The 57671-nt window shown below is 39.5% G+C and carries 45 protein-coding genes and 1 pseudogene (1 of these 46 cut by a window edge); 37 read left to right on the top strand and 9 right to left on the bottom strand.

Annotation, left to right across the window (positions count from 1 at the left end):
* Positions 1-198: 198 nt before the first annotated feature.
* The 3 genes and pseudogenes from ACTHPA_RS00775 to ACTHPA_RS00765 form a co-directional block, all read left to right on the top strand.
* Positions 199-372, top strand: coding sequence for a hypothetical protein (locus ACTHPA_RS00775; RefSeq protein WP_440498150.1), 174 nt, complete (start codon positions 199-201; stop codon positions 370-372).
* Positions 369-719, top strand: coding sequence for a hypothetical protein (locus tag ACTHPA_RS00770; protein WP_440498149.1), 351 nt, complete (start codon positions 369-371; stop codon positions 717-719). Before ACTHPA_RS00775 ends, ACTHPA_RS00770 begins: the two co-directional genes overlap by 4 nt.
* A 257-nt stretch (positions 720-976) precedes the next feature.
* A pseudogene (locus ACTHPA_RS00765) lies at positions 977-1221 on the top strand (IS110 family transposase); the annotation flags it as partial.
* A 31-nt stretch (positions 1222-1252) separates the two neighbouring features.
* On the opposite strand, the gene ACTHPA_RS00760 reads toward ACTHPA_RS00765, so the two are convergent.
* Positions 1253-1492, bottom strand: a complete 240-nt coding sequence (locus tag ACTHPA_RS00760) for an ATP-binding protein (protein WP_440498577.1) — start codon at positions 1490-1492, stop codon at positions 1253-1255.
* A 53-nt stretch (positions 1493-1545) separates the two neighbouring features.
* The gene (locus ACTHPA_RS00755; RefSeq protein ID WP_440498148.1) at positions 1546-2763 is read right to left on the bottom strand and encodes a sugar diacid recognition domain-containing protein; all 1218 of its coding nucleotides are present in this window, start codon (positions 2761-2763) and stop codon (positions 1546-1548) included.
* A gap of 514 nt (positions 2764-3277) precedes the next feature.
* Between ACTHPA_RS00755 and ACTHPA_RS00750 the strand changes: the two genes are divergently transcribed.
* The 9 genes from ACTHPA_RS00750 to ACTHPA_RS00710 all read left to right on the top strand — a co-directional run bounded on the left by ACTHPA_RS00750 (position 3278) and on the right by ACTHPA_RS00710 (position 14640).
* On the top strand, positions 3278-4195 hold the full coding sequence (locus ACTHPA_RS00750; RefSeq protein WP_440498147.1) for an ABC transporter permease: 918 nt from the start codon (positions 3278-3280) through the stop codon (positions 4193-4195).
* An 18-nt stretch (positions 4196-4213) separates the two neighbouring features.
* Positions 4214-5161, top strand: a complete 948-nt coding sequence (locus tag ACTHPA_RS00745) for an ABC transporter permease (RefSeq protein WP_440498146.1) — start codon at positions 4214-4216, stop codon at positions 5159-5161.
* A gap of 50 nt (positions 5162-5211) precedes the next feature.
* Positions 5212-6237, top strand: coding sequence for an ABC transporter ATP-binding protein (locus tag ACTHPA_RS00740; RefSeq protein WP_440498145.1), 1026 nt, complete (start codon positions 5212-5214; stop codon positions 6235-6237).
* Positions 6230-7201 (top strand): ABC transporter ATP-binding protein, encoded by a 972-nt coding sequence (locus ACTHPA_RS00735; protein ID WP_440498144.1) that lies wholly within the window; start codon positions 6230-6232, stop codon positions 7199-7201. The genes ACTHPA_RS00740 and ACTHPA_RS00735 overlap by 8 nt, the downstream gene beginning before the upstream one ends.
* Positions 7202-7402: 201 nt before the next feature.
* Positions 7403-9073, top strand: a complete 1671-nt coding sequence (locus ACTHPA_RS00730) for a peptide ABC transporter substrate-binding protein (protein WP_440498143.1) — start codon at positions 7403-7405, stop codon at positions 9071-9073.
* A 19-nt stretch (positions 9074-9092) separates the two neighbouring features.
* Entirely contained in the window at positions 9093-9959 is an 867-nt protein-coding gene (locus ACTHPA_RS00725) for an NAD(P)-dependent oxidoreductase (RefSeq protein ID WP_440498142.1), read from the top strand.
* Positions 9960-9993: 34 nt separating this feature from the next.
* Positions 9994-11976, top strand: a complete 1983-nt coding sequence (locus tag ACTHPA_RS00720) for a DUF4910 domain-containing protein (protein WP_440498141.1) — start codon at positions 9994-9996, stop codon at positions 11974-11976.
* 57 nt (positions 11977-12033) lie between these two features.
* A complete protein-coding gene (locus ACTHPA_RS00715) occupies positions 12034-13119 on the top strand; it encodes a M42 family metallopeptidase (protein ID WP_440498140.1) in 1086 nt (361 codons plus the stop codon).
* 99 nt (positions 13120-13218) lie between these two features.
* Positions 13219-14640, top strand: a complete 1422-nt coding sequence (locus ACTHPA_RS00710; RefSeq protein ID WP_440498139.1) for a Sapep family Mn(2+)-dependent dipeptidase — start codon at positions 13219-13221, stop codon at positions 14638-14640.
* A gap of 38 nt (positions 14641-14678) precedes the next feature.
* Here ACTHPA_RS00710 and ACTHPA_RS00705 read toward each other — a convergent pair whose 3' ends face one another.
* On the bottom strand, positions 14679-14822 hold the full coding sequence (locus ACTHPA_RS00705) for a hypothetical protein (RefSeq protein WP_440498138.1): 144 nt from the start codon (positions 14820-14822) through the stop codon (positions 14679-14681).
* A gap of 267 nt (positions 14823-15089) precedes the next feature.
* Positions 15090-15416, bottom strand: a complete 327-nt coding sequence (locus ACTHPA_RS00700; RefSeq protein ID WP_440498137.1) for a hypothetical protein — start codon at positions 15414-15416, stop codon at positions 15090-15092.
* Positions 15417-16069: 653 nt separating this feature from the next.
* Here ACTHPA_RS00700 and ACTHPA_RS00695 point away from each other — a divergent pair.
* The 6 genes from ACTHPA_RS00695 to ACTHPA_RS00670 all read left to right on the top strand — a co-directional run bounded on the left by ACTHPA_RS00695 (position 16070) and on the right by ACTHPA_RS00670 (position 22342).
* Positions 16070-16708 carry a GntR family transcriptional regulator gene (locus ACTHPA_RS00695; protein WP_440498136.1) on the top strand — a complete coding sequence of 213 codons (639 nt, stop codon included), beginning with the start codon at positions 16070-16072 and terminating at the stop codon, positions 16706-16708.
* A gap of 106 nt (positions 16709-16814) precedes the next feature.
* Positions 16815-17843, top strand: coding sequence for a TRAP transporter substrate-binding protein (locus tag ACTHPA_RS00690; protein ID WP_440498135.1), 1029 nt, complete (start codon positions 16815-16817; stop codon positions 17841-17843).
* Between the two features lie 82 nt (positions 17844-17925).
* The gene (locus ACTHPA_RS00685) at positions 17926-18444 is read left to right on the top strand and encodes a TRAP transporter small permease (RefSeq protein ID WP_440498134.1); all 519 of its coding nucleotides are present in this window, start codon (positions 17926-17928) and stop codon (positions 18442-18444) included.
* Positions 18445-18462: 18 nt separating this feature from the next.
* Entirely contained in the window at positions 18463-19731 is a 1269-nt protein-coding gene (locus tag ACTHPA_RS00680) for a TRAP transporter large permease (protein ID WP_440498133.1), read from the top strand.
* Positions 19732-19759: 28 nt separating this feature from the next.
* On the top strand, positions 19760-21181 hold the full coding sequence (locus ACTHPA_RS00675; protein ID WP_440498132.1) for an amidase: 1422 nt from the start codon (positions 19760-19762) through the stop codon (positions 21179-21181).
* A gap of 63 nt (positions 21182-21244) precedes the next feature.
* Positions 21245-22342 carry a tartrate dehydrogenase gene (locus ACTHPA_RS00670; RefSeq protein ID WP_440498131.1) on the top strand — a complete coding sequence of 366 codons (1098 nt, stop codon included), beginning with the start codon at positions 21245-21247 and terminating at the stop codon, positions 22340-22342.
* A gap of 281 nt (positions 22343-22623) precedes the next feature.
* On the opposite strand, the gene ACTHPA_RS00665 is transcribed toward ACTHPA_RS00670, so the two are convergent.
* Positions 22624-23598, bottom strand: coding sequence for a DUF2599 domain-containing protein (locus ACTHPA_RS00665; RefSeq protein WP_440498130.1), 975 nt, complete (start codon positions 23596-23598; stop codon positions 22624-22626).
* Between the two features lie 106 nt (positions 23599-23704).
* On the opposite strand from ACTHPA_RS00665, the gene ACTHPA_RS00660 reads away from it, so the two are divergent.
* A complete protein-coding gene (locus tag ACTHPA_RS00660) occupies positions 23705-23986 on the top strand; it encodes a hypothetical protein (protein ID WP_440498129.1) in 282 nt (93 codons plus the stop codon).
* Positions 23987-24118: 132 nt separating this feature from the next.
* On the opposite strand, the gene ACTHPA_RS00655 is transcribed toward ACTHPA_RS00660, so the two are convergent.
* Positions 24119-24919, bottom strand: a complete 801-nt coding sequence (locus ACTHPA_RS00655; RefSeq protein ID WP_440498128.1) for a hypothetical protein — start codon at positions 24917-24919, stop codon at positions 24119-24121.
* A 254-nt stretch (positions 24920-25173) separates the two neighbouring features.
* Here ACTHPA_RS00655 and ACTHPA_RS00650 point away from each other — a divergent pair, with 254 nt between their 5' ends.
* The 12 genes from ACTHPA_RS00650 (at position 25174) to ACTHPA_RS00595 (ending at position 37622) form a co-directional block, all read left to right on the top strand.
* Entirely contained in the window at positions 25174-25623 is a 450-nt protein-coding gene (locus ACTHPA_RS00650) for a sigma factor (protein WP_440498127.1), read from the top strand.
* On the top strand, positions 25578-25682 hold the full coding sequence (locus ACTHPA_RS00645) for a hypothetical protein (protein ID WP_440498126.1): 105 nt from the start codon (positions 25578-25580) through the stop codon (positions 25680-25682). The genes ACTHPA_RS00650 and ACTHPA_RS00645 overlap by 46 nt, the downstream gene beginning before the upstream one ends.
* A 611-nt stretch (positions 25683-26293) precedes the next feature.
* Positions 26294-26842 carry a competence protein ComK gene (locus ACTHPA_RS00640; RefSeq protein WP_440498125.1) on the top strand — a complete coding sequence of 183 codons (549 nt, stop codon included), beginning with the start codon at positions 26294-26296 and terminating at the stop codon, positions 26840-26842.
* 424 nt (positions 26843-27266) lie between these two features.
* Positions 27267-28838, top strand: a complete 1572-nt coding sequence (locus ACTHPA_RS00635) for a PucR family transcriptional regulator (RefSeq protein ID WP_440498124.1) — start codon at positions 27267-27269, stop codon at positions 28836-28838.
* A 206-nt stretch (positions 28839-29044) separates the two neighbouring features.
* Positions 29045-29695 carry an aspartate/glutamate racemase family protein gene (locus ACTHPA_RS00630; protein ID WP_440498123.1) on the top strand — a complete coding sequence of 217 codons (651 nt, stop codon included), beginning with the start codon at positions 29045-29047 and terminating at the stop codon, positions 29693-29695.
* On the top strand, positions 29692-31260 hold the full coding sequence (locus tag ACTHPA_RS00625; RefSeq protein ID WP_440498122.1) for an OPT/YSL family transporter: 1569 nt from the start codon (positions 29692-29694) through the stop codon (positions 31258-31260). Before ACTHPA_RS00630 ends, ACTHPA_RS00625 begins: the two co-directional genes overlap by 4 nt.
* A gap of 13 nt (positions 31261-31273) precedes the next feature.
* Positions 31274-32323 (top strand): DUF917 domain-containing protein, encoded by a 1050-nt coding sequence (locus ACTHPA_RS00620; protein WP_440498121.1) that lies wholly within the window; start codon positions 31274-31276, stop codon positions 32321-32323.
* Positions 32324-32338: 15 nt separating this feature from the next.
* Positions 32339-33277 carry a DUF1177 domain-containing protein gene (locus ACTHPA_RS00615; RefSeq protein ID WP_440498120.1) on the top strand — a complete coding sequence of 313 codons (939 nt, stop codon included), beginning with the start codon at positions 32339-32341 and terminating at the stop codon, positions 33275-33277.
* Positions 33277-33948, top strand: coding sequence for an AroM family protein (locus tag ACTHPA_RS00610; RefSeq protein ID WP_440498119.1), 672 nt, complete (start codon positions 33277-33279; stop codon positions 33946-33948). The genes ACTHPA_RS00615 and ACTHPA_RS00610 overlap by 1 nt, the downstream gene beginning before the upstream one ends.
* A 137-nt stretch (positions 33949-34085) precedes the next feature.
* Positions 34086-34955, top strand: coding sequence for a DMT family transporter (locus tag ACTHPA_RS00605; protein ID WP_440498118.1), 870 nt, complete (start codon positions 34086-34088; stop codon positions 34953-34955).
* Entirely contained in the window at positions 34952-35863 is a 912-nt protein-coding gene (locus ACTHPA_RS00600; protein ID WP_440498117.1) for an aminopeptidase, read from the top strand. The genes ACTHPA_RS00605 and ACTHPA_RS00600 overlap by 4 nt, the downstream gene beginning before the upstream one ends.
* A gap of 223 nt (positions 35864-36086) precedes the next feature.
* Entirely contained in the window at positions 36087-37622 is a 1536-nt protein-coding gene (locus ACTHPA_RS00595) for a stalk domain-containing protein (RefSeq protein WP_440498116.1), read from the top strand.
* Positions 37623-37895: 273 nt separating this feature from the next.
* Here ACTHPA_RS00595 and ACTHPA_RS00590 read toward each other — a convergent pair whose 3' ends face one another.
* A complete protein-coding gene (locus ACTHPA_RS00590; RefSeq protein WP_440498115.1) occupies positions 37896-40556 on the bottom strand; it encodes an S-layer homology domain-containing protein in 2661 nt (886 codons plus the stop codon).
* Between the two features lie 241 nt (positions 40557-40797).
* Positions 40798-41958 carry a DUF2599 domain-containing protein gene (locus ACTHPA_RS00585; RefSeq protein ID WP_440498114.1) on the bottom strand — a complete coding sequence of 387 codons (1161 nt, stop codon included), beginning with the start codon at positions 41956-41958 and terminating at the stop codon, positions 40798-40800.
* 827 nt (positions 41959-42785) lie between these two features.
* Between ACTHPA_RS00585 and ACTHPA_RS00580 the strand changes: the two genes are divergently transcribed.
* The 3 genes from ACTHPA_RS00580 to ACTHPA_RS00570 all read left to right on the top strand — a co-directional run bounded on the left by ACTHPA_RS00580 (position 42786) and on the right by ACTHPA_RS00570 (position 54049).
* A complete protein-coding gene (locus ACTHPA_RS00580; RefSeq protein ID WP_440498113.1) occupies positions 42786-44909 on the top strand; it encodes an immunoglobulin-like domain-containing protein in 2124 nt (707 codons plus the stop codon).
* A gap of 798 nt (positions 44910-45707) precedes the next feature.
* Positions 45708-46487 (top strand): isoprenyl transferase, encoded by a 780-nt coding sequence (locus ACTHPA_RS00575; RefSeq protein ID WP_440498576.1) that lies wholly within the window; start codon positions 45708-45710, stop codon positions 46485-46487.
* Between the two features lie 170 nt (positions 46488-46657).
* On the top strand, positions 46658-54049 hold the full coding sequence (locus ACTHPA_RS00570) for a carboxypeptidase regulatory-like domain-containing protein (RefSeq protein WP_440498112.1): 7392 nt from the start codon (positions 46658-46660) through the stop codon (positions 54047-54049).
* Between the two features lie 90 nt (positions 54050-54139).
* Here ACTHPA_RS00570 and ACTHPA_RS00565 read toward each other — a convergent pair whose 3' ends face one another.
* The gene (locus ACTHPA_RS00565) at positions 54140-54772 is read right to left on the bottom strand and encodes a LuxR C-terminal-related transcriptional regulator (protein WP_440498111.1); all 633 of its coding nucleotides are present in this window, start codon (positions 54770-54772) and stop codon (positions 54140-54142) included.
* 514 nt (positions 54773-55286) lie between these two features.
* Between ACTHPA_RS00565 and ACTHPA_RS00560 the strand changes: the two genes are divergently transcribed.
* The 3 genes from ACTHPA_RS00560 to sipW form a co-directional block, all read left to right on the top strand.
* A complete protein-coding gene (locus tag ACTHPA_RS00560) occupies positions 55287-55883 on the top strand; it encodes a TasA family protein (RefSeq protein WP_440498110.1) in 597 nt (198 codons plus the stop codon).
* Between the two features lie 161 nt (positions 55884-56044).
* Positions 56045-57328 carry a hypothetical protein gene (locus tag ACTHPA_RS00555; RefSeq protein ID WP_440498109.1) on the top strand — a complete coding sequence of 428 codons (1284 nt, stop codon included), beginning with the start codon at positions 56045-56047 and terminating at the stop codon, positions 57326-57328.
* Positions 57297-57671, top strand: the 5' portion of a protein-coding gene (gene sipW, locus ACTHPA_RS00550) for a signal peptidase I SipW (RefSeq protein ID WP_440498108.1). Its footprint extends 186 nt past the window's final position; the window shows 375 of its 561 coding nt (coding positions 1-375); it begins with the start codon at positions 57297-57299; its stop codon lies beyond the right edge, outside the window. The genes ACTHPA_RS00555 and sipW overlap by 32 nt, the downstream gene beginning before the upstream one ends.

Genomic DNA, 57671 nt, shown 5'->3' with positions numbered 1-57671 from the left:
GTTCATGCAATTTAATACGGTATGATATTTGCATGCATGCATTAATATCCAGCAATGAACGTATAGCGTATCTCAGGCTTTATGAGTATTCGAATATCAGATCACTAATGTTAAACGTTGACTTTAAATAAATGTGCTTTTCAATACTCAACACATAGTGAGTCTGATTTAATGTTTTAAACTTGTTGGAGGTTAATAATGAAAGCACATACACTAAAATGTACTAATTGTAATGCTGCTCTCGAAATCGAAGACGGTATTGATACTTTTTTTTGTAAATATTGCGGTCATAAAATGATCTTAGAAGAATTAAGTGAAGCATCTATTAACGCAAAAGTTCAAATAAAAAAATGGAATATAAAGAGCGAATGAGAGATAAACAGTACGAACAGGAGCGTTATAAAATTAATAACAAGGAAAAATATAAAAGTAATGAGAACATGAGAAAACTAATAAGTAGTGTTATTGCTATGTTAGTAGTTATTGTGTTATGTGTGCTGGTATTTGGGTCTGCATATGTTAGATCCATAAAGGAAGAAGAAAAACTCGAGGCTAAGATTGATGAAATAATGATAGATATTGATAATCGGAATTACGATGAAGCGTATATCAAAGCAAATTCATTGCACTATACTTCAGATTGGTCGAATGAAATTGAGGACAAATGGGATAATACCAGGAAAGCATTATTAGAAAAAATTGAACAGGCAGAGAAATAAAGTTTTGAAAATCACGTTCATGGCAATTTCTTAAATCGGTTAAATAATAAATGAAGCTTCTGAACCAGCATTGATAGGATTATAGCAGATCAATAGAGCCATTTATAAAGAAGGCAATAACGTCAAATATATTATTTAGGAGAATTTCTGTTAGAGGTTTTTTCGGGGACTTGAACAAAATGAGCCCTCTTGGTATGATGCGGGTTGTCAAATCTGCACGAATTAACCCCTAATTTAAATACCAAGGAGGACTCATCATGAATTTTACGCAAAACGCTAAAATTAATCAAGTCCTGATAAAACACTGGTAATAGGAATGGACATCGCCAAGCGCACGCATTACGCCTGCATGGTCGATGAACGGGGCCTGATCCTTAAGAAGTCGTTCCCTGTCCATCAATCAAGATAAGGATTTAAATACTTCCACAAGTGCATTCTCACCGCCAAGAAACAATTCGGTAAAACCAATGTCATCATCGGCATCGAGCCAACCGGCCACTACTGACTCAACTTGGCCTACTTTTTAGACGATCCTACATATACGCTTCATTAAATATGATAGTGTGCCTTTTTGTGAAGCCTTTTGACAATTGCTCTCCTAACTCATCGGACGTAATAAACAGGGCGTTATAGCCTTTGGCTAACACTTCAAATCCAAACCCGATGGAGAGATGTGTCTTTCCCAACCCCGGTGGGCCTAGTATGTTGCGGTTATCTCCATTTGAAATAAAGCGGCAGGTACATATCTCTCTGACGCGTTGCTCACTAACAATAGAACTTATTACCTGTATTTGATAAAAATAAAATGATGTTTACAAGCCCCCATCTATTTTAAGGCGGGGGCTATTTTACGTTTTTGGAAAATGTCGTGTTGTTTTAGGGTTAAATAAAGGAGCGTGCATTGATCGAAAGATTGTAAGTCAATATTCAATAATTGCTGTAGCTGCTGGAGTCTGTAAATAAGGGTGTTCCGGTGAACGTAGAGCTTCTTTGAAGCTTGGCTCATATTCAATTGTTCTTCACAATAAACAATGAAGCTCTCGATGAGGGCTGGACCGTTTGGATGAATATTTAGCTTTTCAATGTGTTTTTCAAGTACTTGTCCTAGAGGGAGTTTTATTTCTTGGACAAGAGCAAGGGATAATAATTCCCAGTTATCAATGGAAACAATAGGCTTTTTCCAATTATTACGTTTTGCGATGGTTAAGGTTTTTATTAAATGTTCACAGGACTGACTAAGCCCCTCAAGTGTTGAATAGCAATCACTATAAAGCATTACAACTTCACCTTTTAACTTTCTGCTTTTTAAAAAAACTTGCAAAGATTCATAGGCAAATTCTAATTTCTTATTTATTCCGTTTGTGTCATTACTGGTAACATGCTTCAGAATAATCCACTGATCCGTATTCACCGGAGCAACAATATCCTTCTCATTATCAACGAAAAGAGTTGTTAAATAAATAAATAGATCACGTTCCGTTTTGTTAAATGTCCGCTCCTGTTTAGTACAAAGCAACCAATTAAACGATAATGGAATCTCCAATAAGATGCAGCGCCTTGATAGATCTAGCGGAAATCCAAGCGTTTTTGAGAAATTTAAAATTTCTTGGGAATTTTCTTCTTTATTGTAGCTTAATAGCCGATGAATAAAATCTCTCATTGTTTCCATTTGCATGGCTACTGTATTAGAGCGAAAGCTTTCCATAAGAAGCATTTCAATGTGCGCCTGCACGAACTGTACATATCGCTCAATTAACAAAGGATCCCCTATGAGGCCGAGCATCCCTACTGTTTGTTGTTGGAAATGCAATGGTATAGCAATTCCAGGCAATACATCATTAAACAGGGCAACTCGTTCTTTTGAGAAAAACATTGTTTTGCCCGACTTTGTTACTTGCACACCTACATCGTGGCGAGAACCGAGGCGCTTGATATCTGTACTACCAATAATAATTCCAGACTTATCCGTTAAGATGATTGGAATATTCAAGATTGAAGAGACCTGCTCGACAACTGATTGAGCAATTTGCTCAAAATACTGCATATTATCCCTCCCTATAGTATTTTTTCTCGTTAATAAATACGTTCAGAATATTTCTACTAGATATAATATACTGTGTTCTCATCCTAATTGGAATGCCAATTTTTTTATTTTGAGGTAAAAAGTTATAAATATTTTTCCTGACTGAATAATTTTCACAAAAAGAACTGTCGTTAATCAATTATGCAACCTGCCTAGTGTATTAGTAACTGACTAACACACCATAGATTATCAGATATTATGAATCCTATTCATTGCAATTCACTATAATTAACAAATAATTTTGTGCATAATGAACATTCAGTTATTTTGTTGTTAAAAGTATACTATGTGAAAGATCAGATTGATTGATCGAGTGTTTCTATTGATAGATAAAGCTAGGGGGGCATCGAGGCTTATGCCGAAGGATAACAAATTATAATTATTTTTATTTTTTACTTTTTGCCTTAAGAATTTTCCCTTAAACAAGATGTTTCCTGTGTTCGAGTCAATGATAAGTATTCAGAGGAGGAAAGTTATGATTAAATACACGTTAAAAAGATTTTTAATAGGGATGCTAACGGTGTTCTTTTTAATCACTTTAGTCTTCTTTTTAATGAAAATACTGCCGGGTGGACCGTTTGATTCTGAACGTGTAACAGACGATAAGGTTATTCGAATTCTCGAAGAAAAATATAATCTTGACAAACCTATAGGGGTTCAGTATGTCCTTTATCTAAAAAATGTTGCCGTCGGAGATTTGGGTGAGTCCTTCAAAAAGATTGGAACAACGGTAACCAGTATCATTGTGAAATTGTCTCCAATTACAATGAAACTCGGGGTTGTCTCATTCTTTTTATCAATAATATTGGGGGTTGGTCTTGGAATCATTTCAGCCTTGACGAAAAAAAAGTGGCTGCAAAGCTTAATAATTGCTATTTCTACAGCTGGAATATCTATTCCCGGTTTCCTATTAGCTTTGTTTTTCATTTACTTTTTTGCTCTTCAATTAAATTTACTACCAATTATAGGGTTGAGCACATGGAAACATTATATTATGCCATCACTGGCTTTAAGTTTTTTTCCGATAGCCTATATATCACGTCTGATTCGCTCATCCTTAAGTGAGGTTATGCTCCAAGACTTTGTCATAATGGCGCGGTCAAAAGGAGTTACGCGGAATACCGTGATCGTTAAACATGCGATGAAGAACGCGATTATTCCAACTGTAACTTATATGGGACCAATGATAGCGTACCTCATGACAGGAAGCTTTATTGTAGAAACAATCTTTGCAATCCCGGGAATTGGAAGGGAGTTTGTCTACTCGATAAGTGGAAGGGATTATCCAGTAATCCTTGGTTTAACAATATTTATTGGTACATTTATTGTCCTTATGAATTTCATCGTAGATATAATTATTGCATTTATTGATCCTCGAATAAAACTTGAGTAGTGATAAGGAGGGTGTTCAATGGTTGTTACAAAGGGAGTCAAGGCTAATGAGGAATTAGAGCTTACTAAAGATCTCTTCGGGAAACTACCAGATAAGGAAAAGAACTCAGAGTTTATAGCAGTAGAAAGTAAGTCCTATTTGGCGGATGCGTGGACCAGGTTTAGGCAAAACAAAGTGGCTACAATTAGCTTGACTGTGTTAGCTATAATAATCCTGCTCGCGATTTTCGGACCGATATTATCGCCGTACACATATGATGGACAGGACCTTGAGAACACCAATTCACCGCCATCTTCTGAACATATATTTGGGACTGATAAATTTGGTCGCGATATATTTGTGCGAGTGATGTACGGAGCCAGAATCAGCCTTACAGTTGGGTTTGTTTCAGCTTTTATAAATCTGGTTGTAGGTATAGTATACGGTGGAATATCAGGGTATACGGGTGGAAGAACTGACATGATAATGATGAGAATAATTGACATTTTATATGCAATTCCATCAATTTTATATGTTATTTTAATCATGTTACTCTTTGGTCCAAATATTATATCAGTATTAGTTGGAATTTGTCTATCCTCATGGGTAGGTATGGCAAGAATTGTAAGGGGGCAGGTCCTCTCCCTAAAACAGCAAGAATTTGCAATGGCGGCGCAAGTTATCGGAGCGAGCAAAATCCGTATTTTACTAAAACACCTCATTTTAAACAGTATGGGACCAATCTTAGTAACGATGACATTTATCATTCCAGATGCAATATTTACTGAGGCATATTTAAGCTTTTTAGGTGTCGGTATAGCTGCACCTATGGCTAGCTGGGGGACACTCGCACAAGATGCCCGTAATGTTCTTGACAGTTACCCAATTCAAATGTTCTGGCCAGTAGCTGCTATTTGTATAACGATGTTTGCTTTAAACTTTATCGGTGATACATTGAACGATGCCTTGGACCCAAAGAAAAAGTGAGGAATAGCAACCACTGAGTGCTAAATACAAAGTTAATAGGGGAGAAAAGTATGCCAATCCTGGAAGTTGAAAATCTCAGTACGGAATTTAATATTCAGAATGGTGTCGTCAAGGCTGTACGTGGCATAAGTTTTCATGTTGATAAGGGGGAAACCATAGGAATAGTTGGCGAATCCGGTTCTGGAAAAAGCGTATCAATGTTATCGATAATGGGCTTATTAGCAGATAGCGGAAGGGTTGTAGATGGGAAAATAAGATTTGATGGGAAAAATATATCAAGTTCTAATTGTAATACAAAGAAAAAAAGGAAAGATTATGAGAAAAAGATGCAATCGATACGTTGCAATGAGATTAGTATGATCTTTCAGGACCCGATGACTTACTTAAACCCCCTTCTTCGCATAGACACACAAATAGTGGAGCCTATTAAATTGCATTTAAAACTTTCCCATAAAGATGCAATTCAAAAAGCGGTTAGTCTTTTGGAACTTGTTGGCATTCCGAGTCCCGAAGAACGCTTAAAACAATATCCCCATGAACTGTCCGGGGGAATGCGTCAACGAATCATTATTGCAATTGCTTTAAGTTGCAACCCCAAACTAATTATTGCAGATGAACCAACCACTGCATTGGATGTAACAATCCAAGCACAAGTATTAGATTTAATCAAAGACTTAAAAGCGAAACTCAATACATCAGTCATTATGATTACTCACGATCTTGGCGTTGTGGCGTCGATGTGCACAAGAATAATGATCATGTATGGAGGACAAATTGTTGAACAAGGAACGGATAGAGAGATCTTCTATTCCCCCAAACATCCCTATACAAAAGGTTTATTAAATAGTATCAATAACCCGACAGATACTAAGAAGAAAAAATTAATTCCCATTCCGGGATCACCACCGGATCTACTTAAACCGCCTATAGGATGTCCATTTGTCGATCGCTGTACAGAGGCAATGTATATATGTAAGAGTCACCCGCCACGGGTAGAAGCATTTTCGGATACACATCAGATTGCTTGTTGGTTACACCATCCAATGAGTAATAAAGGCGGTGAATCCCTTGTCTGAAAATATTTTAGAAGTTAGAAATCTAAAGAAGTACTTTGATATTACAAAGGGAATATTCTCTCCTAAAAGGGAAGTAAAAGCTGTCGATAATGTAACATTACATTTGAAAGAAAAAGAAACTCTAGGGCTTGTAGGAGAGTCAGGGTGTGGGAAAAGCACCTTGGGCAGAACTATCATAAGAATTTATGAGCCTACCGAGGGACAGATTTTATATAAAGGTGAAGATATATTGAAAATGAAAAGAGAGAGATTTCTACAGTATCGAAAGAGAATGCAGATGGTTTTCCAGGATCCATATGCCTCTTTAAACCCTAGATTAACTATAGGAGAAATAATTAGGGAGCCCATGGACATTTTTAAACTTTACAACAAAAAGGAGCGTGAAGAAAAAGTACAAGAGCTAATTAACGTTGTTGGTTTAAAACCTGATCACATTCGAAGGTTTCCTCATGAATTTTCTGGTGGACAGCGTCAAAGAATTGGAATTGCTCGGGCGTTGGCCCTTGAACCTGAATTGATAATATGCGATGAGCCTATTTCTGCACTTGACGTATCCATCCAGGCACAAATCATAAACTTACTTGAAAAACTTAGGGAGGAAAGGGGACTATCCTATTTATTTATAGCACATGACTTAAATATGGTTAACTACATTAGCCATAAGATTAGTGTGATGTATCTTGGAAATATTGTTGAATCAGGCAGTAGTGACGATATTTACAATACACCTATGCATCCTTACACTCAAGCGCTATTATCGGCGGTTCTGATACCAGATCCTGATATTTGTAAGACTAGAAATCGGATACATCTACAAGGAGAAATCCCTTCGGCAATGAACAAGCATACAGGATGCCCTTTTAGTTCACGTTGTCCATATGTAATGGGAAAATGCCTGAACATAAATCCATCTTTAATTGAAGTGGATGGGCGACAAATCGCTTGTCATCTTTTTGAGAATTAAACCCTTAAAAGTATGACCAACTATTGCAGCTGTTAAAGAGATTTTGAATTCATATAAGCTGTTAACCGTTTAAGTATTAAAAAAATGGAGGATTCAGTTTAACCTTTGACCTTTGATATATCTTCTCTTTTGGAGTTGTCGTTCCAATGTAATCAGGTAACATAAGGCGGCAAAAATAATAAAAATAAGGGGAATTATACAATGAGAAAAGTTTGGTATTTCATGACTATTATCGCAGCCCTTTCTATTATTCTTACGTTGATAGGATGTTCAGATACATCAGAAAAAGTTGAAGATGGGAATGAAGTGGGAAGTAAAGACACTGGAACAGCTACAGGGAAAAAAGAACAGGTTCTTAAGGTGGGATTAGCAGGGGACCAAGGGGGGTTCGACCCTGCAACAGGGACCACAGATACACCACAGCAGGTTATTGGTAACGTTTATAAAGGTTTATTCAGTATAGCGGAAGATGGAACGATGAAGAATGAAATAGCGGAAAGTTATGATGTAAGTCCAGATGGAATGGTGTACACTTTCAAGCTTCGTAGTGATGCAAAGTGGAGCGATGGTGTGCCGGTAACAGCTGAGGACTTCGTATATGGATGGACACGCAATTTGGTTCCCGAATTAAAAGCTAGTTATGCAGATTTGATGGACAGTATAAAGAACTTTTCCAGCGTTATGGCCGGTGAAATGGACCATTCTGAATTTGGGGTTAAAGCGCTAAATGATACGACGTTTGAGGTGACATTAAGCCGTATCCAGCCCTATTTTGTTCAATTGACAACGTTCAGTCCGTTCTACCCAGTACGTGAGGATAAAGTTCCGATGGATTCGTCAGCATGGTCAGCAGAGAATGTTAGCGACATTGTAACAAATGGACCCTTCAAGTTTCAAGAATACAATGTGAATGACAAAGTAGTTCTTGTTCCAAACAAAGAATATTATAATTCCTCAGAAGTAGTACTTGATCGCCTTGAATTTTATTTTATCCCAGATCCGCAAGTAAGCGCTGCTGCATTCAAGAATGGTGAAATAGATATGGCGTTCTCTGTACCTCAGGATGTAAATGATACACATAAAGAAAAAAATGAAGTTAAAAGATTTCCATACCTTTCTAATATGATCATTAATTTTAATGTTAATCATGAAGCGTTTTCTGATAAGAAAGTTCGAGAAGCTTTTAATATTGGGATAAACCGTAAACAGCTTACGGATATTATTGGCGGAACTACCCAGCCCCTTTACGCACTGGTTCCTGCGGGATTAACAAATCCTTCAACCGGTAAGGATTTTAGGGAAGAGGGCGGGGATTTAATTATCGAAGATATAGAAAAGGCAAAAAATCTTTTAGCTGAGGCAGGATATCCAAATGGTGAAGGATTTCCTGTAACTACTTATCTTTATAATAATGATAACCAGATGCATATCGATATTGCACAAGGTTTACAAGGAATGCTTAAAAAGAACTTGAATGTTGATATCGAGTTAAAAGGAATGGAATTTGCGACATTTAGAATAGATCGTAATTCTGGAAACCATGATTTTGTTCGCCATGGAACCTCAGCGGATTATGCTGATCCTACTACATGGTTAAAACTGTATATGTCATCTACACAATATATCCAGGACCTTTCTGGCTATAGCACCCCTGAGTATGATGAACTGGTGGAGGAATCAGAATTAACACTTGACCCGGCAAAGAGGTTCAAAATATTGCATGAAGCTGAAGAAATTATTGTAAACGAATTTGTTTGGTTACCAATACTAACCAATGACAAGTTGCTGTTAGCTAAAGATTATGTGAAGAATTTCTATGCAACTTCCAGTGGGGCAATCGTTATTTCTGAAGCAAACGTTACTGATAAATAATTTATAGGAGAATAAACAGATGAAAAATCTTACATGGATAGGTACTGGGGTGATGGGAAGCCCCATGGTTGGGCATTTGATAGACAATGGATATTCCGTTAGAGTATTCAATAATACATTCTCAAAAGCTAAAAGATTAGAGGATGAGAAAGGTGCGATTGCTTGCAAATCAATCGCGGAGGCTGTTAATGATTCTGATTACATTTTTACAATGGTCGGATATCCAAGAGATGTGGAAAAGATATATCTGGGTGATGGAGGAATATTTGAATCAGCAAAAAAGGGAGCAGTGGTCATCGACATGACCACTTCTTCTCCGGAATTGGCAAACAGACTTTATAAAACAGGTAAAGAAATAGGAATAAGAGTATTGGACGCGCCAGTTTCTGGTGGTGATTTAGGAGCGAAAAATGCTTCTTTGTCTATCATGGTTGGTGGAGATTTTGAAGACTATATAGAAATTAGATCATTATTTGAGCATTTAGGGAAAAATATTAACTATCTAGGTTCAGCGGGGAATGGCCAACACGCAAAGGCTGCAAATCAAATTGCTGTGGCGGGTGCAACTGCATCAATGATAGAAGCTATATTTTACGCGGAATCAGTGGGTCTTGATCCTGAAAAAATGTTTACTGCAATCGGTTCAGGGGCGGCAGGAAGTTGGCAAATAAGCAATATGGCTCCACGGGTACTAAAAGGAGATCTAGCCCCGGGATTCTTTATAAAACATTTTCTGAAAGATATGTCTATAGTTAAAAAGGAAATCGAATCCCGTGGTTATTCTCTTGAGATGCTGAATGCTGTTTACAATTTGTACAAAGAGATGGTGAATATGGGACTCGAAAATGACGGAACCCAGGCGTTGATAAAGTACTACAGAGGTTAATGCTTATTTAGATTCCAAGGGAGAGAGATACTAGATGAAAAAAAGTTTTCGTGAAATCGCTAATTATGTATCTGGCGACCGAATATTTATGAATTTGAAAGAGATATCAAACTTTCATAGAATCCAAGCTTCTACTGGATATAGGATGGCTGCAAACTTTTGTAAAAACAAATTGGTCGCAGAAGGATTTAAAACCACCCTTCGAACTTTTAAAGCTGACGGTAGTACTTGGTACTTAACCTCAAAATCGTTTAAGGAATGGGATTGTAAGAAGGCGTATTGCGATTTAATTTCACCTGAATTTAAAAGGATAGCTGATTTCGATGCTGACAATATATCCATAATCCAGAGAAGTTATCCATGCGATTATCGCAAGAAACCCCTGGAGATTGTATATCTTGATAAAGGAAATTGTAAAGACAATTACAGGGATATAGAGCTTAATGGAAAGATCATATTCGTAAGAGATCACTTTCAATCTTATGTCGATTGGGCAATAAAAGAGCAGGGTGCACTAGGAATTATTACTGACTATATCCCAGAATTGAAAGATGTAAGAACGAGATATGACTTATTAGATATTCGGGCCTATACCTCATTCTGGTGGAAGCATACAGATGATGAACCCAAAACCTTTGGATTTGTTCTTACCCCAAGACAGGGCGATGAATTGGCTAAAGTCTGTATAACAATGAAAGCAGAAGGACGTTATCCAAAGATGAATTGCTATATAGAGTCAAGTTTATATGAAGGGGAAATAGAAGCGGTTGAAACAGTGATGCCCGGTACAATAGATGAAGAAATATTAATAATTTCACACCTCTGCCATCCACGTACATGTGCCAATGATAATTCAAGCGGTGTTTCATCTTCAATGGAAGCCTTAAAGTCAATAAAAGATTTAATTGAGAAGGGTAGACTTCTACCACTTAAAAGAACGATTAGAATGGTGTTTATACCTGAATTCACTGGAACGTATGCGTATTTAAATAGTTTGGGAGATAACATCTCAAAGATAAAAGCAGGCATAAATATGGATATGGTTGGGGGACGTCAGGATAAAGGCCATGGTCCTTTGACGATAAGCGGTCTTCCTCATTCAACTCCTTCATTTGTTGCCGACCTTGCTGCATTAGCGCTCGATGAAGTAAAAAAGGATGTAATATCCCACAATAAGGATAATTATGTAAGTATGTTCAACAGTGTTGTTAGTGAGTTTCAAGCAGGCAGTGATCATATCATTCTATCGGATCCAACTATAAATATTCCCACAATTATGCTAGGACAATGGCCGGATAAGTACTACCATACGAGTGGAGACACAATTGATGAAGTAGATCCCTTCATACTTCAAAAGTCAGCTAGTATTGCCGCTAGTTATCTGTATTCTCTTGCAAATTTAAAGGTAGCAGATGTTCCTATTATATTAAATAAATCCAGAGAAAGACTTGTAACGATTCTAACCAAACTAATTGATAGTGCATTTGATGAAAAGATTAACAACAATCAGTTGCAATACAAAATTAACTGCATTGAAAAGTCATATATATTGTATTGTGATGATTATAAACGGTTCTTCCAATTCGATGAAACTGAGAGTGTAGACCGTATAGTTGAAAATGAAAAGATTGTTATTAAAGAGTTAATAAATTCCCTATTTACTGCATATTTGAATAGCATCGGAAAAGTCGATCTTAACTATGAACCGCCCCTAGGAAAGCCCGAATACGATTATATACCGGTAAGGAAATACAAGGCACCAATTTTACATCATGACGATTATGCTCTAAATGATGTTGAACTAATGGAGGCTTTTAAAGATTATTCACGGATGCAAAAGCCTAAGGTGTTAAGCCCCCACTTAATGGAAACTATTACCCAGTACTATATAAATGGAGAACTGACTGTAAATGAGATTGCACAACAGGTAACTACAGAAATCAGGGATGGAGATGTGGAATATGTACATGAATATGTTCAACTTTTAGTGAAATACGGGCTAGTAGAGATTAAGTAATGCAACGCGGAAATTGGATTTTCAAGCTTGAAAAATAGAGCAAAGGGAGAGATTTTTATGCTGAAAAAGGAAGAATTAGATTTAGCGCGCATTAAGGCGGTCACCGAAGCTGGTGGAACATCCGGAAACGAATTTAGAGTTACAAGACTTATGAAATCAGCGCTTGAGGGCTATGCAGAAGAATTTGACTATGATAATTTGGGATCGTTGATTTGTTTGAAAAAAGGAAAGGGGAATGGACCGCGAGTAATGGTATCTTCCCATACCGATGAAATTGGGTTCATAGTACAAAAGATTGAGGAAAGCGGGTTGATTAGAGTCATGTCACTCAACCGCTGGTGGACCCATACACTTCTTGGACAGGAAGTCTTAATTCATACTAGCTCTGGAAAAGATGTTCCTGGACTATTTGGAGTACATTTCCCAGACGAGGATAAAAACCCGGATCGAATTCGGGAAATGAGTGAATTATATATAGATACTGGTGTTAGAGGAAGGGAAAATGTTCTGGAATTAGGTATTCAACGAGGAGACTCAGTCACAATTCGTGTTGACTTTAGGGAAATGGCTGATCCAGATGTAATGATGGCAAAAGCTTGGGATGACAGAATTGGCGTCAACATCATAATAGATGTAATGAAACAGCTAAAGGGGCATGAACATGAAAGTGATGTATTTGTTTGCGGAACTGTACAAGAAGAAGTCGGGTATAGGGGAGGAAAAACGGCTGGTTACAAAGTAAAACCCGATATTTCAATAACGGTTGACGTAGCCAAATGTGACGATTTTCCTGGAAGTGATCCAGATGGGCATAAACTAAAAGGTGGGGTTGTAATTCGGCATTACGATAGTAAAATAATCGGAAATAGAGAGCTTAGTAAATTTATCCAAGAAGCAGGAAGAGACTTGGGCTACCCAGTAGACATTATCGTGCAAAACTATGGTGGTGGGGAAGCACATGAAATTCACAGGTTGTTTGATGGTATTGTAACAATATCCTTATCAATACCATCATTATATATTCTGTCGCCACGCGCATTCGTCCATAAGGACAGATATATCGCCACAGTAAATACACTTGTTGAAGTGATTAAACGTTTAACAAATGATGATTTACAAAGATTTAAAGAAAGTAATAGATAATAAAATAATTGAGAAAAGAGGAGATCATATTAAAAGGATCTCCTTCTTTCTTAGACATTGTGATGATTGATGATTCCAAACAATAATGAGGTGGCATAAGTGGATTGGATAGGACTGGCAAATGCAAAGAGAGAACAAATTATTAATGAAACAATAGCATTGATAAAAATTGATTCCACAGAAGATAAATCTACAGCTGATGAATCAATAAATGCTCCTTATGGTAAAGGACCTAGGGAGGCATTGAATCTTTTTTTAGCCCAGTCATCAAGAAAGGGTTTTACGACCGTAGATTTTAATGGGCATGTCATCAGAGTTGAGTATGGAGAGGGGGATGAAATAGTTGGGATACTAGCCCATCTTGATGTTGTACCTGCGGGTGAAGGATGGAATACAAATCCTTTTGAAGGAGTGATTGAAAACGGTAGAATCCACGGCCGTGGGAGTATTGATAATAAGGGACCCGCCGTAGCGGTATTAGCGGCGATGGAAATTGTGCGTTCGATAATCGATGAACCAAAGCGAAAAGTTCATTTCATACTTGGATGCAATGAAGAAACTGGCATGGGCTGTCTTAAGTATTATGCAGAAAAAGTAAATGAACATCCAACCTTTGGAATGACGCCGGACAATTCATTTCCAGTAGTCTATGGAGAAAAAGGAATAATGCAATTTATAATAAAGGGAAGTCATTATAGTGTTATAAAAAAACTAAATGCCGGTTTACGTGGAAACATTGTACCCAATAGAGCAAGTGCCTTAGTCGATGTCAGTGGAAAAGACCAAGCATCGATAATAAAATCCTTCATGGCCTATAATGAAAGAAATAGGACATCCGGAAAAATCAGCTATGACGGTACCCTTGCTACAGTTAGTTTAGAAGGGGTTTCAACCCATGCTCAAATGCCAATGTTTGGAATAAATGCAATTACACATTTACTAGATTGGATTGGGCAAGAATTTAATGACAAATTTGCTATAGAAATAACTGATTTATGTAAAGAATGGGATGGAAGTGGATTTGGAGTTAACTACTATGATAAATATTTTAAAAATTTAACTATGAATCTTGGAGTCATTAATATTAATGAAACAGATTTTGATCTCCTTATTGACATGAGGTATCCAAAAAGTATAAATCAAGAAGAACTAATAAGGAAGTTGAGAACTAAAGTTAGTATTGACAGGTCATGGATGTTTGAAATCACATCAAATACACTACCACTTTTTGTAGACCCCAATAGTGAATTTGTTAAAACATTAGAAAGAATATACAGGGAAATAACAGGTGATACAACAACTCCACTTCAAACAACAGGCGGCGGAACCTATGCCCGTATCTTTAAAAATCATGTTGCCTATGGCCCACTTCCACCCGAAGGGACAGTAGAACTTCCTAAAGGAGTCGGGACACTTCATCAAGCAAATGAAGCAATTGAAATTGAACAACTAGTAAATTTATGTGCAATCTATGCCAAAGCAATATATGAATTTTTAAGTTCTGCAGAAGATGTAATATGATGTCCTACCGATAAGTTGGTCATTATAAAAAGTACCTATTAAACTTCCAGACAATAAAACACCTCCACCGTCACATCAAACAGCATAAACATATCCTGGAAGTACGCCTCGTCGACTAACTTGTCCAACACACCTTTGAAGTACCTCTGTAAATTACGGATTGCTTTCTTCTTCGTTGCCATGACAGTGATCATCAGCGCACGATAGGCAAGGCCTTGGAAACATGCTTGTCGTCTCTAACTTCAACATACGTCCGTCCAGAGATGGCCCTGTGAATTTCGTAGAATACAAGGGATAGTTGTGTATCATCAATTGTTCCGGCAAGTAGATCTATTATTCGACTGAACAGACTTGTGGATAACTTTTACAATTCCTGTGGAGACGTGTAGTTGAGATCTTGAGATGCTAATATAGATTTAATAGGAAAAGCTTTTGCTTGGAAAATTTTCCTAGTTGTCATGACGTTTGTCATTCTTGTCCCGGTCGTCCATTTTCCTCTGGTCATCGAAGAGGAAAATGATATAAATGTTGGCGCGTAGCCCGCTCATGAGGAGGAAGTAGTGGACTTTTTTAATGATTTCTAGTTTGATGAGTTTGCGGATGGCGCGACAAACAGTTACGTTTGATTTTCCCGTAGCGTCTTCGATTCTTCCATGTTTCAAATGAGCCGCACCATATTTCACCGAATAGCGACGGATGACGTCGAGTACTTGGCGATCCGATTTCGTCAAGTTGTCCCGATGAAGTGAAAGCTGCTGTTCTGCAACTGCGTCCATTTCTTCAATTGTGCTGAATTTTGAGTGGGCTTTCTAAGCACATATTATTTGGGGGAACTATCCGGAATCGAAGGAGTTAATTAAGAAATTACAACAAGATGATGAATTAGATATAATAACTGTTATCGAACTTGATGATTACGGCCACTAAAATGTATCACCTCTGCCATCTTTCTTACCACCAGTTGATAACGAATGTACCAGCGAATGACAGGCGATTACCGATTCATACCTTTGTATAATGAATGAGCACACCTTTGGGAGTGACATTTTTTATATCGAAGGTATTTTTTTTATGATTCATTATCGTGAAATCTTGGACCTAAATGGGGAGGGAATCAGTCTCAGGGGCATTAACGTAAGGACGAAAATAAAACTAAAGTAGAGTGCCTATGCGACAAACTATTCAGTTTGTTAACTATAATTGAATGAGAAAGAGAAAGTATTGAAAGGCCAGCCGTCTTAAGGAAACGGCTAACTTTTCTATGAATGTTCATACAGTTAGTTGAATTGTCATAAGCGTGTACTGCGCAGGCATTATAAAATATGGTATGCAATTCATTAATTAATTGAATATTCCGCATTATATATAATGTGTGGATTTAGTATTTAGGCTAGTGTATATTGATAATAATTAGTAAAGGAGAAATATTATGATAAGTTCAAGAAGCGTTAAAGGCTTAAAAATGGAGGTTTATTTTAAGCTGAAGGAAGACATAACAAATGGAACATTAAAAGATCATGTATCAATCACTCAAAAGAAAGCACTTGAACTCTATGGAGTGAGTGGAACCCCCTTTCGGGAGGCTGTTCAAATTCTAGAAGCAGAAGGCTGGGTTTATTCCCTTCCTAATAAAGGTGTATATGTTAGCCCATTGACGATTAAAGAGATTGAAGAGATTTTTGAGATTAGGAATATTATTGAATGCGCAATCGCAAAAAAAGTATCTCAATCCTTTGATGACAATAAAAGAAGCGAACTACAAGATTTGATTGATCTAATGAATCCAGACTCCAGCGTGCAAACTGATTTGGAATTCACAAATCTAGATTATCTGTTTCACAAAACCTTGAATGAGTACTCGGATAACAAGAGATTGTTTGTTATGACGGAACAATTATACGACATGATGAAAAGGATAGGAAATATAGTTTTGAAAAAACCATCTAGAAGAGAAGAGGTAATAAGAGAGCATAAAGATATTCTACAAGGAATTATAGATGGGAATCCTGAAAGCGCTATCAAAAATCATTTTAATAATGTCGAAAAAACTATTAAACTGAATTATTGAAAAGACGGCTTGCGTTGGCCAAAGTGTATTTTTAATTAAAGGGGGTGGTTGCAAAAAAAAGTGCGTAAGGGTTATGGGAATAATAAAAAACATTGGGGGCTAGAAAATGAAAAGTATGAGGAAAGCATTCGTTGGTATATTATTTGGGGTGTTGTTAGTTGTGTTAGCTGCATGTGGCGGTGGAGATTCAACGGGCAGTGCAGACGATGGTGTGCAAAAAATTACAATCAAGCTTTCCCATGAAGTGGCGGAGAATACCTCGCAGCATGCTGGATCAATTGCTTTTAAAGAATATATTGAAAAAGAGTCTGATGGAAAAATTAAAGTGCAGGTATATCCTAATGGGCAACTATTTGGAGATAAAGATGTTTATCAAAATTTAGTTGCAAACAATGTTCAGTTTACACAACAAGATATGTCGAAATTGGTTGGGGATGATCCTCGTTTTAATCTTGTATCGTTGCCTTTCTTATTCGAAGATAACGATGAGGCTACAAAGTTTTGGGACAGTGAAAAAGGAATGGAAATTCTTTCATCATTGGAAAAAGACGGAGTTTACGGCTTGGCTATGTGGCCTAACGGACCTAAACACTTTACAAACGACAAGAGAGCATTGAAATCTCCCGAGGATTTTAAAGGATTAAAATTCCGAACTCAAGGTGGACAAGTTCTGGAAGATGTATTTAAAGCAGTTGGCGCAAGCTCAGCTACAATACCTTTTACGGAATTGTATACAGCATTACAGCAAGGAACGGTTGATGGACAAACAAATACATTCGTAAATATCAATTCCAAAAAGTTTGATGAAGTTCAAAAGTACATGACGATTATTGGAGATACACGTGTCGATCTTGCTTTTTTTGCAAACAAGGAATTCTTAGATGGTCTGAATGAGGAAACGAGAGAAATTGTAGATGGTGGTATTAAAGCTGGAACTGATGCCGCCCGGAAAGCTGCAAATGAAATGGCGGTTGAAGCACTTGAAAAAATCAAGGAACGTGGGAATATCGAGATTTATGAACTTTCGGAAGAGGATATTAATGAATTCAAAGAACTTTGGGCTCCTATTTATGAGAAGTATACGCCAATAATTGGTGAAGAGTATATTAAAGCCGCTCAAGAAATCGGTAAATAATTTCAGGTTAACTATTAGTGAACGACAAGATGACTCCTTATATAAGAATCTTGTCGTTCACTTAATAGAAAGGAGTGTAATTATGAAGGGGAGAATACTTGCAAAGTTAGAAGTGGTTGAGGAATTCATTACTTCTTTCTTTTTCATTGTAGGATCGATTATTTGTCTATTCGGTATCTTTATGCGTTATGTAATGAACCATCCGATCATCTGGACGAATGAACTATTTGAAATATTTATGGTGACAGCTATATTTATTGGATTCGGAATTGCTTTAAAAGAGAATCACCATATTAAAGTGGATTTGGTTTATGAGAAATTGCCTCCATTTATGAAAAGAGTCGTTGATATTGTAAGTAATCTACTTGGTGCAGGATTTAGTATTTTTCTAGCGGTCATGGGCGTAGAAATGGTAAATGTTGCACGCGAACAGGGAGGGGTTAGTATAGATTTAGGTATCCCACATTGGATTACATATTTGGCGATGCCAGTAGGTATGGGATTGTTAGGATTATACTTTATTGTTAAAACCTTTAATGCAATTCGTGGAAAAGACTTAGATGTCGAAAATAGCAATGATGATGTTCAAAATATCTTTTAAAGAAAGGGGGAGAAGGACGTGAATACAACCATAATATTAATCGTTTTATTTTTTGTCCTATGTTTAATTAGGGTGCCCATTGCGGTAGCTTTAGGACTATCAAGTTTAGTTGCACTTAGTATAATTGATTTTACAATGTATCCGGTAATATATAAAATGTTCATCTCTTCAAGCTCCTCTGCCTTGATGGCAATTCCGGGTTTTGTGTTTGCAGGAATTATTATGGCAAGGGGCGGAATCTCATACCACTTAATCGAAGCGCTAAAATCCTGGATAGGCCATTTAAGAGGTGGATTGGCACTCGTAACGATTGCGGCATGTATGATTTTTGCAGCGATTTCGGGTTCTAGCCCAGCAACTGCCGCAGCTGTTGGAGGTGTAATGATTCCTGGAATGGTAGAAGCGGGATATAGTAAACGTTATTCAATGGGGCTCGTAGCAGCAGCAGGTACTCTAGGAATCTTATTACCACCTTCAATTCCACTTATCATCTATGGGGTTGTTTCCGAAGAGTCAATTGGTAAACTTTTTGCGGCGGGAATATTGCCTGGTATATTGCTTGGGGTTATTTTAATGATTTCCGCTGTTATTAATGCAAGAAAAAACAATTACGGTCAGCTGCCAAAGCAGGATATGTCTCAAAGATGGGGTAAAACGCGCAAAGCATTATGGGGATTTTTCCTGCCACTTCTAATCCTAGGGGGGATCTATTCAGGTGCAATGACACCAACAGAAGCTTCATTTGTGGCAGTGTTGTATTCATTTTTCATCTCCGTGTTCATATATAAAGAAATGAAAATGCCTGTCTTTAGAAAGGTTATCAGAGAATCGATTAATATTACCGCGATGATTTTTCTGATCATTTCGGCAGCAACTATTTTCGGTATGTTTTTGACAACTGAACAAGTTCCGCAAAATTTAGCGTATTGGATAGAATCGACTAGTACAAATAAATGGGCATTCATTATTGGTGTAAACTTATTGTTTTTTGTTTTAGGTATGTTCTTAGACGCTGTGTCGATTATTCTAATAACATTGCCGATCCTACTCCCGATCCTACTCTTATTTGATATTAATTTAATTCACTTTGCAATTATTATGACGATAAATATGGAACTTGGAATGATTACGCCTCCGGTTGGTTTAAATTTATTTGTCGTAAGTGGAATTTCAAAAGAGAAGATTGGGGAAGTGGTTTATGGTGTTTTACCGTTTTTCGGACTCTTATTTATTGGACTAGTTTTGGTTATTTTATTCCCGGAAATCTCACTCTTCTTAACTCGTTAAAAATAGCAATAATGGAGGTAAGTTTCGTATGAAGAATAAAGATATATTGACATATGATTTGTTTGAAATTGCCGAGCTTATAAGAGAGAAAAAGGTCTCCCCTGTCGAAGTGGTGAATCAGCTGTTAGATCGTATAGATTCAGTAGATGCTTCCCTCAATTCATTCATAACCGTACTTGACAAGGAAGAGGCATTGGCACAAGCCTTGAAAGCGGAAAAGGAAATCGAGTCGGGTGTCTATAAGGGGCCTCTTCACGGCGTACCGATTGGCGTTAAAGATATGATTTATACAAAAGATATGAAAACGACAATGGGCTCGGAGATCTATCAGGATTTTATTCCAACTTATGATGCATTTGTCGTCGAGAAACTTCGAGAAGCAGGTGCCATTATTATTGGTAAACAAAATACCCACCAATTTGCGTATGGACCTACGGGGGACCGTTCTCATTACGGACCTGTACATAATCCGCATAATACTGAAAAAATGACTGGTGGTTCAAGTAGTGGTTCGGCAGCTGCTGTAGCAGCTAATTTATCTTATGGTTCTTTGGGAACTGATACTGGTGGATCTGTTAGAATTCCGGCATCGTTTTGCGGAGTTGTCGGAATGAAACCGACGTTCGGGAGGGTGAGTAAACGAGGCGTTTATCCACTATCTTGGAACCTTGATCATGTTGGACCAATCACACGATCCGTTTTGGATAATGCTTTATTATTGAATGCAATTGTGGCTTATGATGAACAAGATCCAAACGCTGTAAAAAGCGAAGTTGAAGATTTTACAGAAGGTATTGAAAATGGCATAGAGGGTTTAACAATTGGACTGCCAACAAAATTCTTTTTTGATGACATGAATGAGGATGTAAGACGGAGTGTAGAAAATAGTATCAATGTTTTACGTGAAATGGGTGTAGTGTTTAAAGATGTAGAGTTACCTGATATGAATGAAATAACGGAATCGCATAGAGTGATACTCAGAAGTGATGCTTATGAACTTCATGAAGAGCATTTGAAAGACCATCCAAATAAATGGGACGACGAAGTGAAAGAACGGCTCTTAACAGGGGTAGAAGAAAAGGGATCTTCTTATTCTAGAGCATTGAAAGCGAGACAGAATGCAAAAGCGCAATTTAATAAGGTGTTTGAAGAAGTGGATGCTATATTAACACCTACAGTACCAATTTTGCCGCCAAAAATCAATGAACGCCATGTTGAATTAAATCAGGATAAAGAACAGCATATACGATGGACGATTATAAAATTGACGGCACCAACTAATTTTACAGGTTTGCCAAGTTTGTCTGTACCATGCGGTTTTTCTAAGGATGGAATGCCAATTGGAGTCCAGTTTATTGGTAAGGACTTTAACGAAGCATTACTGTATAAGATTGGATATGCTTTGGAGAAGGAGCTATCAATTAATAAAAGGGAAGTATTGCTTGGTTAAAAGAGAAGTCGCCAAAATAGCAGTCAAATTAAATGGCTTATTGAGAAGTTAAAAGGGGAAAATATGAAAAATTACAACATAGCTTTGATTCCAGGTGATGGGATCGGGCCAGAAGTAGTAGCTGAAGGTGTAAAAGTATTAAAAATGATTGAAGAAATGGATTCTAGATTATCTTTTTCTTTCAATGAATTTAATTGGGGTTGTGAAAACTATATAGAGACTGGGAAAATGATGCCTGATGATGGAATTGAGCAGTTGAAAGGATATGATGCGATTTATTTGGGGGCTGTTGGTTATCCTGGTGTGCCTGACCATATATCATTAAGGGAACTGCTAATTAAAATCCGGAGGTCATTCGACCAATATGTTAATCTACGCCCGGTTACCTTGCTGAATAATTCTTTGACACCGTTAAAAGGAAAGTCTGAAAAAGATATTGATTTTCTGGTTATCCGTGAAAATAGTGAGGGAGAGTATTCAGGGGCAGGCGAATGGCTATTTAAAGGAAAGCCGGAAGAAGTGGTATTGCAAACAGGAGTGTTTACGAGAAAAGGGACGGAGCGTATCATCCGTTATGCCTTTGCCGAAGCTCGAAAAATGAAAAAAACATTAACCAGTGTTAGTAAGGCGAATGCACTGAATTATTCCATGGTTTTTTGGGATGAAGTTTTTGAAGAGGTGGGCAAGGAATACCCAGATGTGACCACATATTCGTATCTTGTGGATGCTGCTAGTTTATATTTTGTAACTCAACCGGAACGATTTGAGATTGTTGTAACTTCCAATCTATTTGGTGATATTTTGACGGATATCGGAGCAGGGATTACGGGAGGAATGGGTCTGGCGACAGGGGCTAACATTAACCCAGAGCGAACATTCCCATCCATGTTTGAACCGGTACATGGATCAGCCCCGGATATTGCCGGAAAAGGCATAGCGAATCCAATTGCAGCTATATGGTCTATTAGTCAGATGATGGACTTTTTGGGGTATCCCGACTGGTGTACAAGAATTCTGACAACAATCAAAACCATTGTAACAGAAAAAGACGTACTCACGCCTGATATGGGTGGTAATTCCTCCACACAACAAGTTGGAGATAGGGTCATCGAACTTCTTAAGAACCCGTCCACTGGGTTTCAACAAATTGGGGATGAGTAAACGGTATTTTGTTACTGGAATAAGCCGAAACACAATCAAACCAGCGCGCAACGAAACAATCAACCACGCAAATAAAAAAGAAAGCGACCATTCAATTAATCTGGTCGCTTTCTCTCACTTCTTATTTCTCAGCTTATCAAGCAACTACTAACCTTATCCTTTATCCTTTCTGTTTCATCCCCCAAAACTGCGGCACGTTGAATGTAATGTACGAAAAAAAGCGACATAAACATATTTGGTGAAGTGAACCCCAGTGGTATTTGATTTTGTCGCTCTTCTATTTAAGGATTGCACGACTTCAATACGGTTTCTGAAAAACGTGTCTCTGTACGATGCGGTTCGATGTTCCATGGCACTTTACTATCTCTCGCAAAATAAACATGGCACTCATATTGCATCCTCATTGAATCAGTATTGTTCCACTTTTCATCTTGTCCGAATTCGCTCTCAATGATATAAAAAGAATGTTTAATATGCTGTTCATCCAGTTTCCCATCTTCCTTTTTGAAGACAGAGAATTTCGGATAGATACTTAATGATAATGTACCTTTTCTGTCAATCCACTCGATCTTTTCAAAGTAATCATCATAATCCATCATGCCAATTTCCTCATCCGTCTCTAGCTCTCCAACCGCAATCACCTTATCTTTATTGCTGAAACTTCCTTTTGTCATGACATCAGGAAAATTCCATTTACTATTATGAAATTCAATCGGCGTCACTTCAACGCCATATTTATCTGCATTTTGTTTTGTGTTTGTGAACCCTATTACATAAGGAATGAGACCAGGAGCTACTTTATATTTTTCCACGAGCTCCCAAAACCTCTTATCTTCTTTCTTTTTATGTTTTATTCCAGCTGCGTGACCAAAGTTTGTGATATACTGATTTCCACTTTGGAGATGTTTTTCAATCAATGCACCGTAATAGAACTTATTCTTTTCAAATCGCCCATCCACAACATCGTAAAATGCAGGTCGGATCATCGCATCGATAGCATGGAAAAGACTCATATCCCCAGTCTTCAAGCCGTACTCCATTAATCCTTTTTTAGATTTGTCTCCATTGTACCCGTCTAACGCTTTGAGAACATCCTCCTGCGTATAAACATGCTCCTTCTGATATTTGTTAAGAGCCTTCACTCTTTCTTCGGCGGATACTTCCCCTATGTACCCTGAAAATTCGATTGACAGTACCAACCCTGCAGATAATATCCATACACCTGCAATTCTTCTTACTCCCTTAAGAGCCGTCAATATTCCATCCTTATCTGTTTATTTTCAGTTGGCGAGCAATAGTTATCAGAAAAAATAATTTTTGTGTGGTATAATAGACATAAAAAAATAGAAGGAGTGTTACCTAATGACTAAAACACATATTATTTGGGGGGACTATCCGGAAACAAAGGACTTAATTAAAAAATTACAACAAGACGATGAACTGGATATAATAACGGTCATCGAACTTGAAGCGAAAAATAGTTTTTTGAGGAGAAAAGGTGATATTATTTATGCCTCAAAGGATTATGTGGAACATGCGCGGAATATCGAAGTAACCGAGTTCCACTATTATTATATCCCCCCATCCAAACGAATAGATGGAGACGCTTGGAAGGTTAACAAGATGAATGTAATGATCCATTGATTTTTTTTGCTTACATAAGGATGATCTCTTTACCCATGTCGAATTAGGGCCATCAGCTTTACTGACCATTCTACTATGGTCAACAAAGCTGATTGGCTCTTTTTTTTGTTATATATCCAAACTCTTAGTAATTCAATAAGGACAATAAAACCCCTCAACCTGTGCGTCAAACAGCATGAACATATCCTTGAAATACGTATCATCGACCAACTTGTCCAATACACCTTTGAAGTATCCCGGCAAATTGCGGATCGCTTTCTTTTTTGTAGCCACCACAGTGATCATAAGCGCACGATAGGCAAGGTCTTCGAAGATGTGCTTGTCGCCTTTATAGATTTCATATTTCAACATGCGTCCAGAAATGGCCCGGTGAATTCCGTAGAATTCACGGGCTAATTTTGTGTCTCCGATTGTTCCTGCAAGCAGTTCTTTCATCCGACTGAACAGACTTGTGGATAACTTTTGCGATTCCGCAGGAGACGTGTAGTTAATATCTTTAAATCTTAATAGAGATTTAGAAAGTAGAGCTTCATCCTTTGAAACTTGCTTGTCATCCTCGTTCTGATGCGGTTTGTCGTCATCATCCCGGTCGTTCATTTTCCCCTGGTCATCGAACGGTAAAATGATGTAAATGTTGGCGCCGAGACCGCTCATTACGGGACGGATGTAGTGAACCTTTTCAATGATTTCTAGTTTGACGAGTTTGCGGATGGCGCGACGGACAGTGATGTTTGATTTCCCCGTAGCGTCTTCGATCGTTCCATGTTTTAAATGGGCTGCACCGTATTTCACCGAATAGCGGCGGATGACGTCGAGCACTTGTCGATCCGATTTCGTCAAGTTGTCCCAGTGAAGTGAAAGGTGCTGTTCTGCAGCTGTGTCCATTTCTTCGATAGTGTTGAATTTCGAGTAGTCTTTTAGGTAGTGTGTCATTTCATTTTCCCCTTTTCTTTTTATATAGAGGGGAGTGGTCGAAAAGGATACTCGAGTGGAAAATATTTTTTTATGAGCGGTGAACAAAAATCTAGCAATAATTGAAGTTTGAAAGCGAATAACAATAAAAAGTGATATGAAACTTTACGTTTGTGCTCCAATAATTGAAGTTTGGGCATTCAGAATGAATTTTCTCGAACTGTGAACAATTCAATCCCAGCTTACGATGAAATCACCCGGGAATACGATGTGTCGTGCACGATCGGAAAGGTTTCGTCGTGTTGGAATTTGAAGATGTGTTAGTGCAGTATGAACCGATGATTTCGCATTCGCTTAGAAAGTTGAATATTTACCGTGATCATGAACAGTACAGGCAGGCGGGGAGGGTGGCGTTATGGCAGGCGTGGACAAGGTTTGATGATGAAAAAGGAGATTTTACGCCTTTTGCTTACCGGAGCATCCGCGGAGCGATGTTGGACGAGTTGAAGCGGGAGAGCCGTTTTGAAGAAAACGTCATGCCGACTGAAGATGATGTGCTCGTTTACGTTATTGGGGGTGCGGGAGAAGATGATGGATTTGACCGTCTCCATGACGCGATTGAACGGCTAAGCCCTTCCGAAAAACGCTTATCCAATCGATTTTTGTCGAAGGGTGCAGCTTGGCGGAATGTGCCGATCGTTTCGGTATTTCAGTCGCCGGGGTGAAGAAAAGGCGGCAGAGGATGTTGAAGAAGCTGAAGGAGTTGATAGAGGAAGAGGTGTAGGATATGGTCAAGACAAGGGTTTTCTGCGGATGCGGAAAACCCTTTTTAGGTGTATTTTATCTACACTTAGACAAAACACTACAAAATAATTATAAAAATCCCATAATTGGTTGATTATTTATTTCTTTCGAACTATAATGAAAGCAATGATAAATGGGAGGTGGATTCTATTTATTGTTTGGATAAAAAAGAATTAAATACGCTAGCAGTTTGCTCCATAAATCATTGCACTACGACCGCCTATTAATAGAAGGTACGAGTTTTTGATTCGCGGGATCATATTGGATAGTGTAAGCAAATAGATGAATGTATAACAATCAACGCCATATATAAGGAAGTCATGAAGACTATATATTGTTTTTGAGAGATGGCACGAAATGATTGAAAGCGCTTACTGACGTCAACACAATGATTGCGAATCCTTCAGGCTGGACAGTGCAGGAATGGCTGCAGCTTTTGGGAGGTGATCACGAAAATTGGAAAGTCCCCGAGTGTCTGAGTCTGCGGAGACCCACTCGAGGACTTGCTAGCCGGAGTGTACCGACCTATAGGTCAGTATACTCCTTTTTTAACAACAAAGTAAGGGTTAACTAAAAAAGGGGGATTTGAAAATGGAAATGAAAGAAAAATATATAGTAAACGATAAAACAAGCATTATTTTACCAGAGTTTGACGAGAACGGTAACTTGCTTTCGGTAGTGATGGAAGAGACTGATATGTTTAAAGTGAATATCGAGCCGACGGATTTGATCGATTTTAGCCTTCGCCGCTACGGTTCCAGCCTAAGGGGAGCGAGAGACGGAGCACGCACGCTTTTAGGGGAAATCTCCATGCCGCCGATTGTGTTGAATTTGTCGAAGAGCGTCTACTGGTTTCCGAGCATGTCTCCAGACAAGAAGGACTGTGTTTGGCTTGCTGCGAACCATGTCAAGGAGTACGAGGCGATTGATAAAAAGCAGATGAAGGTCGTATTGAATCACGGCAGCGAAGTCATTCTAGATTGGAGTCAATATTCATTTGAGAAGAGGTATTTGCGAGCTTTCATGCTGAAGCATAAGATTGAGGGACAGACTCCGTACGGCGCTGTTTCCGAGTCGAAGGCGGGCTATTTCATTCGGAAGAAAGGCAAGGATAGGAATTATCGTAAGTTTGATAAGTGAGGGGTGTGTAGGGAAGGAGAAGTCAACTGGGTGATCTGGTTGACTTTTTTTGGTGTTTTCAAGTGGCTGAATTGTGCCTGTTGGTTATGCAAAAGAAGCGTGAAGGTGCAAGGCTGATTGCAACGAAACGAATGCGGGTCGTAACGCAATGAACGTGCCGCGCAACGAAACGAATGCGAGTCGTAACGCAAAGAACGTGCTTTGCAACGAAACGAATGGGGGTCGTAACACAAGGAATGTGCTGCACAACGAAACGAATGTGGGTCGCAACGCAAGGAAAGTGAATATAGTGCTTTGGATGGCGCGACGGCACCTTGTAAAGTTTAAATAAAATAGTACAATTTCCCCCTCTACAGCGGCACGCTAAAAAATGCTATGATAGGAACAATATTTTTTCAAGTAACGATGGAGAGGTGGGGGAGATGTGGATGTTAGAGAAGCCCTAAAGATTGGTGAATTGGCGAATAGTACGATTGTGGCCGGGCATGAGGGGGTTGGGCGTCCGATCACCTCTATAGAAGTCATGGAGGTTCCCGAAGTGATTAGTTGGGTGACGCCAGGCATCCTCGTTATGACGACGTTTTATTCCATTCGGCATGATGAACGGAAGCAAGTGGAGATTGTGCGAACGTTAATTGATAAGGAAGCTGCCGGAATTGTGATTAAGCTTGGCCGTTTTGTCGATTCGATTCCAATTGATATGATAGCAATTGCGAATGAGAAGGATTTTCCGATTATCATTATTCCGAAGAGCGTTTCGTATATCAATGTGCTTACCCCGTTATATGAGAAGCTCTATGAAGAAAAACAATTAGTGGATAGTGTGAACAATCCTTTTTCTGAATTTGAGTCCAAAAGCTACACATCCCTTTCGGAAGCATTGAATGAAATTAATGATATCGTTGGAAGCCCTGTTTATATAGAGGATATGTCAGGAGCGCTTATGTATTCTTCAAAAGAATTTCTTCCGAACGGCTGGAGAAAGTCCGATGCTCTTTTCGCAAAGCCAGTATATCCTTCTTATTCTGAAGTGCTGGATGATTGGAAGACGAGTTTAGTGACACGTGACCGGACCATTCTTAAAATAGATGGCTTCCGTGATTGTCTTATTTTGCCGCTCGTATCCAACCAGCAAGTTTTTGCTACGATCCACATTCCATATGTTGAAAGACTGCATTCGATTCACATGTCGTCTAGTCAATTGAAGAAGTTGATTGCGAAGCTGATTGAACTGTTCATGAATGAACAGTTGTATTTGCAGAAAAAGCGGATTGAGCATTTGGAACATTTGGAGGAGTTTTCGTCTCGTGGGCAGGAAGAAGCAGAGTATTTTGTCATGCGTTTTCAAGCAAATTGGACAGAGAAACTCTTCTCTTCCTCTCCCTATTTAATTGATCCTTCTTGCCTCGTTTTAAAAGAACTGCATGGCTTGCTAGAACCATTATCGGATCGTTCAATCATTGTCTTTGAAAAATATTACCACTTCTATGCAGTTGTGCAGTGTAGATCCGACGAGTATTCGATGATACTGGGCCAGTTAGAAAAACGGATGAACGAGCTATACGACGACCTGTATGTTGCAGCGGGACCGCTGCTGGGACATAGCCGACTATTGGACGATGCCATCCGTTTGGTTGATAAAACGATGGAAATCGGTCGGAAATTGCGGAAGGATGAGACGTTTTATACGTACGATAAATTAGGGATTTATGAAATTCTAATTGGGTTAACGGCCGATGAGCATGTGCAAAGCTATGCTTATACATTGTTAAGCCCATTATTGCAAAGCAATAATAAAGAACTATTGGATACGCTGCAAATGTATTTAAGTGAGAATGGGAATATGACCAAGACTTCTGAAAAACTGTTCATACATCGGCGAACACTTACGTATCGGTTGCAGAAGATACAGGAATTACTGAATATGAATATGGATGATGCAGAAATTCGATTTATTCTTCATTTCTGTTTGAAGATTAAACAATTATCAGGATGAATGCTTGTACAAGTCAATACATTTATGATTTTTAAAAGGTCGATGAGAAGGTGACTATCTTCTCATCGGCTTTTTTATATAAATTTGGCAACCCGTCATTCACCAATTCTGAAAAGATGTGCAAAAAAATGAACTGAGCTTTTCACATTTCTTGCATTACGAAGAATAGTTTAAATATTTATAATCAGTTGAAAGGGGTGGTTGAAATGTTGGGAATAATTCGAGTGCTTACAACAGATGACGATAATGTGTTGCTCGAACACGGAAAACGAATGTGGGAAACCCATCAAGTTGAGACAATTACAAAATGTATTAAAGACCAACCAAACGGTATTTACGATAATGAGTCGGAAATGATTGCCATTCCTAAAATCATCGCTCTCGCTAATGAGTTTATGCAACGGGATGAGATTGATGCGATCACAATTAGTTGCGCTGCCGACCCAGGACTTGACGAATTAAGGCGTTTGACCGATTTTCCGATATTGGGTGCGGGTGCCTGTGGTGCCAGGGCGGCTTGTCTCGTTGGCCAGCGCATTGCTGTTATTGGGATTACGGACCACATCCCACTAACGATTGAAAAGGGATTAGGGAATCAATTCCATTCGTATCGCTATGATCCAACGTTACGAAAAACAACTGATTTGCTATCGCCTGATGCAAAAGAGAGGTTGCTTGTGATTGCTCAGGAAGCCATTGCTGAGGGGGCAGACGTTGTTTTATTCGCTTGTACAGGATTTTCCACAATCAGGTTGAAAGATTACTTGGTTACACATATCGATATTCCTGTTATTGATTTAGTGGAAGCACAAGCTACAGTATACGAGCTCATAAAGAGAGGGGAGGAGATAAGATGAACACTAAAACATTTGATTTTCCATTCATTATTTTTTCAATCATCATTTCCGTCTTTGGCGCAATTATCGGTATGCAATTGATTACCTCATTAGGAATCACGCCAAACACATCCATTATCGGGGCGTTGATAGCAATGTTGATCGCTCGGATTCCGATGAAGATGTTTTACAAATACCGCTCGATCGAAAACCAAAACTTAATTCAAACATCTATTTCAGCTGCAACGTTTGGAGCGGCGAACAGTTTGTTGATCCCTATCGGAATTCCTTTTGTTATGGGAATGCCGGAACTTATTGTTCCAATGTTAATTGGTTCGGGACTTGCCCTATTAGTAGATGTTTTCATCCTTTATAAAGTATTTGACTCTAAATTGTTTTCCGCAGCTGAGACATGGCCACCGGGTGTTGCGACGGCTGAGGCACTAAAGGCGGGAGATGAAGGTGGATCCAAAGCTAAATTCTTAGGTATCGGGATTGTAGGCGGGCTTGTCGGTTCGCATTTTGGAATTGCCATGTCAGCATTCGGAGTCGCCTTTATCGGAAACATATGGGCATTGCTTATGTTCGGAATCGGTTTGTTGCTTCGAGGCTACTCAGATTCATTGTTCGGTGTTGACTTGAATGCGTATTATATCCCCCACGGCATGATGATTGGGGCAGGAACCGTTGCCCTATTACAATTCATCTTAGTGCTAGTTAAGTCAAAGAAAGAAAAGAACCCCGGCGACGTTCAAGAAGGAGAGCATATCAATTCACGTACTGACGCTGATATCAAGAAAGGGTTTGGGATTGGATTTGTTCTTTATTTGATAGCGGCTGCCATTTTAGCTGTCATAAGCGGAATTATAGGCGACATGTCTGCGTTCCAAATTGTCATGTTTGTTGTTTTTGCTGCCTTTGCTGCACTTGCCAGTGAGATTATTGTCGGGATTGCTGCCATGCATTCCGGCTGGTTTCCAGCATTTGCTGTCACGCTCATTGCGCTGCTCCTCGGAATGATGCTTGGCTTCCCGCCTGTTGCTCTAGCATTATTAACAGGTTTTACAGCAGCAACCGGACCGGCGTTTGCAGATTTGGGGTATGACTTCAAATCCGGCGCTATTTTACGGAAAGACCAAAAGACTGCGATGGAACTATTTGGCCGAAGACAGCAATTGAAAAGTTCATTAATCGGTTTTGGAGTCGCTATTGCAATGGTTTCTTTGTTCCATAATTCCTTTTTCTCACAAAATCTCGTTCCTCCTGTCGATCATGTGTATGCTGCGACTATCGACAGTGGGTTGAGTGGAAACATTGGTATGCTCTTGCTGTTATGGGCCATTCCTGGAGCAATCATTCAGTTAATAGGTGGACCTAAGCGTCAGATGGGAATTTTGTTTGCGACGGGGCTATTAATAGTAAATCCGATTGCCGGATGGGCTGTTATTGCGGGGATAGTAATCCGTTTCATCGTTTTGAAAGTAAAAGGCCAGGAAGCGGAAAATGCGATGTACACGATGGCTGCTGGGTTTATCGCAGGAGATGCAATTTACAGCTTCTTCACTTCTTTATGGAAAGCGAAATAATGGAGGTTTTAGTATGACAAAACGAAGACTGACAAAAGAAGATGCAAAGAAAGCCGTTTATGGCGGCTGTATATTAGGCGGAGGAGGGGGTGGCTGGATTCATGATGGACTTGCGAAGACCGAGCAGGCATTTGCAATCGGGGCACCTGAGCTCATCACAGTAGACGAATTGCAGGATACGGATTATGTGGCATGTGTCTCTCTTGTCGGAGCCCCATCTGCAACGGCAGCGCATACAGACCGTCTTCAACTCATTTCAACAGTGCAGCGGATGCAAAAGGAATTTGATCAGCCGATCCAGGCGTTGATGACAAATGAAAATGGGGCTGCAACGACTGTTAATGGTTGGCTACAAGCCGCTGCAACAGGACTTCCGTTCCTCGATGCACCGTGTAATGGAAGAGCGCATCCGACCGGTTCCATGGGCTCCTTAAATTTGTCGGAAGTCGAAGGGTATAAATCGATTCAGGCCTTCGCTGGTGGAAAAGGGTCAATGGAAGTGGAAGGGGTAGTGACGAGTACGCTCGATATTTCTTCCAATACAGTTCGTTCCGTTTCCGTCGAGGCGGGTGGTATGGTTGCCGTTTGCCGGAACCCCGTGTCCGTAGAGTATGTGAAAGAGCATGCTGCTGTGGGAGGAATAACACAAGCAATAGAACTCGGAGACGTTTTCTTTTCTGTACCTGAAGGACCGGAACGAATTGAAGCTGTTGCATCCCACTTGCATGGCCGCGTCATTCATTCTGGAACCATTAGCAATTTTGAATTAAAGGCTATCAAAGGGTTTGACGTAGGATTCGTTCAAGTCGACAGTCTAGAGTTGACATTTTGGAACGAATATATGACAGCCGAAATGAATGGAGAACGGAAAGGGACATTTCCGGATCTCATCATGACTTTCGATGCGGAAACTGGCATGCCTTTAGTAAGTGCGGAGCTAAAAGAAGGTCTTGCAATCGCAGTCATCTCCGTTCCGAAAGAATACTTGAAACTAAGTTCAACGATGTCGAATAAGAAACTGCTGCAAGCAATTGAACCAATTGTGAATAAAAGTATTATTTGAAAAGGATGATGAAAAATGTCGTTGAAATATACAATGGAAGTTATTGAATTGCTAGATGACGTGAATGCAAACGGAGAATCAGTAGTGCGTCTATTCGATGGTTTTGAACATTGTACAGCAACATATGAAACCGTTGCGGGACAAGAGGGTTCTACCGACTTTGTCAAAGTTGTCATTAAAGGGACGGAAGGCAAGTCAAGTGGAGGAGACGCGCGTACATTAGGTATTGTCGGCCGTTTGGGTGGACTAGGTGCCCGCCCGCAGCGTATTGGCTTTGTGTCGGACGGTGACGGAGCTGCCGCAGCGGTAGCCATCGCATTGAAACTTGCGAACATGTCTGTCAAAGGGGATCGGTTGCCTGGAGATGTGATCGTCACGACTCATATTTGTCCGACCGCCCCGACGCAGCCGCATGAGCCGGTCGATTTTATGGGATCGCCAGTTGATATCTTAACGATGAATCAGTATGAAGTGGTTCCTGAAATGGATGCAGTCGTTTCGATTGATACGACGAAAGGGAATCGTGTATTTAATCATCGAGGAATTGCTCTTTCTCCAACAGTGAAGTCAGGATATGTCTTGAAATTTGCTGACGAATTGCTGCGCATTATGGAGATGACAACGGGAGATCTACCGGTGACATTTACGGTAACAACCCAAGATATTACACCGTATGGCAATGATGTATATCATATCAATAGCATTCTTCAACCAGCCGTGGCGACGGATGCTCCCGTTGTTGGTGTGGCCATTACGGCAAAAACGGCTGTACCGGGAAGTGGAACCGGGGCAAGTCATGAAGTGGATATTGCGCAAGCTGTCCGATTCTCTATTGAAATTGCGAAAGAGTTTACAAGAGGTCAAATCGAATTCTATGACGCGGAGGAATTCGACCGGTTGCAAAAACTGTATGGTTCTATGAAGCATTTACAAACATTAGGGATTGATAAGTAATGCCAAGTAGAAGTGTAGGTGTTTTGACAATTGGACAATCTCCGCGTACGGATGTAACACCTTCCATAGAAGCGATTCTTGAAAATAGTGTGTCGATTGTTGAGAGTGGTGGTCTAGACAGCTTAACTAATGAAACCGTACATTCTGTTGAACCGGATAAATTTGATACAACTTATATTTCAAGGATGCGTGACGGAAAATCTGTAAAAATAGGCAAAAGCAAATTGTTGCCTTTATTACAAGCGGAGTTGAGTGCGCTTGAAGAGACAGTTGATATCGTGCTTATGCTCTGCACAGGAGATTTCCCGACTTTGCAAACGAAAAAACCGATTGTGTATCCCGATAAAGTGCTAAATCATATCGTCAGCGCACTTCTGCCTTCGGGGTCTCTTGGACTCATCATTCCACTTGAAGAGCAGCGTGAGACATTGATTTCGAAATGGCAACAGGAAGAGTTGAAGATATTTACCGAGGTTGCTTCGCCATATGAGGAAAGTGATATTGCTGGAGCAGCTCGTGCACTACAAATGCAAGGCGTTGATCTGATCGTGTTGGATTGTATGGGATACAATGAACAACATAAATCGGAGGCTGTAAAAGGAAGCGGGCTGCCTGTCCTTCTACCTCGTACACTCGTTTCAAGGGTTATTGCCGAGTATATCGCTGAATAAAACATACTATCAGAATATAAATATCAGCAAAACAGCAGGGACGGCAGTAGACGCGCAAATAGCGAGGAGTCCTGCTGTTTTGCTTGTTTTAGGATTCTATAGCATTTGAGAAAAATCCTATGGATGGGGGGAGTAGTTTGCCAACGATCGCATTACTCGTTCTTAGTTTGTTATGGGGATCTACGTTTTATTTCACCAAATTACTTTTGCCCGAATTCCATCCTATATCCATCGTCTTTTTTCGATGTCTTTTCGGAGCTATCCTGTTAATGCCGCTTTTATTTATCGGGAAAGGCTACAAGGAACTATCACGGAAGAAGATCTACTTGTTAGCGGGAATCCCTCTGCTAAGTGCGGGTGTACCTTGGATAATTATGAGCAGTAGTTTACGCCACTTAGATACGACGGTCAGCGCTGTTTTAAATGCGACTGGACCTATTTTTGGTGTGCTGCTTACGTTGTTTGTAATGAAAGGACATGTAGAAAAGCAGGAAAAAGTAAGTGTAGCGGTTGGATTCACTGGCATATTCATTGCATTCCTCTTTGGTCCTTCTTCAGTGGGTGACGTTCAATTCACCAGTGCGCTTATGTTGCTTTTGGCTGTTAGTTTATACGCATTGTCTGCGGTTTTAACAAATCGATTCCTACACGGCTATTCTGTCGTAACGCTCTCATTTGTTACAATGGTCATGGGGACATTATTTGCAGCCCCTCTAATGTTGTTCATGGAACCTGCAAGCTATAGAGGATTAGGTGAATTTCGAAATGTTTTCTTGTTCTTTATGTTAGGTGCAATCAATTCAGGTGTGGGTAATCTCCTCTATTATTATATTGTGAAATCAAGGGGCGCCATCTTTGCCCTGTCGATTACATATTTAATGCCGATAACGACGATTCTTTTAGGTTTCTTTCTATTGCATGAACCGGTTGGTATTGGAACCCTCATTGCGTTATTGTTAGTTTTATACAGTGTGTTTTTATCGAAACGAAAGGATGTTGAACAATGAATGACTTCCGACAAACAGTTGCTGCGTTAATGGTGAACAACTTTTCACTGGAAAAGAATGTGCGTATTTTAGTGTTGATGGATAGGAGTACAGAAAAAGTAGGGAGGAAATTTGCAGAAGCCTTGAAGGATGACGGCTGGCAAGTCAGCAATCACTGCATGGAGGATCGTGAAAAATCGGGTGAAGAGCCTCCGGAAGAAACAGCAAATGAAATGCTGAATTATGAACTCGTCTTCTGTTTAACGAAGCACTCCTTAACACATACGGTGGCACGTAAAAATGCAAACGCTAAAGGAATAAGCGTGATCACAATGCCCGGCATTACCGAAGATATGTTTTTACATGGTGCGATGTCAGCAGATTACAGCAAAGTAGAAGCAGAAACGAATGAAGTGACGCTAAAACTAACAGAGGCTAAAACGGTTACCATTCGTACTGGAAAGAATTATGAGCTCGTCATTCCAGTACAAGGTAGAAACGGTGTACCAAGCACAGGCGTGTTCAGGGAACCTGGTGCATCAGGAAATCTTCCATCTGGCGAAGCTTACATAGCTCCTCCTGAAGGCGAAGCAGAAGGAAGAATTGAAATCAACGGTTCGATTGCCAGCATTGGCTTACTTGAACATCCAGTTGTCTTGACGATTGAAAAAGGCCGTCTCGTGAATGCAACGGGAACAGATGGAGAAACGTTGCTCACACTGTTAGGCGATGGAGATGGAAGGTATCTTTGTGAACTCGGCATCGGGACAAACCATGCAGCCCGCTTGACTGGTAATATACTTGAAGATGAAAAAGCGTACAATACCATTCACATCGCATTCGGCTCCAATCACACATTTGGAGGTACCATTAAGACAAACGTGCACATTGATTGTGTTACCAAAAATCCAACCGTACTTTGGAATTAACATGTACAATATACTAGTATAATACGAGCCGGCCAATATCTTTTGGTCGGCCTTTTGACATATTAATTGAATGAGCAACTGCCGACTGCAATGCAATAGTTATACAGTGTCCTACACATGAAAATTGAAATTAAATTGTACAAGCTACTCCCTCCATTATATAATATAATAGTTTTTTACTATTTATTAGGAGGGGTAATGTGAAAAAATACTAACAGTCTTCATGTTATTACTATCATTCTTAGTACCTACTATCATTGCATCAGCTGAAACGGTTACTCCGACATTTGATCTGTGGGTCAATAATAAACAGGCGGAGTCGATGCCATTTTACAGCGCCGGCACTTTGTATGTTCCGTTCGGGGAAATTGCAAACAAAATGGGAGAAGAGGTTACAGTTCTACCATCACGAAGAAAACATGTTTCGTTCTTCAGGAGCGGTTTCTCCTCAAGTGTAACAGACGGTTATACCATAGGCATTGTCAATGGCAGCATCGTTCCTTTGAGAACGATAGAAGTGAATGGGCAAACCAAGAACGCTGAGGTGAAGGCGGTTTATAAAGATGAGGAAGTGTATGTCCCTCTAGAGTTCATTGAAGCTGGAGAAGGTTTGACATATCCAGTGGAAGTAATCAAAGAGGGGAACTTAACGACAATTTATGTTGGGGAACTACCTAAGTCTGTAAAGGACTTGAGTCGGAAAAGAACACTTGAAGTAAAAGTGAACAATAAGTTACTCTCAGGTAAATTAAGTCCGTTTGTAAGTGATAGTACTACATATGTCCCGATTCTGGAAATTGCCAAACTGATGGGTAGTGAACCATATGCGATTAAAAATCAAGTTATGGTCCCGTTAAGTGGAATGAAAAGAGCGACGGTAACGGTTGGAAAATCGATTGCCTCCATCTATGATCCCCATGAGAATCGGCAGTCTAATACATGGACGGTTCCGTTGAAAGAAATAATGGTTCATGCAAATCCTGTCATTGTAAACGCGAAAGCAATTCAAAAAAATGGTCACGTTTTCGTTCCCTTAGAATTCATCTCTTCTACGAGTGGTTTGAATTATGAAGTGAAAACAGTTAAAGATCAAAGGAAGACAACCATCTACATTGGAGCGCTTCCTAATTCTTTACAGGAACCGATCAATCAAGTCGGCTATGCTACTCAAAGGGTCGGTATGGTCTCGGCGCCTGGGAAAATTTATAGTATGAACGCAGTCGTTAAGAATCAACAGATTCATATTGACGGAGCTCAAGGAAATTGGTATAAGATCAAAATGGGCAAGCATGTCGGATACGTAAAAAAAGATCATATCCAACTTGGGAAAACAGCGGCAAAAGGAAAAATGTTTGCCGACGGATGGGTTGCACCTACGTTGAAATCTAAATGGAGTAAAGACCCGGAAGTCAATCGAAGAACACTTGAAAATGAATTGGGCTTTACTCATGATGGCGCTGTTTTTGACGTGTACGGGATGGTCCGGGCAATTGAAGTCATCCAAAATAGCAGCAAATCGCAAGAGGTCGGTATTCAATTTTATGGCTGGCAGTCCCCCGATGCGGAACAATCGTATCGCATCCCGATTGTCTCAAAAGAGTTGTTTAAACTGTATTTCGGAAAAGATGCAGACCGCGTGTGGAATTACTTCAATCGAAATGATATCCCTGACAAATTCACAGCCAACGGAAGAACCGTGAAAGCGCAATTTATTAAAGCAACCGGCTCGATTTATTTGGAAGTGGGTCATAAAAAGTAATACTGACAACATAATGGAGTAGAGATAAATAGAAACAGCCAACTGTCAAAATCCAGTTGGCTGTTTTGTTGAAAATGTGGCAGCTCGAACTACCAGTATTCATTATCTGCTCAATCTATTATCTGGCGTCACCAAGCGTTATGGAACATAACAAAACACTTTCAAATAAGATGATAGTTTGACCAATCATGCATATCTGCTTTTAAAGTATTTATTTTCATTCAAGATTGTTTAGTCTTACTAACTCTTTTTTTAAGTGGATACCCATTTTGTTTACCGTATACTGTATTGTTGGCCATACCGGGCATAGTTGCCGATATAATCTTTCGCAGGTGTATAGGAATCTTGGATAAGTCTTACAGTAAGGCTTGATACATAATGCCCGTACAAATTTACCGGAACTGAGTCATATAAGTTATGCCCGTCAACAACCTCGAGAACTAATTCCCCGAGATCATATTCTCCGTTGCCGTCTAGATCTAAGTAAATGCTATGCTCATCGTTACCATTTGCATTCGTATAATTTTTAACTGACGCTGTTATGCCGGTAGTGAATGTCATGTAATCATAACTGTACAAAGGCGTTATCAAGTGAGATGGTATACTGTATCCGTTTAATATGATTTCAAAATCGTTTGCATCTACTGTATTCCCATCCATTGTCTTACTAAAAGTGAGTATAAGTGAACTGTTGTCATAGCCGCTGACTGAAGCAGAGGTGAATTCTGGTTGATTATAAAAGTCGTTTCCGAGTGTAATGTATTCGCTTACGGCATGGACCATACCATTTCCGGCATTATCTCGAATATGGTTCACTGTAAATGCAGCTGTTTTAGTTGAAATACTATTAATGGGTATATGGACTATTACAGCGACAGATGTCGCTTTATCGGACGAACCAGACAAGATGGATGTCGATACATAGGAGTTTGACGGTAATGAACGGCCATCCCATGTATAGTTATAGATGTCTTTCACGCTGTCCAGGTTAACACCGCTATTTTCATCGGATATTGTAAATGTAACAGTTTGCATGTCCCATTGTACCTGACCGCTTGCAATCCCGTACACTCTCGGGGGAATTGTGTCCTGATTGAAGTTCAGGTTCGTTGAGTATAGAGCTGTACTATAGCCAGCCGTGTCTTTCACGTCAGCATCAATATAGAGTACGCTATTGTACATATTATTGTAGATGGATGACTCGCCCGATAAGATCACTGTTCTGGCATTCCAGCCTGCTGATGCCGTGAGCTGGGTGACTGAGCCATTTGCATGGACGATTCTAGCTTTGCCTGCGAATGAAGAGATGTCCATGTCTTTATCGTATGTTACTTCGATCTTATGGTCAGCTGTGACTTTTGCATTTGTTACAGTTGGAGCATTCTTATCAGCGACAACTGTAATAGTTGTTTCCACCGGATTTGGAGATGTCGAATTGCTGTTATAATCCTTCACATTTGTCACGGAAATTCTTGCGGTCGCGCCTACTTGAACTGCTGTACGTGTTGTAATGTCTAAACGTTTAGGGTCTGTCGGATTGTTCGTAATCGTAGCAACGGTATTGTTGACATAAGCGGTAGCACCTGTTGCATTCACAGGCTCATCGAAAAATAGAGAAAACGAAGTCGTCGATGTTTTTGCCGAGGCAGAGCCGGACACTAATCTAGGTGCTATCGTGTCATGTAACTTCACGGTTGCCGTGTACTTATCAAGCGGTTCGTTTGTTGTAGATTTAATAGAGTCTGTTGCCGAGAATGTATACTCGCCATTGAAAGTCCCACTTGCTGTAATCGTTAATGTTTTCCCGTCTGTTGATAAAACACCCGTAAGTTGTCCGGGATTCGAAGCCGACCCGGTGTTTGTTGAGAACGTGATATTCTGAACGACGTTCCGACCATCCACGACAGTTGACTTCGAAATTGGGGTTGCAAACGTCACTTCAACCTGTTTAGCGTTAAGCGCTTTCACTTCCTTAATGTAATGGGTGCCTGCTTTTGATTCGAATTTAATAGTGATGGTTTTTTCTACTTTCGCTCCACCTTTTGTCAAGGTCACTACATAAAGCCCCGCTCGTTTGCCCTTGGTCACCTTTGCAACAACACCTTGTTCCTTGATGAGGGAAGTTGCATACGTTTGGACAGCGGCTAATTTTTGCTCATCCGTTGCATTGTCTCCATATGAAATCTCTAATGTACCACCTGTAACTTGGAAGTAGGCTGCATCTAATGCTTTCTGGTTTGGATTGGATACTTCCGGGACAGGCTCTGGTTCCGGCATTGGTTTCGATCCTTGTGTCGCAGCTTCACTTCTAAAAAGGAAGGAAGCCAATTGTCCGCGTGTTACAAATGCATTTGGCGAGAAGGTTGTTGGCGTAGTTCCGGACGTAATATTGTTAGTGTACAATACTTGAACGAAGCTTTTATTCCAGTTACTAGCACTGATATCATTAAACGGGTTGTTCTGTTCACCTTGTGACTTAAGATTAAACCCGAGGACAAGCATTTTAGCCATCTGTGTTCTTGTCAAGTTGTCATTAGGCTTGAATGTGTTATCTGCATAACCTGAAATGATTCCCGCTTCAACCAGCGCTGCAATGGCTCCATAGTATGGGTTATTTTTGTTGACGTCTTTGAACCCTGGATCCTTCACATTTACTGTGTCTAGTCCGAGTGTCAGCGCTAAGAATTTTGCTGCATGCTGCCGACTGATACTTTGGCCCGGTTTGAATGTACCATCTGGGTAACCACCAATAATACCCCGTGAAGACAAATCCATAACGGCCTCATAAAAGTGGTGGCTCGGGATATCCTTAACATCCGAGAATGTTCGTGTCGCAGCTTCCGTATTGGCTGGTGCAACCGCAACGATAGCTCCTCCTGCTACTGCTGTCACCAGCGTCGCCTTGAATAGTTTTCTGTGATTTAACTTTTTCATTTTAAGCCCCCTATAGTGTTGTGGTACTACTTATATATGTTTTTGTGGGTAAAAAGTGGAAAAACGATCTATATTTCTAGTATAGTTCTTCTGGTAGATTAATTCAACAATTCTGTAAATCGGAGATTTTACATCGATATTGAAGAATACCATGGTGTTTTTGGCGGTGCGTTATGATTCGAAAAATAAAGCGACAAAACCAGCTATGTAGTTGATTTTGTCGCTTTTTATGAAAATGCTTTTATGGATTGCACGACTTCAATACTGTTTCCAAAAAACGTGACTCTGTGCGGTGTGGTTCAATATTCCACGGCACTTTACCCTCTCCCGCAAAATATACATGGCACTCATATTGCATCCTCATCGAATTAGTATTGTTCCACTTTTCATCTATGCCGTATTCGCTCTCAATTACATCAAAAGAATGTTGAATGCGCTGTTCATCCAGTTTCCCATTCTCTTTTTTGAACGCCGGGAATTTTGGATAAATACTCAATGAAATTGTGCCTTGTCTATCAATCCACTCAATCTTTTCAAAGTAATGGTCTTTGCCAAACTTTGAATCAATCCCGCCGATTTGCTCATCCGTCTCTTGATCCCCGATACTCTCATCTTCAGTTACGTCTTTTTCTCCCTCTGCCCCATCTCCATTATCCACTTCAGGCTGTTCGGGGATGATTTCATCTTCTTCTAGTGGGGATTCCTCTATAGGAGCAGATTTTTCATAAATAAAATCCGAATTTCCTTCTAATTCTTTTAAACCTTCTTCTCTTTTATTTTCAGTAATCACATTGTCTTTATTACTAAATCTTCCTTTTGTCATGACATCAGGATGATTCCACTTACTATTGAAAAAATCAATTGGTGTCTCTTCAACGCCATATTTATCGGCATTTTGTTTTGTATTTGTAAACCCTATTACATAAGGAATGAGCCCAGGAGCTTTTTTATACTTTTCCACTAGCTCCCATAACCTCTTGTCTTCTTTCTCTTTAAGTTGTATTCCTGTTGCATAACTAAAGTCCACGAAGTATTGATCAATGCTTTGAATATGCTTATCAATCAATGCACCATAATAGAATTTATTCTTTACAAACTTTCCATTCACAATATCGTAAAATGCAGGTCGGTACATCGCATCTACAGCATGGAAAAGACTCATATCTCCAGTCTTCAAGCCATACTCCATTAACCCATTTCTAGATCTGTCCCCGGTGTATCCTTCTAATGCTTTGAGAACATCTTTCCGCGTAATATGTGCCTCCTGATACTTGTTCAGAACCTTTACACTTTCTTCGGCTGATACTTCTACCACATTTCCCGAAAGCCCAGTCGACAGTACCAACCCTGCTGAAAGTATCCATATACTCGCAATTCCTCTTACTCCCTTAAGACCCGTCAATATTCCATCCTTTTCTCTTATTATTCTCAGTTATCGTGGCATAATCGAAACATGACTATCATAGGGATATGATTGGAAATAGTACTGCTTTTAGGCACTTCTCACGATTTTGAACAAATTATGGGTACATGTGAAGACATCATCTATACCTGATTTCACCATAGTAGCAATAGATTTAGAATACCTAGTACGTTTATGAGAATGGAGCGGTAAAATTAGTTAAAGTAGTACCAATTGAAATGGTCGGCGGGGTATTCGATTGTTCTATAATAATGTCTAGTGGAGAAAAAGAGGGGTAAGCGAACATGTGGAATCATCGGGTGCTGAAGTTTGGTCCTTAGAATTTCATGTCGTTACCCATGGGGAGAAGAAAAAGAACCATTGCATTCTGGCATTGACTACCTTTTAGGAAGGGGCTTTGTGGTGTTGGCAGCAAAAGCATAGGTGAAAGTGAATATTAAAAACAACATTGTAAAAGAAAATAACCTCAATCTCTTCAAATTTATTCAGCTCTCAATATTTGATAACCTTCTAGTATTATAAGCATAATTATTGATACGATATATTTCTGAATTACACCAAATCTATTTATATTATAGGTATTTTGGGTAGTTTTTCGAATCTAGGTTACTGCATTGGTGATATGGAAGGGTATTTTGATGTCGACGTTCCCTTCTTCATGTAGTTCAGTAGTTCAAAACTTATTATCATGGAAAGGAACGCCTTTTATTTTTTCTATTCACAAGCAATTTTTTATTGAAATATCTAATCAACCAATCAATCTACTCATTCATGATATGATGATAGAAAAAGAGAGGATGGTACCTATGAAAAAGATGAAGTCTATATATTTCCTGCTGATAATGTTTATTGCTTTTCTAACTGTATCGCCCATTACATCAGCAAACGAGATAGCGCCGTTTCCGAAAACACCAAGCCAGGAACCCACACCGATTACCGAACTTACGAATAAAAGTGCAAGTGGTATATCTTGGCAGTATGCACTTGAGGGGAAACCGAATGGCCTTACCGGCATCTCATCGCCTTTTATTTCCTATTACATAAAGATCACTGGGGATGCAGACTATGACCTACGTATGTTGGTGGATGGTGTTCAGGTTGGCGCTACGTACGATAAAGCATCAGGCAATTTAACTTATCAAACTAGTAACCTCACCGGGTCCCATGAAGTTGCAGTCCAGTTATATGTCTATGGGCAAAGGTACGATATCACAAAATGGTCATTTACTGTGGATCCTAACCCGGTAAATCCGTTCGAAGCAAAAAATCGAAACTTGCTCAATGCTGTCCAAGATGAGTCGATTTTAAGGTTGAATAAATATCGTGCCGCCCTTTCCTTACGATATTATACTGTCTCAGTGAACTTACAAAAAGCGGCACAAGCACATACCAACTATTTGGCATCCAATAATGTTACAGGTCATGGAGAACAACCGAATGGAGTTGGATTTACAGGCAGTCATCCATGGGACCGTGCAAGCTATTTCGGTTTTGACGGGAATGCTGGAGAAGGTATCACATATCAAAAGAAAACGGGAGCAATGGGCGTTGATGATTTGATGGATGCACCATATCACCGATTAAGCATCATTGATCCACGTAATCGTCTGGCAGGTACAGGCTATAATAATCGCGGGGATATCGTCATCAATTATGGTAGCTATACTGAGCCGGACCAAAAGGCAGAAGTCGTCGTCTATCCATATGACAAGCAAAAGGATGCAAAAGCCTCTTGGTATGTTGCGGAAAATCCGAACCCTTTGCGCTTTTGGGGAATAGACAGAGTGCATGTTGGCTATCCAATCAGCTACGCTTACTTTACGAATGAAAGCAGCGATCAGTTGATCGTAGATAGTCTATCATTAAAAGACGGGAATAACCGGAATATCTCGTTTTACGACGTTACACCGGATAAGGATAATGAAGGGAAACATCATGTATTTCTAATACCAAAATCACCGCTTGTACCTGGCCAGACATATTATGTAGATGTGAACGCGCACGTAAAAGATAAAATGGGTGAAAATAAGGACGTTTCCCGTTCTTGGTCCTTTACGACAGCTAATTCCATTGCAGTGCAAGATATTTATTTTACAAAATATCAAGGGACTAATTTCATAGGCGTAAATTTAGATAGTGGAGAAGATCCAGATTCAATAGTGACGATAGAGAAAGATAGCCAACTGTTTCTTAAGTATGAAGGCCGTATGCAATGGACATATCAATCGATTGTGGCGGGTGACTATATCTTAACGATAGAAAGTCCGCTATTCCAAGAGAAAAAGAAAATACCGATCACCATTCAGAAAAACAATGAAATTCGGTTTGATGGAGATGGAGATTGGCAAGTACTGTTCACAGAAGAGCAACCAGGGACGATTGATACAATGCCGCCCCAGTTAACTGGAATTGAAGATGTGACCATTGGACTCCATGAACCATTCGATGCAAGAAAGAACATTACAGCGTATGATGATATTGATGGTGATTTGACAAAATCCATCGTTATAGAGGGCGTAGTCGATACAAGTAAAGTCGGAATCTATAAATTGACTTATAAAGTTTCAGACCAGGCAGGGAACGAAACTGTGAAAGTCCGAATAGTTACTGTAGTAGAGCCTAATGATGGTTACACTTTCTGGGAATCTGAGAAACCTGTCCCGTCCAATAAAGATTGGACGATCCAATTTAGCAAAGAAGTCGATTCAACGACCATCGATTTAAATACGATCTATGTTCATCATAATCAACAAGAAGTGTCAGGCATTAAAGTCATGGTGAACGAAAATCGGAACTCGGTAACTGTCAAAGCTCCTGAAGCGGGGTATAGTAAAGGGCAAACCTATTACTTGTATATTGAAGGTAAAGTGAAATCTAGTTCGGGTGATACATTGAGCAAACCGATAAAATATAAGTTTACTATAGAATAATGGAGTAAATTGTAATCCGATACAAAGAAGCCCGGCAACCAATTGTAGTAGGTTGCCGGGTATTTCTTTGTTTAAATTCCTATTTTTACTCGCGAGCAACCCTGCTTTATAACTAAAGATTAATCAATACTTGAGATTTGAAGTACAAAAACAAAAATAACGACAATGAATGCAGAAGAAGCTTTTGAAGAGGTCTATGGGATGAGATATTTTGATCTTCAGAGGTATCTAGTAGAAAGAATCGTCTTTAAGTTGGGAAAGTATAAAAACACTTGAAGATGGACGGTAGTTCGTGGAGCAAAGAGATACTACTCATCAGTTTACTAGTATGAGATACATTGATTTGTGGGCATTAGTAAAGACCTTGAAAACAATTAACAAATGTAATTAAACAAGGTATCTTAGCGACATTAATGATTACGGAGTAACTTATTATTAAACTCTGCCTTCAGATCAGGGAGTCTGGGTTTATTTCGATTAGGAAGTAGTCATTAGTCGGAAAAAAGAATGATAAACCTTTGTAAAGGTATATGGTACAATGAAACTATTAATTTGTATTTGAATTCCAGTCATGAGACTTTGGTGATAGAGTAGTTCTACTATTCAATCCTTATAGAATGTTCATATAGGCAACTTACATATGGTAAAATTGAGTCTAGTGAAATACCTTTTTTAATTTAGACTGAAAGAGTTCGTTATTCTATCGACAATTTCAGATTCCCTCGGACATTTGACGTGGAAAAGCAGAGTGGAGGATACAACATGCTTGATAAGTTTCTTTGGAAAAAATCGGAGCCAATGATACTTGATGATTTTTCAGATAGATTGGATATAGCTTTGCAGAAGGAGATGCCGGATCACGTGGCCATCATAATGGATGGAAATGGTCGTTGGGCGAAGCAACGCAATCTTCCTCGGGTTGCTGGCCATCATGAAGGTATGAAGACAGTCCGTAAAATTACCCGTTTTGCGAATGAACTCGGCATTAAAGTATTGACCCTTTATGCGTTTTCCACGGAAAATTGGAAGAGGCCGAGATTTGAAGTCGATTTCCTAATGAAGCTCCCGGGAGAGTTTCTAACTACATACTTACCCGAGTTAATAGAAGAGAATGTTAAAGTGGAGATGATCGGCAATTTTGATGCGCTGCCGACGCATACCCAGCAAGCAATTGAAAATGCAAGGAAAGCAACGGAGCATAATGATGGTCTCATATTGAATTTTGCCATGAACTATGGAAGTCGATTGGAACTCGTAAATGTTGTAAAACGTATAGGTGAGTTGGCGATGACAAATCAGATTGAATTGGAGGATATAGACGAATCCTTGATTGAGTCATGTCTCATGACATCCCATTTGCCTGAGCCGGATCTATTGATTCGTACGAGTGGTGAAATTAGGCTTTCGAATTTTATGCTTTGGCAGCTTGCTTACGCAGAATTCACGTTTACCGATGTCTATTGGCCAGACTATAACGAGCAATGCCTCTTGGAAGCAATTGAAGACTTCCAACTGCGCAATCGTCGGTTTGGGTGTGTAGATGAAGAAAAAAAGGGGATAAATCGAAAAATTAGATAAGAATAGTAGAGGGCTGTCCTTATTGGACATCCCTTTTATTTATCTACAGGTAGTAGAAAAACATGAAACAACTTCCTTTTTGCTGATTGATAATACCTAATCGATAGATTACTATTAGGATTAATGGCTTGATTATATAGTCACGCCTACATAAAGGAGGTTGAGTAGATTTGGGGAAATTAAAAGGTGGCATTTTTCGCCTATTGTGTGCAATATTGCTCGTGTTCACAACAATTGCACCATCTCTTGCTGTAGCTAATAGTGAACCTATTGAGTACAGCATTATTGTTCATCCAGGATCAGATAGTAGGACTATCAACTGGGCTGAAGGGAGGATGATATCAGATTATGAAACAACATATTTCAACTCTGTATCTCTGGATAACGGAAGCGTCCTGCTAACTGGGAAAGCCTATACCGTTAGTTCAGATCCTTACCGAAAAGTATTAATATCACTCGATTATATTGATAATGGTGAACACTATCATTTGATAGAAGAGATTGCGGTTTCTGATGAAACGGCTGAATTTACAATTCCGGCTCATGACATTTTATATGAAAGTAATATTTTACCGGATATTGAAGCTTTTTCGGATATTAACGTGCAAATGTTCTATTATAACGATCAAAAAACTCAGAGTTCTAGTTTATATCTTGATAACAACGTACGATTAGTGTCATCAGGTCCATTTACAGCTCCTTTGTCGATACAAGGAAAATTGGATGGAAAGAAGTATCTTCTAAAAAGCCAACTGATATTGGGACAAGATGTAACTCTTTCAAGTTTGCTAGGAGATAGCTCCGAGCTAACAATTGAGGGTGATTATGAGTCCTTACTTTTCTATCAAAGTGAAACTCAAACTCATTTCAATTTGTTTAAAGATGAACAAGAAACAGTTGTCATTGCCAATGGAACCTATGAAGTATCATCCTATATAAATGGCATCCGCTGGACCAGCACTTTTGACGTTAATGGTAATAATACAATTATCTTACCGACTGAGCCAGATAGTTTAGACTTCGAAAACGTAAATCATCATGCCTATGATACTACAGTGAATTTAAACTATAATCTGCAAATGAAGTCTGGAGATTTCCAAGCTGACTCATATAACTCTAGTAGTCCAGTATCCTTTGTTTTACGTAACGATGAAGGTGTGGTTACTGAATGGGAAAGTTCATATTTGCACGGGGATAAAGAATTAGATGCAATCAAATCCGGTTCTTATATACTCGAGGCGGCTCTTCAACTAAATGGCAAGACGCTGACAGCATCTAAAGAATTACATATCAATTCCGCACTAAACACGTTAAAGGGAACTGTCATTACAGCTGAAAACGCGACAGGTTCTCCGTTGGAATCAGGAAAAGTTGTGCTCTATGAAATTCGAAGTTATTCCGGATACAAACAGGTGCAGCCGGTAAAAACAGCAGAAGTTCAGTTGGATAATGGTATTTATGAAACATTTATTCCGGATGCATACGTGCTTGATGGGAAAGAGTATTTGCTCACCCTTGTCAATGATAAGGAAAAGATTGCGTATACAAAGAAATTTATTGGTCAATCAGATAAGAATATTCATTTCTCGGCCGAGGATCTAAAACCAATTGGAGTGAATGCGGGAGTTCTTGAGACTGTTAATACAAAAATTAACCTTGGTGAATCAGATGAGAACTATTATTCGCGCTTAATAGAACTGGATGGAAATGAATGGAGTATTTCCAGTGATCTTCAGATTCAAATGACATGGATCGGGAAAGACGCTAATAATAATGGGTATATTTGGTCGGATATCGTAGATGAAAATCTAGGGAATGTTGATCTTACGAATGAGGAATGGCAATCATTAAAACCGCTTTCAAGCTACCCTAATGCAACGTTAGGATTTATATCTGAAAAAGAGCAGTATAACGAGTTGCGGCTGGGCGGAAGTGAGAAAGAGGCTGCACGGACTGTCCGTTTAGTTGTATATGATGAGGAATTCTTTTATTCGAGCAATGTATTAGTGTGGAGTGGCTCAACTGAAGAAGTACAATTCACTCCGAGTATAGGAACAGCTAGCTTCGATGAAAAGAACAACATATTCTATATTCAATACATGAACCAGGCACATCAACAAATGGTGATTAACAGCGGTCAAAATGGCGAAGTGCTTAAGCTTGTTTACGGAATCTTCGATGAGTCAAATGAGCAAGTCGGGGAGTCAATCAATACTGATCAACTGAATAGCCTACCGTTGACATCACCGTTGCCAAAGGGTACTTATACACTAAAATTATTACGTGCAAACTTTGACCAAGACATTGCAGCCCTATCTTTAGATATTCCATTTGTTGTTTTAGGAGAGGGAGCTCAAGAACCACAACAATCTCTTCTATCGAAATTATTCTTCGATACGAACACAGCATATGGAAAATTCGAAGGGCATAGCGGTTCTATTAGGGTGAGAGAGAAGCCGCAAGCAGGCAATTTTACACCATATACTTATTTTTATCCGAATTACCCTGCGGGTGATTTTACTGCCTATAACAACCTTATCATTAATCCATCCGCGGAATACGAAGTACAAATGAGATTGTCTAATAATGAACAGTCGACTTTTGTTGTAGATGATGTAGTAATGACTGGAAAAGAGCTATTGGAGAATCGCAAAGATAACCCATTAAGAATCTCAGAAGACCTTCAGCATTTGAAAGTGGTCAATTCTAGCGAGCGCTCGAATTTGCAAATGGAGCTCCGAAATGTTGACCAAATGGGTGACACGATTCATACCTATTCTAATAGTGGGGCTGGATTCAATATATACTTACCGAATGCCACTTACGTTGGCAGCTTTATATTGTTTGACGAAAAAAATAATGTCAGCATCGTGCCTTTGGAAGAGTTTACAATAGAGCAAGACGAAGAAATTGTTTTTAATGATGAACTATTTACAAAATACACGATTATGGCGGATAAGAAAAACCAATCTATTTTTGGTTTTCAAACAACCGAAGGTCATTCATTCCTATTTTCACCGGATCGTATTTTCAACTCTGTTTCCTACCCACAAAATATGAAAGGGAGTATACAGCTATACGTAGCAGATAAAGAACAGTATTCAACCTTATGGGGTTATAGGGTAGTATTGCCCGAAGGAGATTATGGAGCAGAGAAACAATTCTCATTCTCCAATCAAATTCAAGGGAAAATCCATGATGTAAGAGTTGAGTCTGTCCCGAATGGTTATATGATACGTCCGATTTATTCCCTGATGGCGGGTGAGTTAAACGTTCGCACTATCTATCAAGCAGTGGAAGGTGATAGGTTAAGTGCATTAGGAGAAAATGAACCTATTCGAGATTACATTGGCCTATTTAATAGTTGGAATCAAGTATCCGCTACAATCTCACTCATTGATGAAGCTGGAAAAGTCATTTGGAAATCCGAAGAAACTTCTGGATATGGGCAAAACCATTATTTACAGTCTGTTGAACCAGGTACCTATACAATCCAAATCCATATTCCGACATCGTCAGGAAAGTCGATCAAGTTGACTGAAACAGTCGTATTAGATGCTGATGGTTCTCCATTCATCCAACTGACGACTCCGAAATATGGAACAGTGACTGATGAGGAAAGTGTTACTGTAGCAGGATCAACGAATCAGAATGCTACCGTAATGTTGGAATTGCATAAAGACGGTACAGTAATTGACAATGTTGAAGTTGTTGCAAATGACAAAGGTTCATTCTCATATAACTTCAATGAACTTGACGAAGGAAGTTATAAAGTAATTGCTAAATCAGCTGGAAAAATAGCTGAAACAGCATTTACGATTGACCGGACGCCACCAGATGCTGTAGCCAAAATTAGTTTGGAGGATAAACGTGTAAATGGTGGACTCCTTCAAATTGGAAGCAAGTTGAAAGTCTTGATGGAAGGTTCCTATGAAGCAGGATTCAAAGCAACTGCTACAGTAGTTGTAGATGGAGCCGAAAAAGAGATTGCGCTTACTTATAACGAAGAAAGCAAATCCTATGAAGGCGAGTTTCTCGTTGAAGAAGGCATGAAACTTGTTGAAAGCATCACTGGTTTTATCACGGACGGAACGGGAAAAACAGACGAACTGACACAGGAGTATAAATGGGCAGTCGGATCTACCGTTCAAGGTAGTGTAAATGATGGAAATGCTGTTGGACATGCAACCGTCAGATTAATTTCTAGTCGAACATATTCTGCAGAGACCGACGCGTCAGGGAATTTCAAAGTAAAAGGGTTACCGGCAGGTACGTATAAGGTAACTGTATCAATCGGTGGAAAGTCGTATGCTAAGGAATCAATTGTCGTAGGGGATGCCGTTATTATGAATCCTTTAAATTTGGAGATTCCAGCTACGTCAAATGCCGTTTTCTCTTTAGTAGACAAAGGAACGGAGAGTGCCATAAAGGACGGTTTAAATCTCCGATTGACAGGCCCTAATGGCTTTATTGCCTACGGTACTTCGGTTAATGGGAAATTCAAGACATATGATGGAAAAACCGAGTTCGCAAATCTTCAGGCGGGTGAGTATAGACTGACTGTTTATGGTCAAGGTGCCTACTTGACAACGAACTCAACAATTAATCTGAATCAAGATTTGAATGACTATCTTGTCGAAGTAGAAAAGCTAGATGTTATTGAAAAGGATATAACAATTTCACTTCCTAATGATGTCGATGAAGTGAGCTCAATTTCACTTCAGAGCTACACAACTTATAAACAACATCAATATAGTGGGATAGGAAACTATTATTTCTATAATATAAAGAAAGACATGAATGGAAATATCGTTCTGAAAAACGTGGCAATCGCGGAGGATTATGAGTTGCATATCGATACTGAGGGCTATATGTCCTTCAATCAACAGGTCGATTTGACGAAAACACAGAACTTTGCGGTTGAGCTCGAAAAAGGACGTGTTATTTCTGGTATCGTGACGGATAGTCAAGGGAATCCTGTTCCGAACATAGATGTTTATGCGTACAGTGAAAATAGTTACCGTTCAGCTAAGACGGATATGGATGGAAAATATGAATTGATTGGTCTGCCGAAAACGGCTGCCATTCAAGTTAACATATATTCACAGATCTATCTTGCTTATAATGACACGATTAAAGCGGGTACAGAAAATGCGGAATTAGATATCCAATTAGCTAAGTCTGCATCGATTACTGGTAAAGTTGTGGATAGGAATGGGTCACCACTTAGCGGCGTTTCCGTTTCTGCTAGTAGCCCGAACTCCTATGGCTGGGGAAGAACCGCGGATGACGGTACTTTCACGATTACTGGATTGGTAGATACGAAAGTATACGATCTCACATTTACTTCATATGGTTATCCTTCTGTTACAGTAGAAGGAAGAGACGCTGGCGATGTGGGGACAGTTTATTTACAAGCTGAAGGAGACGGAGATTTTGAAGGCGCAGGCAACTTCTTAGCTGCTGCTAAATCAGCAGTCGTTCCTGCTGAGGAAGTACAGTTCACTTTGTCTTATCGCAATAATGGGTCTACAGAAGCTAAAAATGTTCCAGTGCATATTCAGTTGCCAAACGGCTTGTCGTTAATTTCAAATTCTACGACTTTAAACGGTAAGGGTGTAGATATTTCGAGTGATACGATTATTATCCCGACTATAAAGGCCGGCGAATCAGGTAAAATTACCTTTACCGGTAAAGTTGCCGATGATATTGCTGATCCTTCACTGACGACGACTGCACAAATAACGGAAAACGGTTCAATTATAAGTGTGAATACTTCAGTAGTATTCGTAACGCTTGAGGCACCAGCACAAACCGGAACTAGCAAACTAAAAGTGTATGGTAACGCAAAATATGGTTCTAATGTGGAAGTTTACGCCAATAATCAATTAGTTGGTCAGACGAAAGTGGATGGCAAGTGGTGGTTCATGGACATCAAACTGCCTGTGAAAAGTTCTACAAATGCTCAAGATTTCACGTTATCCGCAAAAGTTACTGATGGAGACATTTCAACGATGTCAAAACCGGTTTCTGTAAAGTTTGTGCCTGACGTTCCGACAATAAAAGACGTGACGGTTTACGCTGGCTGGAATGGCGATGTGAAATTGAATCCTTACACCGGAATCGCGACTTTCGCTATTACTGAACATACACCCTTGCACACGGAAATTGTGTTTGATAAAGAAGTGGACAGCGCGAAAATCACTTTCCTAGGAAAAGAATATGATCTTAAGAAAGGACAGGACAATAAGTTTACGTTTGATGGAAATAGGCTTGGCCGATGGACGTCTTACGGTGAACAACTGCTTCAAGTTACATTCAAAAAAGGCGACATGGAAGTAACTCTTCCATTGATGAATATTATCGTACTTATTGACCCATCCGGCTTTGTATTCGAAGGCAGCATGGAAAATCCTTTGGAAGGTGTTCAAGCAGTCGTCGAAACAAAAGTTGGAGATAACTGGGTACAATGGGATGCTGAGAAATACGGTCAAGTGAATCCCCAAGTAACAGATGAAGCCGGTCGATATGGCTGGGACGTTATTACGGGTGAATGGCGAGTTATCTTCACGAAGGATGGCTATGAGCCATATATCTCACGTGTGATGAATGTTCCACCACCGGAAACTGAGTTGAATATCCCGATGGTACGGATTACTGACCCAGCGGTTACGACAGCAACAGTTTCCGAAAACGATATGACAGTTAAATTTGATCGCTTTATGAAAGTAGGTAAACAAACTGTCCAATTGTTTGAAGCGGGAAGCGATGTGCCAGTCGAAGGAATGGTTCAAGCGCAATCGCTAGCTGGCTATAAATCTATTTCAACGCCTGCTGATAAACAAGCAGGATTCATTGGAAAAGACTCCAAGGGGGAAGATGGATTCTTCTCGGTTGATTCCGATACAAATGTTGCTTCTACTTTCACCTTTATACCGGCAGTTGCATTGAAAGCAAATACAACTTACCAGTTGGTTGTAAGTGGAGAAGCGGAAGACTATGCAGGAAAGTTATTGGGAGAAAGTACAATCTTTGAATTTACAACTTCGGGAGATCCGAATGGTGGAACTGTCGTAACGAAAATGGAAGAGTTAATTGACCAATTGGATGAGTACTCACCGCAATTTGAGCAGGAGCTTATCGGAGCTAATGCAATGTACAAAGACTTGAGTGATGAGGCAAAATTACTCGTTACAAATAGTGGGAAATTAACTCAAATGAATGAGCTGTTCACAAAGCGTGATGAACTTCAAACAACTTACAATATGTATAAATCATGGAAGCCTCATCTAACTGATAAGAATGTGTTGAAACCATGGACCATTACGTTTAGTGCAGATGTTGACTCCAAGAAGACAGACATCCCGGTTTATGTATACGATCGATACGGTAGGAAAGTAGAAGGTGTCAAAGCAGAAGTAAATGCAGATAAAATTGTTCTGACACCTTCCACCCCTTATCGAAAAGATCACGTGTATTATATTGTAGTGAGCAAAGACATTAAGAGTGCAACTGGAGCCACCTTAAAAGAAGGCGTATTGGCAACTTTTACAATTGAATAAAACGATGAAATGGCCCTGCTTCCCAACTTGGGAGGCGGGTTTTTTTATTCCCATGTATAAGTATCGACCTTACAAAACAGACAACAGCATCTACCTGACCAACCCCGTTTGATTTGCATAAAGCGCAGCTTGTGTGCGATCGCCCAGGTTTAACTTCGTTAAAACATGGCTGACATGCTTCTTCACCGTATTCTCAGAAATGAATAGACTCTCGGATATTTGTCTGTTTGAGAATCCCAAACCAAGTTTTTGCAATACTTCCCTTTCCTTAGAAGTAAGTTTTTCCGCAAGATGGTCATCCACTTGTGGCTTCTTCTGTGTTTGCATCAGTAAGTCTATGATGTCAGGGTCGTAATACTTCCTTCCCCTTTGAATCACTTGGATGGCATAGACGAGTTCTTCGGGTTGTGCATTCAGTGAAATATAACCATCTATGTCTAATTCCTTTGCGCGCTCGAAGGACAAGGGGTCATTGGAATAGGTAAGGATGGCGAATTTACAAGTGGAATCTGTTTGTCTTGCTTCACTTATGACATTCAAACCGCTATCTTTTCCTAAATGGAAGTTAACGATAGCCAAATCGGGCTTTGCATTTTGAATTAATAGTAACGCTTCTTTCTTGGTCCCAGCCTCACCGGATACTTCCCATTTGTCTTGCAATAGAAGAATTGAAATCACCCCTTTACGGATGAGTGTTTGATCATCCACTACTACAATTCTCATTTCAATATAGCCCCCTCGCCAATAATAAAAAGCGTTCCGCGTACTGGATCTTTACCGTTAAACTCATGCAAACGAATTAGTACAAATATTCTACCAAAAGAACGATTAAATGGAATGACACAAAAGTGCATTAGATAAATCATCCTAAAGTAGAATGCCAAGGTCGAAAAAATCACCCCTTAGAGGGGAGTTGAATCGATTTTCTCTGTTTATACTAACTATAGTTCCATCTTCATAGTGGATAAAGCGAAGCAAAAGGAGGAGATGATGGGCGTAGTTTCACTTTCATCTGGAAATGAGTTTCTTATGTAACAGCACTCAATATCTTAATCTAAACTTCTTCGACTAACTGTATGAAATCATTCCAGACAAAGGTGAAACAGTGGAAGCAAAACAACTGCCAGACTATGAAAATGGTGCATTGATCCACATTTGCTTCACAAAGCAAAAGAAAAACTGATTCAAAACGCAATACCGCAAGTCAAAAAAACTAAAATAATTGGAGGAATTTAAAATGAGTCTTAAAAAGAAACTAGCAATGGGTGTCGCAACTGGTGCATTGGCTGTAAGTATGATCGGTGGAGGAACGTATGCTTATTTCAATGACGTTGAAACAAGCACGAACTCATTTGCTGCTGGTACATTGGATTTGGCAGTGAACCCTGAAACAATCATCGATGTAGGTAACTTGAAGCCTGGTGACTGGATGTATCGTGGTTTCCACTTGGAAAATAATGGTTCACTCGATATTTCTAAAGTGCTCTTAACTACTGAGTACACAGAATCGGTAGCTGGTTTTGGGGATCACATTGTAGTTGAGTTCCTTATTAACGAAGATAAAAGCAGTATTCTTGGACCGAGCAACGTAATTGACTCTATGACGTTAAGCGAATTGGCAAATATGACAGAGGATGCCGTTAAAAATGAATCACCTAGATGGTTTGGATGGCAAGGTGGAGAAAAGAGCGGTCTCAAAGCGGGTACAAAAGATAAATTGCACGTAATGTTTAGATTCAATGACAATGGCGAAGATCAAAACGCTTACCAAGGCGCAGATTTACAACTGAAATGGACATTTGATGCAAAACAGACAGCTGGAACATCCAGATAATTTATAACCTGGGAGGAGAGCCCTTCTCCTCCCTACTTCTATTTTTAGTAAGCCGCCAGAATTTATTCTTATATTTATTTCTCAACATATAACTCTTTTTATGTCTTGAGGAATATATTTAAGAAAATTCCAGTGAAGAAAATTAGAAAGGCGGAATTGAATTGAGAAGAAAGCGTATACGCGTATATAGAAAAAGGAAACAAGGACTTTTTCTTACTTTAAAATTGGCACTCATAGGTTATTTAATTATTTTTAGCACTAGTTATATGACGTCTGGCACGTCTGCTTATCTGAGCAGCCAAGCGGAAGTTTCCGATATGATTATAGCTGGCGTATGGGATCCCGTAAAGAAAGCATGCAGTGATGTGGAGGATACAGAAAAGGATGAGGAAACTGCTGTCGACAACGAAGACAAGGCAGGTATTCCTCTGGATGAAAGTGAAGTAGGCGAAGTGCCAAATGAAGAATCTATTATCGATGGCGAAGCACAAGCTGACACGTCCCAAGAAGAAAAAGAAAGCGTTGATGCACCAGATGAAGGGAAAGTCGTTGACGGCGGGGCCCAAATGGAAATACCAAGTGAGGAAAATGTTGGCGATGTATCGTCTGGCGAAGGAGAAGTAGATACACCTCAGGAGCAAGTCGAAGCTGACGTCACGTCAGATAACGAAACAACTGGCAGCAACGAAGAAGAAGTTGAAGTACCCCAAGAAGAAACTGATAACAATGTTTCACCAGTTGACGAAACGACTGTTGAGGTTGAAGTAGAAGAGATTCAAGAAGAAATCCCAAATGATATCTCAGCAGGCAACGAAGATCAAGTAGAAACGCCTCAGGAGGAAACTCAAAATGATATACCATCAAGCGACGAAACAAGTGTTGTTGAGGAAGTTGAAGTAGAGGCTCCTCAGGAAGAAATCCAAAATGACATACCATCAAGTGACGAAACAAATGCAGGTAATGAAGATGCAATAGAAACGCCTCAGGAAGATACTAATAATGATTCATCATCTGGCGATGAAAATATAATTGGCGATGAAAATCAAGTAGACGCACCTCAGGAAGAAGCAGGAACTGATGTGGTTGATGGCAAGTCTGAAGAGGGAGACTGTGAGGAAATCGATGCAGATTCCGAGAATGAAGCCGGGAACGTTGATGAACTAAAAGATGAACAGGCAACTGAACCGGAAAATAAAGAGCCAAGTGATTCAGACGATTTAGTAGGCGATGATTTGGATATCAACAGAGAAGAAGAGCAAGAAAATCCTGAAGAAGATGTTCAAACACAACCGAAAGAAGATGAATCTAAAAATGGAACTGAGGAAAATCCTCCTATAGAAAGTGATTATGACAAAGAGATGAGTATACCTGAAAAACCAGAACAAAACACAATGAAAGCAGAGGGGGATACAAATGAAAACGAAGAAAATAATGAAATGGATTAATAGCATCGTCTCTACAATACTGATGATCTTGTTGATCGGGGTGGCTTCCGTTGTGGTCATCACGAAAGCGTCTGGCGGGGAGCCACAACTTTTCGGCTACCAATTTAAATCAGTGCTATCAGGTTCCATGGAGCCGGGAATTCAAACCGGCTCGATCATCTCCGTAAAATTGGTCGAAGATAAAACCAATTTTAAAGAAGGCGACGTCATTACATTCATGGAAGAAGATATTTTGATTACGCATAGAATTACCGAAGTAGTAAAAAGTGGTGATAATGTACTTTACCGCACAAAAGGTGACAACAATAATGCGGAAGACATGAATCCGGTCTTAGCAGATAAT

This window comes from Sporosarcina sp. SAFN-015 (genome assembly GCF_051966875.1).
Taxonomy (GTDB): domain Bacteria; phylum Bacillota; class Bacilli; order Bacillales_A; family Planococcaceae; genus Sporosarcina.
The sequence above is the reverse complement of the archived record's forward strand: the minus strand, read 5'-3'. Positions and strand labels throughout refer to the sequence as shown.

What these genes read in the sequence shown, in the direction of transcription:
- ACTHPA_RS00775 (WP_440498150.1), top strand. Translation starts at nt 199, where the DNA reads ATGAAAGCACATACACTAAAATGTACTAATTGTAATGCTGCTCTCGAA.
- ACTHPA_RS00770 (WP_440498149.1), top strand. Translation starts at nt 369, where the DNA reads ATGAGAGATAAACAGTACGAACAGGAGCGTTATAAAATTAATAACAAG.
- ACTHPA_RS00755 (WP_440498148.1), bottom strand. Translation starts at nt 2,763, where the DNA reads ATGCAGTATTTTGAGCAAATTGCTCAATCAGTTGTCGAGCAGGTCTCT.
- ACTHPA_RS00750 (WP_440498147.1), top strand. Translation starts at nt 3,278, where the DNA reads ATGATTAAATACACGTTAAAAAGATTTTTAATAGGGATGCTAACGGTG.
- ACTHPA_RS00745 (WP_440498146.1), top strand. Translation starts at nt 4,214, where the DNA reads ATGGTTGTTACAAAGGGAGTCAAGGCTAATGAGGAATTAGAGCTTACT.
- ACTHPA_RS00740 (WP_440498145.1), top strand. Translation starts at nt 5,212, where the DNA reads ATGCCAATCCTGGAAGTTGAAAATCTCAGTACGGAATTTAATATTCAG.
- ACTHPA_RS00730 (WP_440498143.1), top strand. Translation starts at nt 7,403, where the DNA reads ATGAGAAAAGTTTGGTATTTCATGACTATTATCGCAGCCCTTTCTATT.
- ACTHPA_RS00725 (WP_440498142.1), top strand. Translation starts at nt 9,093, where the DNA reads ATGAAAAATCTTACATGGATAGGTACTGGGGTGATGGGAAGCCCCATG.
- ACTHPA_RS00720 (WP_440498141.1), top strand. Translation starts at nt 9,994, where the DNA reads ATGAAAAAAAGTTTTCGTGAAATCGCTAATTATGTATCTGGCGACCGA.
- ACTHPA_RS00715 (WP_440498140.1), top strand. Translation starts at nt 12,034, where the DNA reads ATGCTGAAAAAGGAAGAATTAGATTTAGCGCGCATTAAGGCGGTCACC.
- ACTHPA_RS00705 (WP_440498138.1), bottom strand. Translation starts at nt 14,822, where the DNA reads ATGGCAACGAAGAAGAAAGCAATCCGTAATTTACAGAGGTACTTCAAA.
- ACTHPA_RS00700 (WP_440498137.1), bottom strand. Translation starts at nt 15,416, where the DNA reads ATGGACGCAGTTGCAGAACAGCAGCTTTCACTTCATCGGGACAACTTG.
- ACTHPA_RS00695 (WP_440498136.1), top strand. Translation starts at nt 16,070, where the DNA reads ATGATAAGTTCAAGAAGCGTTAAAGGCTTAAAAATGGAGGTTTATTTT.
- ACTHPA_RS00690 (WP_440498135.1), top strand. Translation starts at nt 16,815, where the DNA reads ATGAAAAGTATGAGGAAAGCATTCGTTGGTATATTATTTGGGGTGTTG.
- ACTHPA_RS00685 (WP_440498134.1), top strand. Translation starts at nt 17,926, where the DNA reads ATGAAGGGGAGAATACTTGCAAAGTTAGAAGTGGTTGAGGAATTCATT.
- ACTHPA_RS00675 (WP_440498132.1), top strand. Translation starts at nt 19,760, where the DNA reads ATGAAGAATAAAGATATATTGACATATGATTTGTTTGAAATTGCCGAG.
- ACTHPA_RS00670 (WP_440498131.1), top strand. Translation starts at nt 21,245, where the DNA reads ATGAAAAATTACAACATAGCTTTGATTCCAGGTGATGGGATCGGGCCA.
- ACTHPA_RS00660 (WP_440498129.1), top strand. Translation starts at nt 23,705, where the DNA reads ATGACTAAAACACATATTATTTGGGGGGACTATCCGGAAACAAAGGAC.
- ACTHPA_RS00655 (WP_440498128.1), bottom strand. Translation starts at nt 24,919, where the DNA reads ATGACACACTACCTAAAAGACTACTCGAAATTCAACACTATCGAAGAA.
- ACTHPA_RS00640 (WP_440498125.1), top strand. Translation starts at nt 26,294, where the DNA reads ATGGAAATGAAAGAAAAATATATAGTAAACGATAAAACAAGCATTATT.
- ACTHPA_RS00630 (WP_440498123.1), top strand. Translation starts at nt 29,045, where the DNA reads ATGTTGGGAATAATTCGAGTGCTTACAACAGATGACGATAATGTGTTG.
- ACTHPA_RS00625 (WP_440498122.1), top strand. Translation starts at nt 29,692, where the DNA reads ATGAACACTAAAACATTTGATTTTCCATTCATTATTTTTTCAATCATC.
- ACTHPA_RS00620 (WP_440498121.1), top strand. Translation starts at nt 31,274, where the DNA reads ATGACAAAACGAAGACTGACAAAAGAAGATGCAAAGAAAGCCGTTTAT.
- ACTHPA_RS00615 (WP_440498120.1), top strand. Translation starts at nt 32,339, where the DNA reads ATGTCGTTGAAATATACAATGGAAGTTATTGAATTGCTAGATGACGTG.
- ACTHPA_RS00610 (WP_440498119.1), top strand. Translation starts at nt 33,277, where the DNA reads ATGCCAAGTAGAAGTGTAGGTGTTTTGACAATTGGACAATCTCCGCGT.
- ACTHPA_RS00600 (WP_440498117.1), top strand. Translation starts at nt 34,952, where the DNA reads ATGAATGACTTCCGACAAACAGTTGCTGCGTTAATGGTGAACAACTTT.
- ACTHPA_RS00595 (WP_440498116.1), top strand. Translation starts at nt 36,087, where the DNA reads ATGTTATTACTATCATTCTTAGTACCTACTATCATTGCATCAGCTGAA.
- ACTHPA_RS00590 (WP_440498115.1), bottom strand. Translation starts at nt 40,556, where the DNA reads ATGAAAAAGTTAAATCACAGAAAACTATTCAAGGCGACGCTGGTGACA.
- ACTHPA_RS00580 (WP_440498113.1), top strand. Translation starts at nt 42,786, where the DNA reads ATGAAAAAGATGAAGTCTATATATTTCCTGCTGATAATGTTTATTGCT.
- ACTHPA_RS00575 (WP_440498576.1), top strand. Translation starts at nt 45,708, where the DNA reads ATGATACTTGATGATTTTTCAGATAGATTGGATATAGCTTTGCAGAAG.
- ACTHPA_RS00565 (WP_440498111.1), bottom strand. Translation starts at nt 54,772, where the DNA reads ATGAGAATTGTAGTAGTGGATGATCAAACACTCATCCGTAAAGGGGTG.
- ACTHPA_RS00560 (WP_440498110.1), top strand. Translation starts at nt 55,287, where the DNA reads ATGAGTCTTAAAAAGAAACTAGCAATGGGTGTCGCAACTGGTGCATTG.